Below are 42,836 nucleotides of genomic sequence, written 5' to 3'. Positions count from 1 at the left end.
ACCCTCACCCAATGCCGCCGACGCATCAATATTCAATAGAACCGCCGCTGATTTGATCAGCTTTTGGTAGCCATGTAAGCCCTCCATGATTTGCAATAACGATTCAATTGCTTGAATTTCCTTGCCTGTATAAAATTCGGCCGGTATCTTTTTACAGCCGTCTTCCAGCAACTGCAAATACTCTAGCATTTCCTCCATAGTGCATCCCAATTTGTCCAAAGGCTGCTCCATGTTGTTCATCATCATTTTTTGCCCACATCCCTTACCTGCATAATAGCCGCCGCCATTTCCCCGCCGCACCTCGACTAATTTTTTCCTCACCAGAATTGCTAACTGACCGCGGACGTAAGATGGCGTTACCTTTAATGCCGCGCCAATTTGTTGAGAATTCATCGGATTGGCGTATGAGGTTTTTCGCTGGACCAACAGCATTACAATTTCATGGTGTAAATTGTTCACGTATACAATACCTCCAAGTGAACACAACTAAACAATAGTAAACAATAAACCCTATTTAGAATGGTCAACAGAAATTGTTGACCATTCATTACTTTATCCTTTCGAACTGGAACTGGAACTGGAACTTAACCCGGATAGCAAAGCCGATACCATTGTATTTTCACTGGATAACGTTTGCAATTGCGACAACATATTGTTGTAGTAAGTATACAAGCTGGATTGTTCATTGTTAATCCGGTCCTGCATTTCGCTAACTCGGTCATTATCGTAGCTAATCGTATCCGTTAACGAGCCATTGGAACCGATCATGGTATCAAACTGACCGCCTACCGTAGTATACGTATTGATAAAAGCCTGCATTTGCGAAAAGATACCGGTGCCGCTGCCGCCGGTTGTATTCGTATAATTATAACTAACCGTGATTTGGCTGCCATTGGGAAAAGTTCCCGCTCCCGTAGCAAAGGTAATCTTTCCGGTGGTAGCATCGACGGAACATTCATAAATAGTAGTTGATGAGTTTTTCGCGTTTGTATCATCCGTGCTAAGTTGAGCTGCCGTAACCACCGTATATTGTTTGCTGCCGACCATGACGGTAGGAGTTCCGGTAATGTCCCCATGAGCCAGTGAATAAGTCAATTGACTGCTACTGCTCGTGCCAACCTTTTCACTGTCTACATACACTGTCGTATTACCAAATAACGACTCGACCCCAGCCATATTGGTTTCCAGCGCGGTCTTTAAAGTATCGGTATTTAAACTTAAATGCCCTAATTCCGAATCGGTAACAGACTGACCGACATCTCCGGTTGTTATGCCGACTTGCGAAAGGGTCTGATAAACCGAATTGGGCGAGTTAAGAACGGTAGAACTAAAGCTTCCTAAATCCTGGATAATCCCTTCCAGAAAGGGATCCAAGTGCAAATCGCCGGTGCTGGCACTGCTGCTGCTATCGCTTGAAGAGCTGGGGGCTTCCTGTATTTTTGCATTAATAGCGTCGACGACAGAATTATACTGAGTAACAACATTCTGCACTTTCGTAATAATAGCATCATAATTTGTCGACACCGTAACCGTAGCCGTCCCAGCCCCTTGCAGCGCAAACGTATTACCGTTCATCGTAATGGAATTGCCGTTTGCCGCCACAGCTACCCCGTTTACCGTAACCGAGGCATCCGTCCCGGTGGTCACTGCGGGCGTATTGCCGCCCGCCGTCGTCACTTTTAACAAATCCAATAAGTTGGAGCTGTCCGTACCCCCGGAGCCATAGGTGCCCAAAGTAACGCTCCCCTGTGAACCGGCAGTGGTTGAAACGATGGATACTGTCTTTGACGTAGAATTGTAAAAAGCCTGCACTCCGGCCGTAGTGGAACTGTTGATTTCCGACAAAATCGAGTCCAGCGTGTCCGTTGTCGGATTTACCTGGAATACAGTGCCGTTGATGGAGAAATAGCCGGCTTGCAGGCTGCTGCCAAAAACCTGGGTCAATGTCTGGGCATCTGTAGCGTCTTGCCCGGCAACTAAAGTACCGTTACCGGATGATAAGCCGAAAGCATTGAAAAGGTTGGTCCCGCCATCGCTGCCCAACGTAATGGTATCACTACTGCCGGCCGTTTTCTGCGTCAATACGACATCGCCGGTGCTGCTATTTAAAGTAGCCGTTACGCCGGCACTGGAAGCGCTGATCTTGTTTAAAACAGTATTGATGGTGTCGCCACTGGTTATGACGATGGATGCGCCGTTAATCGTCACAGTTCCCGGCGTGATTCCCAGCGAAGTTAATGCTGTGCTGTCATTGCCGTTATAACCGGACAAGCTCACATTGCCGGTCAAAGTCGCTTTCGTGCCGTCATTAAAACTGCTCAGTGCTGTACCGGTAACACTGCTGGTTGTCGCTAACTGGCTGACATTAATGCTGTAACTGCCGGCGGATGCACCCGTTTTCGTCGAGGCGGTAACTACCTTTTCATCGGAAGAAGTCGCTGTTCGGGTGGAAAAGGCGGTGGAATATGTTAAGTCTTGGAGCGCATACTGCAAAGTTTGCAGGTCTGTTTCCAATGTTTGATAATCACTTTTTTGGGCTGTCAGTTTAGCCACTGTGTTTTGCAGCAGCGTAAGGGGTATGCTGTCGGCGAGGATCTGTGCACTAACCAGAGCATCGACATCCAGTCCGCTCACTAAGTTGCTGAGATGGGTAGTGCCCAGAGCCGAGGAAGACGTTGTCGACAGACTGATCGAACTTGTACTCGAGGCCATTGTTATTCCTCCTTTCTAGATTTTGTGGTCTATAACCTTTAACTCTTCATCTACCGATGCCATCATCTTTAAAATCTGTTCAGGCGGGATCGTGCTGACAACGTTATTCGTGTTTTTATCTACTACTTCAAGGATTACACGGTGCGTATCTTTGTAAACGGCAAACCGGATTTGCTGATTTGTTGTCTCGGCATCCTTGTTGAGTTTTTCTGCTAATTTTGCCACTTGTTTATGGTCAAGACTGCCCGCAGGCGCTGTTTGGACCGTTGATTTATCTACCGGAGCTGTTTGCCCCCCTGAATTTGGCATCGTAATTTGAGAGTTAACCGCATCAATCTTCACGGGATACCCTCCTTATGTTAAAGACCGGCCGGCATTCGCCGGCCGGTCATGAGTATAACCTGTATTACTGCAATTCTTAATCTTATTGTAACAGTTTAAGAACCTGCTGCGGCTGTTGGTTAGCCTGTGCCAGCATCGCAACACCGGATTGTACCAAAACCTGGGTTTTGCTGTAAGTAGCCATTTCCTTTGCCATATCCACGTCTTCAATATTAGAATTGGCGGATTGCAAATTCTGTGAAGAAACTTCCAGGTTATTGATGGTGTGTTCCAACCGGTTTTGTACGGCCCCAAGCTTAGCACGCAGCGTGGAAACTTTGCTGAGCGCACCGTCAAGAGTACTGATCGCCTTAGAAATGCCGCCAGCTACAGAAGCAGCGCCAGCACCAAGGGAAACATTCGCAGAACCACCAAACAAAGCGCTAACCGTCATAGTGCCAATTGCTAAAGTAGTTACCTGTCCTTTATTAGCACCAATCTGGAAAGTCAGGTTACTGGCGGAACCAGTCAGCAGGTTTTTCGTATTGAACTGTGTTTGCGTTGCAATCCGTTGGATTTCTGCATTCAATTGGTTGACTTCCTGTTGAATCTGATTACGGTCACTGCCCGTATTCGTATCATTTTTCGATTGAACAGCCAACTGACGCATCCGCTGAATCATAGCAGTTGTCTCGTTCAAAGCACCTTCTGCCGTCTGTACCATCGAGATGCCGTCCTGGGCATTGCTGGTAGCTTGATCCAAGCCTTCAATCTGAGCGGTCATTTTGTTCGAAATCGCCAGACCGGCTGCATCGTCCGCAGCTTTATTGATGCGTTTACCGGAAGATAATTTTGCCGTGGCGTCACTCAGGGTACTGTTTTGGGATTCCAGGTTTCTCCAGGCATTTAAAGCCGAAATATTGGTATTGACAATCATTGTTCTTTTCCTCCTTGAATTTTTAAAATTGGCATCCTTGCCATAAATTCATGACCGCTGGCCAGCTTGTCATTCAGTATGTTTATACTGTCATTCTATTTATCGTAATGTAATGAAATTAGCTTAATACCGTTTTAGACGAAAAATATCATTTTTTTCGTCATTTTGTCATTTTTTTTCGTCTTTGCTCGTCTCTGCGCCTAATTTTTGTATTTTATCTAAAACAACCGTTAAATTTACATCCTGAGCCGCCCGCGAAGCCTGGGCATTGGCCTCGCTGATTTCTTCGTACAGTTCCTGCCGCAGCACCTGCACATCCTGCGGTGCCGTAATACCCAGCCGGACCTGATCGCCCTGAATGCCGATCACGGTAATTTTAATATTGTCACCGATGCGCAGGGATTGATTTCTTTTTCTGGCCAAAATCAGCATAGTCTTAGCCTCCCGCCAGTAATTCCGTTAGTTTATGCTTCGCCTTATAGCCCCGGTCGGCTGCAATCACTTGAAAACCAGTACGCAAGTCGGCGCTAATGACGATCGGCCCCAATAAATTTACCGTACAGTCTTTTAAATCGGAAGCCACCGCCACGGTAACATACACATGCATATTCTCGGTATCAGTCATTTGTGCTGCGTACTGATCAGGCAGCTCAAATTCATAGTCAGGCATAAACCAAAATGGATTGGTAATCACCAATCCAAAGTTTTCATCTTCTACGCTCTGCAGCCGCCAAAAAGCGCTTTCCTCACTGGCGGCCCGGATAATGAATTGGCGGTACGCTTCCAGTCCGATCAGTCCGTAAGGAAATGTGATAATTTCCGATTGCCTACCCGTATTTTCCCCGGCTATAACCGTTTCTTTCATAAATAATATGCCCCCCGCATCATGCTTTTATATCGACATAAGGCTCCTGTTCCATATAGACATCGACTTTCCCCCAAGTAAAATTCCCCCGTACTTCCCCCTGCTTAAAATTCGTTGCTACCCGGCCGTCAATATACCGTCCTTCCACCCTGCCAAGCTGCACTGAAATAGCCGGCGGCACCGACGGCACGTTGCTGATCACCAGTTGTTTGTCCGGCCTGCGTTCCTGCACGGCATCGGCAACAATTTTGCCAACCCGCTCTCCATGGGGCACAGCATATTTTTTTCCCTGTTCGACGGCGACGGAAACCGCCCGGGAAATCGCCTGCTGGGCGTCCTGCGCATTCGATTGTCCGAAAGAAGTCAGATCCTGCAGTCCCATGGAATTAAAAGACGGCTGCATGTCAATCATCACTTCCGCCGGCACCGTATGCAACTGGAGCTCTGCTGCCTGTGTATGCAGTCTCAGATCCGGCTGCGCCGTATGCAAATTTAGATTTCCCGGCGTTGTGTGAATGCCGATTTGTCCAGGCTTTTGGTCAATCGTCAGTTGTATCGAATTAATTTTCATTGTCATATCTCAGTGAAATTACTTTGTCAAGTCATCAACCGGTGGTTGATATATAATCAACCAAAGTCTTGGGCAAAACCTGGGCGCCGACGGACAAAGCGGCATTGTAGACACTGGTCGCTTCAGCAAAGGATATGCTGGCCTGGGCTACATCCAAATCCCGGTTATCCTTCAGATTAGACTGGAGTGTTGTATTTTGGCTTGTCAGCAGCGTAAGCATGGTTTGATAAGTAGTTTGTTTGGCGCCTTGCGATGTTTGCGCCTGATTAACCGTATCAGAATCATTGCTGAGGGCGCCGATATCATTAGACATGGCCGTTGTATTACCGCTTTTAACATCCGCTACAATCTGATTTAAATCGGCAAATAATTGGGGTTGGCTCGATGTCAGCGTCCCCGTAAACGTGGTAATATTGGAATCCATCGCGCCCAATTTGCCGAATAACTCCTGGCCGTCAATATTGATCTTATCCCGCACCGGGTCCACAGTTCCCGGACTGATCTGCATAGTAATCGTTCCGGCGGTTGCATTGCCGCTTTCCCCGTCGTAAGTACCGCTATAGGTTACAACCCCCGTGGTTGAATTCCGCGTAAGCGGCTGCGTCTGATCGTTCTGTCCGCTGAATACATAACGTCCCCCCGTTTGGGTATTGCCCAGCTGCACAATTTCATCAATAGCACTATTAATCTGATCCGCAATCGAATTTAACGAGGTACTGTCCGTCGCCACACTGGTGGCCTTGCTCACCAAGCCCTTGATTGTCGTCAGGGCGGTAGCGATATTTTGCGCCGCCTGGGTGCTCGTTGTCATCCAGGAAACGGCGTCGTTGGCATTTTGCTGATACTCGTCATTTTGACTGATACTGCTGAAACACTCCAGGGTCCGGGTCATCTTGACCGGATCGTCGGACGGCTTGCTGACTGCAATGCCGCTCGACAATTGGTTCTGCAGCGTAGTAACCTTATTTAAGGCGTTAGTATAATTATTCATAAAATTGGAAGAGATCATACCGTTTGTTATCCGCATTGTCATAGCCGCTCACACTCCTTTTATGATGCCTTAGTGCCATTGATCAAAGTGCTCAGCATACTGTCCAGCGTGGACATCACTTTGGCGCTTGCCGCATAAGCCTGCTGAAACTTGATCATATTCGTCATTTCTTCGTCTATGCTCACGCCGGAAACCGACTGCCGCTGATTGGAAATGGCATTAAACAGCGTCTGTTTGCTGCTGTTCATAGCCTGCGCATCCTGGGACTGCACGCCCAGGGCATTCACCACGGTATTATAATAACTGCTCAGACTGTTCGTACCCAACGCCGTCGAGGAAGTGGTGCTGTCGGTCAGAAGATTGCCCAGCTTTGTAGCATTGGTGCCGTCGGCAGTGCCGCCTGTGCTGGTGCCGCGCGCCGCAATCAGATTATAACCATTCGTCGCATAGAAATCCGAATTGACTGCCAGTACACTCAGCCAGCTTTTAGGCGGGGTTTGGGCGGTTGGGTCATTCGCTGAATTTGTATAATCAACACCGGTTGTGCCGAAAAAGTTTTCCCCCGCCGTACCATTATTATCATAGCCCGCCTTTTGCTGCGTATTAAAATTCTGCATTAAAAACTGAGCCATATTGTCAATATTTTTAAGATAGCTTGTTACCGTGGTATCGCGGGAATCAAAAAGGCTCTGCATCGTCCCGCCGGAAAACGTGACTGTCGCGCCGGTGCTGGCTACTGTCACATGATTGGTGTCATAACCGTACAGAGAATTCTCGCCGTCATCCACTGTCTGCAATTGATCGGCGTGATTGCCCTGAACTAAAGTCACGCCGGACATGGTAACCGTATAGGTCCCGTCGTCCTGTTCCGTCACCTGGGTATTCGCCAGCGCCGAAAGCTGGTCAACCAGATTGTCCCGCTGGTCACGCAGGGAATTGGCCGTTTGTCCCTGCGTTTCCTGCACCAGAATCTGCTGATTGAGATCGGCGATCTGCGTAGCGATACTATTGATGCTGTTGACCTCGGTGCTGATTTTGCTGCTTAGGTCATTGGCCGTGGTGACAAGGGACTGGGCGTCGGACTTCATATACGTCACCAGCGCCGCCGCCGTTTCCAGCACGTTGGTGCGGGTCGACGAGTCGCTGGAATTCGACGCCAGCGAGGTCAGGGCCGTAGCAAAATTGTTTATCGCATCGTTCAGCCCCACTGAACTGGTATCGGTAAATACATTTTCGATGCTGCTTAATGTATTGGAGCCATTTTCCCAATAATTTAAATCGCTGTTTTGCTGCCAATACTGTTTATTAATCAACATATCCGTCACGCGCTTAATAGACGCCGACGTGACGCCTGTCCCAACGTACTGCTGTGTTCCATTGGCATAAATCGTATCCGGACTCGTCGAAACCAGATTCACGACTTGCCGCGAATAACCGGTCGTGCTCGCATTGGATATATTGTTGCCCACCGTATCCAGCGAAAGCTGCTGGGTGATTAGGCCCGTATAGGCCGTATTAATTCCCCGAAAGGTTGAACTCATCGCGCAATCCTCCTAAATTCTTTTATCCACCAGTACCTGGCCCGTAACAGGGTGATTCAAAGCGCAGTCCCGCCGGTAACCGGGCGATGCTTTGACTTGCATGGCCACGTTCAATTCGTAATTAAAAAAATTCTGTACGTGGCTAATTACTTCGCTGTTTATCCGACTGAGCAGCCTAATCCGGGCCAGCATTTTTTTCAAGCCGCCGCCGACCGCTGCCGCCCGTTGTTTCATTGGCGCAGGCAAATCCCGCGTCAGTTCCGCCAGAGTTTGGCCGTAATCCGCCAGTTTGTCCTGAATGGACAGCCGTTTTTGCTCCAGTTCTTTAATTTGAGCGCTTAGCTGCCCTTCTTCCCGGACGGCAGCCGCCAATAAATCTGGCTTTCCCGCCGCCAGAACCGACTGTTTCTCCTCTTCCAGGGCTGCAATCCGCTGATAAATACCCAGCATGCTTTCTAAAACAGTCAGCATTTCCTCCGCCGGACCTTGCTCATAAATTTGTTCTTGTTCCATATTACTCGTTTAACCTCGCCAAATTTTATACTTTGCAATCAAATAAACGCTGTCCGGCCTGGATTGGCTGCGCCGGCGGCGCTTGCTGTCTTTGCGGTCCATAGGTGGAATCCGCTTTGCTGCCGGTTAAAACCCCAACCGTAAAGTTGGCAAACGTAAGCCCCTGCTTAACCAATTCATGATTCAGCTTATTTATTTTATCCAGCTTTAACGTAATGCCCGCAATCTCTTTATTGATAGCCAAAAAGCGCCCGGCTTCCTCTGTTTCCGCCATGGATGCCAATTTTTCCGGCGAAAAGCTCTGTTCTGGCGAACCAAAAGCGGCGTCAAGTTCTTTGGTTGCCGCCCGCCGTTTTTGTCCGGCCTGCTCAAACTCCCATAACAAATGTTCCTCTTGCCTGGTTATGGTTAGAAGCTCGTCAACATTTCCGTCAACTAATGTTTTTTGCTTGTCCTCGCTAACCGTTAATAGGGTTCGGCATATGTCCAGCATAGCGGTTAAGGCCGCTAGCAGATTCTCCCACAAGACATCCTTCGCTTGATTTTGCAAAAAGGCTACCTCCTAATCAGGCAACTGGTCGGCCATGAGCCGCCCAATCATTTTATTGGCAACGGCTCCGGAATCCACTTGATAACTCCCGCTTTGCAAACTCTGCGAAATTTCCTGCACTTTATCCTGCCGTACTTCCGGCATATTCTTCAGCTTTTCCAGCATAGGACCGAATTCCTGGGCCTTACTCGATAAAATCACTTCATCTTTCGGGGTCGCCGCAACGGATTTCCCGGAAGCACTTTTTGCCACCTTATTCTGCTCATTATATATTTTCATAATGTTTTGGATCTGGCTACCCGAGATAATCATATCCCGCACCTCGCATACTTACAAATTCTTATCATTATTATCGCCAAAAAAGACGGGGACATTAATCCCCGTCTGAGACAACTAAAGTCGATTATCGTCCGTTATCGCTGTTTATCCTTAGATTTTCGCTTCCTACACCTAGAACGAATAAGTTAATTCTTCCGGAACAAGTTCTTGGTATAAACGCTACCGGTATATTTTTTCACCGGCTCATTATCTGTTTTTTTCCAATCTTCCGTTTTTAACTGATCTAAAATATTCTTACTGCAGTTTTGGCATACCCGTCCCTCGGAAATCGGAGCGCCGCAGCTTTCGCAAGGATATTCTATCGCAAAATCGCTTACTACCCGGCCGCTCCGGATCATGCGCAATATGACCTTATGCTTGACCCCCGTGGCTTCGTGAATTTCATCAATGGATGCCTTGGTTTTTACCTCCCGCAAATACTCCCCTACCCTGGCCTCATCGCGCTCTTCCTGGGCGACACACTCCGGACAAAGACCAACCGGGTTATCAAGGAATAGTTTGCCGCACTGCGGACAATTTTTTAATCCCATACTAAACTGCCTCCTTTACTACTTCTATTTTATATTAAAATCGACAAAAAATCCTAGGTCTTTCGTCTCATTTCCCGGAAATATGTATTTTTTTCTCTTTATCCGGCAGGATTATAACGATTTATGGCTAAAAGTAGAATATACTTGATTTTTTAGGAAAGGCAGTTAATTGTGTATATGCTGACACTAATGCAAGCTCCTGACCTTTACACAAGTGATGCGGACAGCCTGACTCACATCATCGGCAGTCTGATGCAGCTCTTGGAGTTAAAGAATGAAAAAATCTATCTTCACAGCCATCAGGTGGCAAATTATGCCGTCAGCACAGCCGCAAAAATGCGTCTGCCACGCGATGAAATTGAGCGCATCCGGGCTGCGTCCATGCTTCACGACATTGGCCATCTGACCGTCCCCAATGCCGTCCTGGCTAAGATGCCTTATTTGTCCACGCGCGAAATGAGCGTGTTCAAAAACCATTGCAACGCAGGCAGTGCCATGCTGGAAAACATTCCTTCCTGCCAGGAACTGATTCCATATATCCGTTATCATCATGAACGGTTTGACGGCAAGGGCTACCCGAAACGCTTAAAAGGTGTGAACATCCCTCTGGGCGCTCGAATTATCGCCGTTGCCAATTATTATGACCGGTTTATCAATCCCTGCACGCAACATTGGGTCAAAACCAAAGAAGAAACGGTCCGCGAACTGCTTAACCACTCCGGCACCGCCTTCGATCCGGAAGTAGTCCGGGCGTTTATTGAATCACTGGGTTAGAAAAACCGCTAATGCGGTTTTTCGGCGCAGGGCTCCAGGCTCAGGGCGCGAGGGGAAATCCGCCTACTGACTCATAAAATTATAAACTCTTACGCTAATCTTACCGCGCCAAAAGGCGCGTTTTTTATTATTCTACTTTCATTCCCCGTTATTCGGAAGCCCCGCGCCCTCTTTACTGCCGTGCGCCGCTGGCCAGAGCAAGGCCGCTCACCCGGGCGGCACCCGCTTTTTTAAGCACCCGGGCGCATTCGTTCATCGTAACGCCGCCGGTAATAATATCGTCAACCAGCAAAATATGCCGTCCGGCGACTAACCCGGGCCGGATTACCGCAAAAGCGCCCTGCAAATTCTTTTTACGCTCTTTGAGCGGCAACTCCCACTGAGGAACGGTCTCCCGACTACGGACCAGGGCATCTCCCAGCCAGACCAGGTTATGCCGCTTGGCCCACGGCCGGAAAATCAACTCCGTCTGGTTATAACCCCGTTCCGCCAGCCGGGCGCTATGAAGCGGCACCGGCACAACGGCATCAACGCCAACCAGCCATTCCTGACGGAACCCTTCTTCCAGCAGCGCAACCAGGTAAGCCGCTGCCGCCGCCTTGCGCCGGAATTTCAAATCATGAATCAGCCGCTTTAATCCACCGGTGTATTCGCACACAGCCATGCAGCGCTCCAGAAAAGCCATATGGTGGCCGGCGACGCTCACTTCCCGCGGTACGAGCACCTGCCTTTTGCACACCGGGCACCAGGTTCCATGTGTGGCTACCCTTTTCTTACAAACGGGACATTTGGGAGGAAACAGCAAATCCAGCAGGGCCTGCCGCCAGTCTCTCAGCATAGCCCTTCGCCCCGCAGCCGCTCGGCAAGCAGTGAATAACGGCGCCGGGTCCGGTCATTGGACAGGGCCGTATTTAAAGCAGCCCTGGTTCCCAAAAGAACAACCATGACCTTGGCCCGGGTCACCGCCGTATATAACAAATTGCGCTGCAGCATAATGTGATGCCCCGGCACCAGCGGCATTACCACCACGGGATATTCGCTGCCCTGGCTTTTATGGACACTCATGGCATAGGCCAAATGCAGTTCATCCAGTTCCTTCCGCTCGTAACTCACTTCATTATCCGGAAACCGGACCGTTACCTGGCCGTCATCCACACCGGCGATAAAACCGATATCACCGTTGAAAACACCCTTATTATAATTGTTACGGACCTGCATCACCTTGTCCCCTTCCCTGAGGACCTGATTCACGCCTAAAATCGCCGGTTTTTCTTCTTCCGCCGGGTTTAGCGCCGCCTGCAGCAATTTATTCAGATTCTCCACCCCGCATTCCAGACGGTGCATGGGAGAAAGTACCTGTATATCCCGGAAACAGTCAAACCCTTGCCTGGTAAGTTCGTCCCGGCATAACGCAACAATCGCCTGCGACGCCTGTTCACTGCCGGCAATCTCCCGGAACTGAAAATCCGGGCTGGACTGACAATCCGGCGCTGCGCCCCGGTTAATCCGGTGGGCATTTAAAACGATCATACTTTCCCCGGCCTGCCGGAACACTTCAGTCAGACGCACCACGGGCACCGTCTCCGACCGGATAATATCCTTCAGGACCGAACCCGGACCGACCGCCGGCAGTTGATCCACGTCACCCACCAGCACTACCCGGCAGCCGTCGAGCACGGCCTGCAAAAAATAAGCCATGAGTGAAACATCCATCATGGACACCTCGTCCACAATGACCACATCCGCATCCAGGGGATTCTCTTCATCCCGCAGAAAGACCGGGACTCCCTCCACGCCGCCGGTCGATTCCAGCAGCCGGTGAACCGTTACGGCTTCCCGGCCTGTAGCTTCGCTCAGCCGTTTGGCCGCCCTGCCTGTAGGCGCCCCCAGCAGAATTTTAAATCCCTGCCCTTCCAGTACCTCTAAAATCCCCTTCACTGTCACCGTTTTTCCCGTGCCGGGACCGCCGGTCAAAACCAATACCCCGTGCGCCAGCGACCATTCCACGGCCTGACGCTGGGCCTCGGCCAGCCGGACGCCGGACTGCTCTTCCCAACGAGCCACAATTCCGTCAAAATCACCGCCGCCAACCTGCCTGGCATGGTCGCGTAACGCAATCAGCCTCTCCGCCACCCGTTTTTCCGCGTAGTACAAATAACGGGGATAGATTAATGTCATGCCATGCAGGTCTTCTACAAATAACTGGCCCTGTTTCAGCATCAGCGTAAGCTGTTCGGCCACTTCCGCCCGGTCCACGGACAAAAGTTTGGCCGTCTCTGCCACCAGCATGTCTTCCGGAACACAAGAATGGCCGGCTTGCGCCGTCTGCAGCAAGGCATACTGAATTCCCGCGGCCAGCCGTCCCGGATGATTCCGGTCCAACCCCAGGGAAGTGGCAATCTGGTCGGCCGTCCGGAACCCGATGCCGGCAACCTCTTCCGCCAGCCGGTACGGATTCTCCTGCAGCACATCAATCGCAAAGGAACCATAATTAGCATAAATCTTGGCCGCATAAGCGCCGGTCACGCCATGCAGTTCTAAGAACAGCATAACTTCCCGCATTTCCGCCTGGGCCGCATAAGATTCGCGGATCATAGCCGCTTTTTTAGTCCCGATTCCCTCCACTTCGACCAGACGATGAGGTGCCTGCTCCAGTACTTCCAGCGCTTGCAAGCCGAAATGCTTGACTAGGCGGGCCGCCGTGGAAGGCCCGATTCCCCGGATCACACCGGAAGCCAAAAACCGTTCAATGCCTTTCAAGGTGGACGGCGCGACCCGTTTGCAGGATACCATCTTGAACTGGCGGCCAAACCGGGCATGTTCCACCCATTCGCCGGCCAGTTCCAACTGTTCTCCCACCAGCGGAGCGCCGGTATGGCCAACAACGGCCACCGTTCCCCTGCCACCGGCGGGCTGCAGTTTAAATACAACGAACCCGCCGTCCGCACTCTGATATGTAATATTCTCCACAACGCCTTCTAACTGCTCCACCTGCATAACTCCCAGTAAATTTATATTTTGTTTCAATTCGAAAAAAAATTGGGAAATCCTTTATTATTTTTTTCTATCAGGCAGGAATCCGGAATCGAGCGTAGTATAAGTTACAATAATTTACAAATATATACACGGGGGGTTGAAAGTGAAAGAATACATGTACACGTATCATTATTTCCGGAATCGGACTATAATGCGGCCGGAAAAAACGTCCAATTATATTTTCAACACCGTAATCGTCTGCGGTTTTCTTTATCTTGCCTTGACAGTAATGTATACCTTAAACTCTTAACAGACCTAGCTACATATTAGAGCGGCACTGAAAGATAAGTTCAGTGCCGCTTTTTAATGCCTACAGCCTGGTGGCAATTGAACAAAGCCCGTTGACGCTTGGCGTCAACGGGCTTTGTCCTTACCGTTCCTTCCGTCCCTTAGACCAGGGCAATGACATCGCGGGTGCGTATCCGGGCATCTACGGCTTCTTTTAAGTCACCGCCGGTAGTAAGAAAAATATTTTTACCCACTATGTCATTCATGACCGCCTGCACTTCGGCCAGCGTTAGGTTTTCCCTGGGCTCAGCCACACTTAGGGTCACTTGTTTGCCCTCACTGTTGCGAAAAACCATTTCCAGTGTTTTCGTCATGTAGCCCCCTCCTTTCTAATTGAATTTGTTTACCGCTTACCTCCGGTTACTGATTTACGAGATTGTCCTCGTCCAGCCTGGTGATGGCTGCCACCGGATAGCTTTGAAGATTTCCCAGCCCCTGGCCGACAGCATATACATCACTGTCCGCCGCCGTTGTCTTGACTCCCTGATAGGAGCGGGTCTTATACGCCGGCTTGCCGGCGCTGTTGGTTCCGGTCTGAACCTTGACCACCAGTTTGGTGCTTTGCGGCATATTGGCTACTGCCATAGGTCTCACCCCCTTTCACCCTCTTACATTCCGGCGCAAAGAACTTTTAAACGCGCCAACCCCCGTTTTTTTAAATTATGGGCGGCTTGAACACTCATTCCCATTCCTGCTGCCGCCTCGGAGAGTTTCGCCTCCCCGAGAACCGTCTTTTCAATCACTTCACGCTGCCGCTCCGGCAACTGCAGCAGGATCTCCCTGACGGCGGCGCCCCGCAGCCGTATTTCCACCTCCATGGCAAGATCTCCCGGCGCCGCCAAAATGGCGAATACACCGCCTTCCCCGTCCGCGTCGCCATCCGCCGGCAAAGGGGATTCCACTTTCCAGCGGCGCCGCTCTCTCTTAAACAAATTCCAAAGCGCATAGCGCACCCGGCTTGCTGCGAAACCGGCGAACGGCACACCGGCGGCGTCATCATACTCCCGGACCGCCAACACCACGGCCAGCCTCCCTTCTGCCAGGGCATCCTCGGCGACCGGCCATAAATGAGCCTGCCGGGCATATTTTCGCACCAGCCTTTCAAAGCGGGCGCAGACAGAGTCCAAAGCTTCCCGGTCTCCCTGTCCGGCCCGGATTACCAATTCTTCCAATTGCATACTCCTCACCTGCAGTGAGGAACCGGTTCCTCCGATTTAGCGCCGCTTTTACCGTAACACGGCCGCTTTCAGGCCGCAAAAGCGGACCGGCAGCCAAACGTATGCTAACTGAAAAGAATAACCGCCAATGCGGTTATTCGGCTCATGGCGCAGAGCGCAGGGCGCGGGAAAACCCGCTTAAAAATTATTTTGGGCGACCGCACTAGTGACAGGATCGTCTTCTCATAAGCGGAAGTTAACTTTACTGAACCCATGAAAAAAGCCGGTATTGATTACGCCTTAGCGCCAAATCAATACCGGCTTTTTTCAATTCATTTCGGGGTTTCGCACTCTTGAGCCTCGCAACAAAAATCGCAGCAGCGATTTTTCTCGTTCTCCCTCCCTGAGCCCTGCGCCCCGCGCTTTGAGCCGAAAATCGCAGCAGCGATTTTCTCTTTACTGCCGTTCCAGCCACTCGTTATATTTTTCCTCCAAATCAGCCTGCTGGCGGGCATATTCCGCCGCCAGTTCCCGGCTGGTCTCCGGATCGGCATGAGTGGCCGGCTCGTTTAAAAGGGCCTCCAGGCCGGCAATGGATGTTTCTAACGCCGCAATTTCCTCTTCCAGCTTTTTTAACTGCCGGCTTTCGTCCTGCTGGCGCTGACGCGGCCGGTAAGTTTTGGCCGTTGTCCGGACATCGGCCTCTTGCTTAGCCGCTGCGGCCGCGGCCGTCTCCTTTTCCTCTGCGGCCTTTTTCTCCCGGTAATAGCTGTAGTTACCACTGTATTCCTGCAAAGAACCCTGGGCCAGTTCGACGACCTGGTTGGCTACCCTGTCCAAAAAATAACGGTCATGAGATACCGTCAGAAACGTACCGGGAAAACTCATTAACGCTTCTTCCACGGCTTCCTTGGCCGGAATGTCCAGGTGATTCGTCGGCTCGTCCAGCACCAGAAAATTGGCGCCGCTCAGCATCAGCTTCAGCATAGCCAGACGGGCCTTCTCACCGCCGCTTAAATCGCCGACAAGTTTAAACACGTCGTCGCCTCGGAATAAAAAGGCTCCCAGGTAATGCCGGCTGCGTTCCTCGCTCAGCCCGAAATCCTGCATAATTTCATCCAGCACCCGGCTGGCGGCAGAAAGAGTTTCATGTTCCTGGGCAAAATAGCCGACCCGTACCCGGCTGCCCAGTTTAACGCCGCCCCCTGCCGGCGCCAGCTCACCCGTCAGGGTTTTCAGCAAAGTGGTTTTGCCGGCCCCGTTGGGCCCAACTAAAGCCACGCCGTCACCCCGGCGGATGAGCAGCGAAACTTGATTCAGTACCACCCGCTCACCATAAGCCGCCGTCACTTCCTGCAGTTCGGCAACCCTTTCGGCACAGTCCCCCAGGGGATTAAATGCAAAATAATTAAACCGGGCCTGCTCGCCCGGAATCACAATCCGTTCCATGCGGCTCAACTGTTTCTCCCGGCCCCGGGCCTGTTTCGACTTTATGCCGGCCCGGTAGCGGTCAATATAAGCCTCGGTCTTGGCGATGAAAGCCTGCTGCTTTTCATAGGCATTTTCCAATGCCGCCATCCGCTCCGCCTTCTGTCTGAGGTAGCCGGTATAATCCGTATCATAGACGCTGAGTCTCTTATTTTCCAATTCCAGAATATGTCCTACCACCCGGTCCAGGAAATAGCGGTCATGGGATACAATCAGCACCCCCCCCGGATAGGACGCCAAAAACTCCTCCAGCCATTCCACCATCTGGATGTCCAAATGATTGGTCGGCTCATCCAGAAATAAAAAATCCGGCTGCCTAAGCAGTGCCTTGGCCAGGCCGATACGGGTTTTCTGCCCGCCCGAAAATGCAGCCGGACTGCGGCCGAAATCTTCCGTAGTAAAACCCAGACCATAGGCCACGCGGCGGATCGTATTTTCCACCTCATAACCGCCGGCCTGCTCGAAGAGTTCCACAATCCTGGCATACTCTTTCATCAGCAGCGCAAGCCGGCTCTCCTCCTTTTCGCCGGCGATAGCCTGCTCCAATCGCCGCATATCCTTCTGCCAGGCCAGCACATCCTGATAGGCTTCACACAATTCGTCATACAGCGTCGCTTTATCGAGCCCTGCGTCCTGTTCTACATACCCGATCCGGTCGCCCGGCGCCAAACCAATCTGACCGGAATCGTACCGCTCCAATCCCAGCAAACAGCGAAGCAACGTAGTTTTTCCCGTACCGTTGGCCCCAATCAGACCGATCTTATCGCCCCGCCGGATTTCGAAACCGATATGGCTAAACAACTCGTCCACACCAAAACTCTTGGACAAGCCCATCACTTTAAAAACGCCCATGCTTCACCTCAAAAATATATGCTCTAAAAAAAAAGAAACTGTCTACCAAGATTATAGCACAAATCGCGCCATTGGTCCTGGCCGGCAGTTCCTATTTTCTCTACAGCTGAGCGCTACTCGACGGTGCAGATGGCATTGGGACGGCGGATTAGCAAGGCGGCTGTCTCCAGCACCCGGAACAGGTGATTCATGTTGACCGGTCCCATATAAGCCGTGGTCAGGTCCTGACCGACCGCCAGATTGATATTTTGTGAACCCGTCGCCAGAACGACGGCTTTTTCGCCGCGAATCACGTTGGAATAAAAAACGCCGCCCGTTATTAATGCCTTTACCTGATCCAGTTCCAGCATACCCGTGTTGCCAAACACGCGCACCATACGGCCGAACAGCACGGGGCTGACCACCATGGCATAGGGTCCGTAATGTCCGGCCTCGCTTAAAGCGCCGACGGCCTTTACCACGTCATTCAATGCAGTGCCGGGTTCCGACCAGTCGCTGATTTTTAAGGTTAAACGGCCTTGTGCAGTAAATAAACCCTGGTGCCCTAAATCGGCATTGCCGTTAAAAATCAGATTGTCCTCCTGCACCGCCACAAAGTTGGCGGCTACTGCCGCCGTACTCACATCCAGCGGCAGACCCAGATGACGGTCTGCTTCCACATCCCGCCACATAATTTTAAAATCTTTATACAGCATCGGTAAATTAATGGTAGCCCGGGAAGAGGCTTCCACAACGTATTCATCCGTTTCGCCCAGCATATCAATGCCGGTGGCGTTCTTGGCGCTGAAAACCGAATACGGCATGCTGTACACACCGGAACCAAGCGGTCCCAACACTTCCACAATCCGTCGCCCGACCAGGATCTGACGGGCGGTATCTACAATTGCGCCATCAACCCGGCTCCACTCTTCCGCAGTTAACGGCGCCGCATTCCGGTCTAAATAATCCATAAAAAATCCCTCCCCATTATTTTTTGCCAAACAAGTTCCCCACCGTTGTGGCCGTGGAATCATCCACTGGCTGAACAACCCGTTCCTCGGGTGCTACGGTATGGTCTTCCATAAATTTTTCTCTCTGAATGGCGTCGATCCGGGCCAGAGCATGCGTAATTTCAGCTACGTGCTCTTTTTCCTCATCCCGGATGTGCGACAGCAGGGTTTTAATTTCTTCGTTATCAATATTGTCAATATGCAGTTGATATTGATTAATTGCTTCAAATTCTCCGATTAAGTCTTCCCGCAGCCAAATGATTAATTGCTCCATAGGGGTAGCTTGTATACTTCCTGCCTGTGATTTACCATAAGTCATGGCAGTTCCTCCTTCTTTCGACAATCTTCTTTATCGCTAAATCCAATCGTCGAATCATATTTATTATATCATAATCATTCGCCGTGAGGTTTATTTTTCCTGCTCATTTTTTTCCAACCGACAAGAAATTTCATCACAAATCATGGCACAATAGGGGCAGCAGACACTGGGGCTTCCCTGGCCATTAAAAATACCGCCGCAGCGGCTGCATTGATACTCGGGAGTTGTCAGGCCGTCTTCCAACATATTGATTCGCCTCCTGTCATCCGTTATGCAGTATATGACAGATGGCACAAAATTATGCAATTGCCCCGGTTGTCGAGATATGTCTAGCATCGCGGCTTGCCATAATATGGTATTTCTGCTACGATAGACACGGAAAGAACGTACGTTCTCACATCTTGAAAGGAGTTGTGATTATGTCTGAAAGACTTCCCCTGCCGGAAAAAATCGCCGCTTTGTTGCCGACTTATACAGCCGGCGGCGACTCCACCTCTCTTATAACCACCGAAGGCGCTACGGCACTGGTTTCCTGCCGGATTCGCAGCCTGCTGCTCCGTCTGGCCCGCTCGCAGGCCAAGGACTTAACGGCCCTGAAACGCCAGGTTGCCTGCAATACCCGCCAGAACATCCTCCAGCCCCTTCCCTTGTCGGCCGGCCTGGTCCTGTTTCCGGTCAAAACTCGCCGGCCCCGCGTGCCAGGCGATCCAACTACCGGCTATATTAATTTATATGCCGTTGCGGGTCTGCACAAACACACCGGATCTGTCTGCCATACCGTGATCACGCTGTCCAGCGGTATGGAGATACCGACCCTATGGTCCCCCGCCACCGTAAACAGGCATCTCTTATGTGCCCGTCTGGCGGTGGCCGGACCACCCCGCCCCGCCGGCAGCCGGGGTGAACTCGGCGTCACTTTGAATAAGCTGACGGAAGTCATCTATGAGATCCTGGCCTGGAAACAAAATCAACACGAATAATGCTGCGTCAATATTGACGCAGCAAGGAATTGGCCGCCGCCGTAAACTCTTCACTTTTTAAACGGTTCACCAAATCAAAAACATGCACCACCGAACCGCGGCACAACGGCAGCGCGTCGGCGACCGGTTTGGCTGCCTCAGGCAAATAATACACCGTAATCTGGGGAAACTCCCCGGCCAGCCGGTCCAAAAGCAGCGGCGTCAAATCGGTTGACCCCCGGTCAACAATAACAATATCGGCGGTAATATCACGATACTCGATATCCGCCATTAACGTGCGCAAAATCGATTCAATATGATTCTCCAGATTATGGATGACCAGCAGGAAACTAATACTCCATCCGGATGATGAACGGGGGGAAACAGACCATTGCCAAAACTCGCGGCCTAAACACCACAGGCCATACATAGCCAAAGACAAAAGAACAATACTGACTGCATACGAAAAAAACAAACTATCCTACCCCCTTCAAAATGGGATAGGATAGTATATGCACCGGAATGAGGAAGGGTGAATCGCGCCCTATTCCAGCATTACAATTTTATGTTTAATCGCATACAGCACCGCCTGCGTACGGTCACTAACGTTAATCTTACGGAATATATTCGTCAGATGATTCTTAACCGTTTTTTCGCTCAGGAAAAGCAGCTGGGCAATCTCCAGGTTACTCAATCCCTGCCCGGTCAACTTCAATACTTCAATTTCCCGGTGTGTCAGTTGTTCCTCTTTGCGCCGCGATAACGGTTCCGCCGTTTCCTGTCTTGATTCCCCTTCCCGGCGGCTTAAGACGCCAAACAGCTTTTTCGCTAACGTAGGATAAATGAAGGATTCTCCTGCTGAAACCGTGCGAATGGCCTTGACCAGCATGCCCGGCTCGATGTCTTTCAGTAAGTAGCCGGCCGCACCGGCCTTGACCACCTCCAGCACATAATTTTCGTCATCATGGATGGTCAGCGCAATAATCTTGCTATAACTGCCGGCCCGGTTGACCTCTTTGATCACGGCAAGGCCGTTCTTGCGCGGCATGTTGATATCCAGAAGCACAACATCAGGCTTGAGTTCAAACGTTTTTTGCACCGCCTCGTCCCCGTCTCCGGCTTCGCCGACCACCGACAAATCTGGTTCCAATCCAAGTACGTTTTTTATTCCTTGTCGCAATATGGCATGATCATCAGCAATTAAAATGGAAATTGGCACCAGCTCTTCCCCCTTTAGTCCTATTTTACGATATGAGCTGTTAAAAAGATAACAACTTCCTTGTCTTCTTTACTGTTAGATACGCTCTGAAACAGTTTTCCCAGGATTGGCAAATCGCCCAGAAAAGGTACCTTACTAAAGTTTTTACTTGTCTCGGAATCAATCAAGCCGCCGATCACCAGTGTTTGCCCATCCTTCATCCGCACTTCGGTTTCCGCTTCCCGCTTGGTAATCTGATAAACCGGTACGGTTGACCCGGAAATACTAAGTTGAACGGGGGTGCTAACCTCCGTATGCACATCAGCGGTAATTTCTCCAGCGGCATTGATATGTGGCGTAAAATGAAGAATAATGCCGGCATCCATATACTGATAAGAAGTTTGCGTTTCATTGTTGGATGTGGTCGTTGTGGGCACCGGAATGCTGTCGCCAATCAATATGTAAGCTTCTTTGCCATTGATTGTTGTTACTTTCGGGCGGGCCAGTATCTCAGCCTTTCCCTGGGTGACGAGAGCGCTTACTTTCGCCTGGTAATAAAACTCATAGGGATGCCCGTCTGTACCGCCGAACTTAATAATCCCGCCCGTTGTGCCGCTGTCACTGAAGGTCGGACGGTTAATTTGCAAATTACTGCTGGAACTGCTGCTTGAGCTTGAGCTCGAACTCGAACTGGAGGTATTACTGCTATAAGGATATACCGGCGCATTGGACCATTCCCAGGCAACTCCCAGATCCTTGGTATCGGTTTTATCGATGGATACGACCTGCGCTTCCAGGGAAACTTGCTGATAGGGGACGTCAAGTTTCGCTAAAGCCTGCCTGATTTGTTGCGCTTCGGACGGCGTGCCGTAAAAAATAAGCGAATTGGTCGCTTCGTCAATCCGGAAACGCCCGGATACCTGATTCTGCTGGTGTGCCTTATTGGCAGCCATGGCCCCCAGTTCGGCCCCCAAAGAAGAACCGGAGATGGCGGTGGCGCTGGAAGTAGACGTCGAAGAACTGTTCTGGGTACTTGCCGATACTGTTGTTGCCTGAGCTGTACCCATTTGAGCCCCTTGGCTGTTTGTTCCTTGTTTATCATCATTAAAAAGAATATTTAGCATGCCGGCCACATCTTCGGCATTGGCGTACTGCAGTTTGAAAATATGGACTGTTCCGAAGCTCCGTCCTATGTCGTCCTGCTTTCCAACCACGATTACGTCACCGATCCTCTGATAACTTAAGTTCTTGGCTTTCGTAATAATGTCAAGAGCCGTGTCAAAAGGAACATCCCGTAATTCAATCGTAACCCGGCCGGTCACCGAATCATCGGTCACGATATTAACACCGGCAATTCTTGCCAAAGTATGCAGCACCGGTCCGACTTCCTCATTCACTACGTTCAGACTGACTGCCGGCGTTCCCGCCCAGGCGAAAGAGGATAATAAAAATAAGGCCAAACAAATCAATAAAATATACCGGCTAACGAAACGCAACCAATTCACCTTCCTATCTCCAGGACCATCTCGCCCTGTGGTCCCTGCAGGGTCACCGAATCCTGACCAATCGCCGTCACTTGGTAAGCTCCCACCGAATCTCCCGGCATGTAAGACCGGGTTACTTTGCCGGCCTCGATGATGGCTGCCCGGTTCTCTCCCGCTGCGGCAATACCGGTTAATTTCAAGACAGGCAGTTTTTCATTGCCCGGCTTTTCCGGAAGGTCCGGCATCGTTCCCGCCGGTGCGGCCACAGCCGGCGGTTCTTCTTTCACAGCATATTCCGGCGGCACGGCAAACGGGTCCCGCAATGGCTCCGCTGCCGCCTGATACCCCTGGGGCATCACGGGCCGGCCGGAAAGAGGCTGCCCTGCTTTGGCGACCGGTGACGGCACAGATCCAGCCGGTCCTGCCGGCGGCGCCTCACTGGCGGGGTAGAAGTAAACTGCACCAATTAAGAGCAGTCCGCCGGCAATCATCCAACCCAAGCGTCGATTCATTTTCTCATCCACCTATAGAAACATAAATTACTACATTCTTCTACAAAACAAAAAATAATCCTGTCAATACTTGACAGGATTATTATGGAATTTATTTCTTTCGTGCTTTTAATTTGGGTCCCAAAATCCGTTTATAGGCTTCTACGCCTGGCTGGTCAAAAGCATCCACGTTGGCCAGTTCACCTTCATAGGCCACGGAAAGGGCCAGCATATACAAAAGTTCGCCTAAATGATAGGCCGTAACCGACGGCAGGACAAAAGTAGCGTTGAACCGCCCGTCATGAATGAGAGCTTCGGCATTCGCCTCCCTTGCCGCATCCAGGGCCTGGCTGAGATGCAGGGAAGAAATTTCCGCCAGTTTGGCCGCCGACGGAAACACATTCGGAATCACCGGGTCATTTTCCCAATCCTGAACTTTGACAAACTGCACCACTTTATCCTTTTTCCCGTCCTGGTGCTGCTGCGTCTGGGCGTGCATGTCCGTAGTCCCTACGGCAACAATAGGCGTCCGGCCATAGAACACGACATTTTCTTCCCGGTCGGTGCGTTTTCCCAGTGATTCGGCCAGTAATTGGACATACCATTCGGCCACCGATTTTAAATAATCACCGTAAGGCATGAAGACTTCAATATCCCGCCCGTAGGTTTCGGCGGCCACATATTTCAGTACGGCGTTTAACATGGCCGGATTCTGCCAGATATCGCCGGTCCGGCAAACCTCATCCATGGCCCGGGCGCCGGCCAAAAAGGCTTCAATATCCATGCCGATGCAAGCGGCCGTTACCAGACCTACTTCGGAAAAAATACTGAAACGGCCGCCCACGCCGTCGGGAACACGAAAGGTAGGCCAGCCTTGCTCTGTCGCCAGCTTCTTCAACAGAGTGGCTTTCTCGCCCGTGGCCGGATCGGTTACGGCAACCACTTCCACTTCCAGACCGGGCTGCTTTTTCAGCTTATCGTAAGCCACCATAAACGTAGACATCGTATCCAGGGTCGAACCGGATTTGGAAATTACAATCAAAGTTACCCGGTACGGCTTGCCCTGCTCATGCCTGGCTTTTACCCCGGCCTCCTTTATCAGGAGGTCAATCAATTCGGTCGTCCGGCGGGCATCAATATTCTGCCCGCTGAAAAACAGTTTCGGATAGCCGTCCCGCGCCTCCCGGGACTTATAATTCCAGAAATCGCCGCTGTGAACGTCGAACAATACTTTATTGCCCAGGAAGGAACCGCCGATACCGAAGGATACCACGGCATCCACCCGGTTGCGCAGCGACTGGCCAAATTCCTGCAATTTCCGAATGGAAACCGGGGAATTCAGATGTCCTTCTTCTATATAAGGCAATTGGCTAAACAACACTTTTTCCGGCTCACCGTCCTTGGACAGATGCCCCCGCACTTCCCCCGTCGCCCGCATATGCTCCACGGCCCGGTGGGCGGCGGCAATCCGGCCGGCCAGAGCCGCCACATCCCCGGTGGTTACCTTGCCGTCCCCCAGCAAATTTTCATAATCAAACGTAAAGCCTGATGCTAATACCAAGGTCTTATTCATCCATATCGACTCCTCTGTCTATTTCTTATTTCCTTTTACTTCCCCGTCTTCCTTGCCGGAAAGACAGGCGCCGGCTTCTTCATCCTTTACCAAGGGTCCGATGGTCCGAATGAGGTAGGACAGAAACCGGTCCCGCAAGTCGGGCCGCTTCAGGGCAAATTCCACGGTTGCTTCCAAATAGCCTTGCTTATCGCCCACATCATAGCGGCGCCCTTCGAAGTGATACGCATATACCGCCTTTTGAGCCGCCAAACGGCGCAATGCGTCCGTCAGCTGGATTTCACCGCCTTTTCCCGGTTCGGTGGTTTCCAACAGCGCAAAGATTTCCGGCTCTATAATATAACGGCCCAATACGGCCAACCGGGACGGCGCTGCCTCGACAGCCGGTTTTTCCACCAAATCCGCCGCCTGCCACAACCGTTCCTTCAGCGGAATCGGCGTAATGACTCCATAGCTGGAAACCTTGGCGCGCGGCACTTCCTGTACCCCCAGAATGGTCCCCGGCATATCTTCATACACACCAATCAGCTGTTTCAGGCACGGCACCGGCGCATCGATAATATCGTCGCCCAGCAGAACGGCGAAAGGTTCGTTGCCGACAAACTGTTTGGCGCACAGCACGGCATGCCCCAGCCCTTTGGCTTCTTTCTGCCGCACATAATGGATCGTAATATCGGAAATCTCTTCCACCATGGCCAAAAGGTCATACTTGCCCTGCTGCTTCAACAGCAGCTCCAGTTCCACCGACCGGTCGAAATGATCTTCAATGGCCCGCTTATTGCGTCCGGTGATAATCAAAATTTCTTCAATCCCGGCCTGAATGGCTTCTTCAATAATATACTGGATGGCGGGTTTGTCCACCACCGGCATCATTTCCTTGGGCTGAGCCTTAGTCGCCGGCAGGAACCGGGTCCCCAGACCCGCCGCCGGAATAACCGCTTTGCGAATTTTCTTCTTGCCGGTCATACCCATTCCTCCTTCTATCTTCTATAAATACTCACTCACCACGGATGACCCGCAGTAGTTCGGCGGTTTTTTCCCGTAACAGCCGTTCATCGCAGCGGGTTTCCACATTTAAGCGCAGTACCGGCTCGGTATTGGACATCCGCACATTGAAGCGCCAGTCGGCATATTCGATGCCCAGACCGTCGGTCCGGTCAATCAACGCCTGGCTAGTCAGGTAACGCTGCTCAATCTTCTCAATGACCTGCTGCGGGTCTTGTACCGTACTGTTGATCTCACCGCTGACAGGGAAACAGCCCTGGCGTTCCCTGAGAGCCGCCGACAAGGTCTTCCCTTCCCGGCAAAGAATGTCGACAATCAGCAGCCAGGGAATCATGCCGCTGTCACAATAGGAGAATTCTTTAAAAAAATGATGGGCCGACATTTCACCGCCATACACGGCATCCATGCGGCGCATGGTTTCTTTCATAAATGCATGCCCGCCCTTGGACTGAACCGGAATTCCGCCGGCCTGCCGCGTCATCTCGATGGTATTCCAGATCAAACGGGGATCATGCACAATCTTAGCGCCGGGGTACCGGCGCAAAAAGGCTTGCGCCAAAAAACCAACCAGATAATACCCTTCCACAAATTCACCCTGTTCGTCAAATAAAAAACAGCGGTCAAAGTCGCCGTCCCAGGCAATTCCCAAATCCGCTCCCGCCTCACGGACCACTCTGGCCGTAGCCTCCCGGTTCTCCGGCAACATCGGATTCGGCACGCCGTTGGGAAATGTCCCGTCGGGCTTAAAATTCAGCTTGATTAGTTCGAAAGGCAAATGAGGCGCCAGAGCCTCAAGGACCGGACCGGCACAACCGTTGCCGGCATCGGCTACAATTTTAAGCGGCTTGGTCACTTCCTTTTCCCGGTACGTTAACAAATGCTGTACATAATCAGGCATACTATTGAATTGTATCACCGTGCCGGTTGACGGGGCCGGTTCAAAACTGCCGGTGAAAACTTTCTCTTCAATCACTTTAAGACCGGTGTCACTGCTAATAGGGCGTCCGCCTTCCCGGACCAGCTTCATACCGTTGTATTCCCGGGGATTATGGCTGGCCGTTACCATGACCCCGCCGTCGGTCTTTAAATGAAACGTTGTAAAATACACTTGTTCCGTTCCGCAGAGACCAATATCAATCACGTCGCAGCCCGCTTCGGTGATTCCCCGGATCACAGCCGCCGACAAAGACTCGCTTGATAAACGTATATCATGCCCGACCACCACTTTCTTGGCGGACAGCATTTCAACAAAAGCCCGACCGACCCGGTAGGCCAGTTCTTCATTCAGTTCCTCCGGCACCCTGCCGCGAATGTCGTAGGCTTTAAATGCACCCGGCGCTACCTTGAGTGTTCCGGCCATACTCATCCTCCTAACAATGGATTACAACATTTTCATTTTACAGTATTTCGTGAAACCGGTTCAATACTCCTGCCAATATCAGGCAGAAAAAAGCCTATACCGAAGCGCCCCCGGGCAGCGATTTGCCTATGTAAAATATTTCCTTTATAATGGATTGTGAACCAACGTCTCCTAAAGAGCCTGCTTAAAAAGATGCAGATACTAGGCGCGGCGAGCATTCGAACGAGGCGCACTCAGACGTACGTTGAGTGAGAACGCACAGCCGCAACAACGTAGGTGCGCTTTTTAAGCAGGCTCCCAAAGGGAAGAAACATGAGGCGATTCCATGACCACACCCAACCGGAAAAAGATCTGGGCCATTTGTAATCCAATGGCCGGTCAAAACACCCAAGACCGGATTACTCATATGATTGAACTGCTTAAAGACCAGGATCTTGCGCCACAGGTTCAATTCACGGCCTATCCGGGTCATGCGGAGCAGTTGGCCAGGGAAGCCTGTCAAAATAACGTCGCACTAATCATTATATGCGGCGGCGATGGCACGCTCAACGAAATTGCCAACGGAATCCTTGCCGGCCAAAAGCAGGCCGGTTCCCTTCCCGCACTGGCCGTCTATCCTACCGGCACGGCCAACGTTGTGGCCAAAGAACTCGGCGTTCCTTTGGACCCCGTGGCTTTTGCCGCGCTGTTAAGGCAAAACCGGCAAATCACGGTCTGGCCGGCTGAAATTAACGACCGTTATTTCATCGCCATGGCCGGCGCCGGTGTCGATGCCCAGGTGGTCGGCCAAATCACTCCGCAGGAAAAGAAGAAACTGTCCGTGTTCACTTATATCCTTCAAACCCTAACCCTCCTGCGCCAGCCCTGGGAACATGTCTATTCCGTCCGGATTGACGGCCGGATTTACCGGGCTGCGTCGGTCATCGTCACCAATTCCCGCTATTATGCCGGCAAATTTGAACTGACACCGCTCTCCCGGCTTACGGAACCCCGGCTTTATACCTGCCTGATCACGCAGGGAACCCGGGCGCATCTCCTGCGAGTTATCTTCGGTTTGCTGGCCGGCCGCTTTCACCGACAGCCTTTCGTCCGGATCATCCCCGGCCAGTCAGTTACCATTGAAGGACTTACCACCGGCCCGGTGCAGGTCGACGGGGATATCCGGACCAAACTGCCGGTCACCATCCGGGTTGGCCAAAAGCCGCTGCAATTCATAGCAGGGCAGACGCAGTGACGGTTATTGTAAATACATCCCTGCTTTTTGTTTTCATTTGCTTCTTCCGTGACAAACATTGTCATGGCTGTTCTTCCGTCTTTGAAGAACAACTCTTATGTATTGCTTCCTTATATCGCCTGCGTGGCGGGTTTATCCGTATTCCTCATTTACCGGAATAAGCTGCTTATAAAACGGGAGTAGCCTAGCATGAGACTGGATACGGTGCTGCGCGGGCTTGAGACAGCCAGTTGCCTGCACCTTGACTACCAAAGATAGTAAGCTTACCGGCGAGACCCTATGCTAGTTTAAATGATTGGAAAAAAAATAGCCGTCGCCCTAGTTTTTAGGCAACGGCTTCTACTTATCCAGCATCGTTTTTTTCAGGTACGTTGTTTATTATTTTATGTACTATAGCAGACAGGTTTCCCTGAATAAAGGGCAAATCGTTCCTGTTACTATATTGTGTATGATAAATTCGCTGTGGTATTTTCGTTTTGTTTGGGCATATCCTTTGGGAAACGAAATGAGAAGGTGGCTCCGGCATCGACTTTTCCGGTTAGCCAGGCTCGTCCATGATGTCTTTTGAGGATTTTTTGACACACCACAAGCCCTATTCCCGTTCCTTCAAATTCATTCACGCTATGGAGCCTTTCAAAAATCATGAACAGCCGGTGCGATTCGCTCATATCAAAGCCTGCGCCATTATCTCTGACGGAAATAATATAATCATTTTTGTTTTCAACGGAATCCACTTCAATCAACGCTTGTTCCCGTTTATTAGTATATTTTAGAGCGTTTGAAAGAATATTGGTTACCAGGATCTTTATCATAATAGGATCCCCATAAATGCTCGGAAGGTGCTTTAGTTTAAACGCTACGTTTCTTTCCGGCTGAATTTGAATCAACTCATCATAAACTTCACGGAACAGGAATTCGAGATGGATACTTTCCATGGTTAGCAGCTTTTCGGACATTCGGGAGAGTTCCAGTAAATGATCGGTAATATTAACGACTTCTGCCGATTTGCTTTGAATATAGGTAATAAGTTCCTGCCCATTCCTGTCAAGTTGATCGTAATAATCCCGCACAATAAAACTGGCAAGCTGATTGATAGATAGTAACGGAGCTTTGAAATCATGGGCTACGGAATGGCAGAAATGGTTAAGTTCCTGATTGGCTTGCTGAAGTTCAAAGTTAGCTTGTTGAAGATATTCTTGACTAACCAAATCCGCCCTGGTTTTCTCCAAATAGACCAGTAAAATGCCCAGTACAATAATCAGCCGGACGATGCCGGCCACCAGATAACACCAGGGGCTCAACCAGGGAATATTGATTGAATACGGCATAAACAAAGTAAGGAGGCCCCAAAAGATGAGGGCATAGCCGGTAACATAGTTGCCGATTCCTCTTGTTTGCAAACGATGGGTAAAAATCCGGCCGATCCATATACAAGTAACGCTGGCAAAAGCCAGACAGGGAAGCAGCTTATAAAGCAGAGGATATTGCCAAAAAGTAAATACCGCCCCGGTCGCGAATGTGCCGGCGGCAACGTACAGCCAGCGTTTATCCAGGGTTTTATCGATAAAAACGTAGGTACCCCACGCAAAAATCAAACCATTGATTATAATCACCATCTGGAACCCGGTAAGGCCGGCGGCCGATTGCTTCCAGTTGAATGTTCCGTAGTCGAACAGAATAATGCGCCCGAAAAAGATAAACCAGCTTAACAGCCATAAACCCATATAACGTTCGCGATATAGGATATAAAGGTAAACATAGGCCAGCACCACGATAATACTGCCAATCATAACGGCCAGATAAGTAGCCTCCATAGGATATCCTCCTTGGAAGAATTATCTTTTTTCTTTTTCTACTAATTCACCCAAAAAATTCAAATTCCTCCTATATATGGTTTACCGTCTTTTTTCCCCAGCCTGCAGCTTAGTGGAAAGCGGGACAAAAACAGAAGACCGCCTCTACTTTCTTGTTGAGACGGCCTTCTGTTACCAAAGATCCCGAAATGACGCCAGGACAATTTTTTGCTCTTTTAAAAGCCGGGAAACCTGAGGGCTCGACACGGCGGCCAGCTCCGCCTGGAAAGAATGGGACCAGCCGGTGTCGGCGCTGAGCACATAATCATTATCGCCTGGATGAACCATAATTTCACTGACCCCGTCCGGCAGGTTCCTGACAATATCTAAAAGGCATTCTTCCCTTACTCCGCCGCCGGCCACGATGCCGAAGAAGTGGTCCGGCATTTTAAAGCCACGGCTTTTAGCCTTGCAATTTGCCAACTTGGCCAATACAGTCAAGCCTGACCGCCCCAGCAACTGACTGAACCGATAGGGGTATCCGCCGGTAAAATAAAGGGGTACGGCAGGAATGCGCAACGCCTTGACGTTACAGGCGGCGGCTATATCCAGCACAATGTCGGTAATGCCTGGCAAAACATGAAGATGCTGATGGCTGTCAACGTGGGTAATCGCTATGCCCAGGGCGGCCACTTTATCCATTTGGGCCGTCAGTTCGGCGCGTACTTCCGACAGGTTGATGCACCCGCGTAAAAAACGGGCCAGGAATTGGGGATATTGACTGACTAACCGTCCTTCGCCGTCAACCAGCGAAGGTATTTGGGACGGGCATAATACCGGTTTTTCTCCAATTAAAGTGAGGTGAACCCCCACTCCCAGGCTTGGACAGCCGGCAGCTTTTTCTACCGCATCGGCAAAGGCAGCGCCGCCGGGCATTAATGACGCACTGGTAATGCAGCCGGAGGCATGCCCCTGAAGAATGGCTTTATTGATTGATACATGACGCCCAAAGTCATCGGCATTGACAATCAGTTTTTTCATATTTTCTCCTTCAAATAATTAAAAGTCATTTATTCCTCGGTTTTGTTTTTTAGTCGGAAAATGACATATTTGCTGGCAAAATAATTCAGTATGGCCACGATCCCGCTGGAAATAATCTTGGCAAAGGCGTCAAAAACATGCAGCCATGCCACTAAAATAATAATCGACAGTAAATCAACAAAATACGACAGCCCCCGGAAAAATAAAAAACTAAAAAGCTCTTTTACCAGTAAAGCGCCTCGTGTTTCTCTACTGTCAAAAACAAAGAGCTTGTTCGTAATAAAAGCAAAAATAACCGCGATAAGCCAGGCAAATGATGCGGCAATTTTATAATCAAAATGAATGATTTTTGTAAAGAAAATATAGCTTATAAAGTTGACAATGGTTGTCAGTATGCCGAAAAAAATATAAGACCGGGTTTGTCTTGCCTCCGCCTGTTTCAATCTCTTTTCACTCCATCAGTCCGATATCCCGTTATTTCATCACGATACACTGCTTTTTTGCCATTATACTCATTTACAAAATATAATGGACGCCTTTTCGTTTCATTAAATACTCTTGCCAAATATTCACCAATCACACCTAAAAAAATTAACTGTATTCCGCCTAAAAAAAGAATTACCGACAATAAGGTGGGAAATCCCTGTACCGGGTCGCCAAACATCAGGGTGTTAAAAATGATCCAGGCCATATACGCGAAAGCAAAAAAGGAAATAAGAATACCAACAATGGAAGAAATTCTAAGCGGAAAGGTCGTAAAGGAAGTAATCCCTTCAATTGCGAGATTCACCAGACTGAGAAAGCTCCACTTCGTTTCTCCCGCGGCCCTCAGGGCCGAATCAAAAACAATTTCCTTTTTGGCATAGCCTACCCAGCTAAACATTCCTTTTGTATAACGCTGTGTTTCGCGCATCAATTTAATGGCCTCTACGCACCGCCGGTCAAGCAGGCGAAAGTCGCCCACATTTTCCTGGATCTTAATGGTCGTGATCTTTTGCAAAAAACTGTAAAACGTATTGGCCGCCCATCTTCTAAAGAAATTCTCACCGGTGCGTTTCCGGCGCTTGGCGGATACATCGTCATAACCTTGCTGCCAGTATTGAATCATTTCCGGAATGAGTTCCGGCGGATGCTGCAAGTCGGCATCCATTATAATTACAGCATCCCCGGTGGCATAATCCAACCCGGCAATCATAGCCAATTCCTTGCCGAAATTGCGGGACAAGTCAATATAGGAAATTTTGGAATCCAGTCCGGCCAATGATTTTATAACCGTAAGGGTATTATCGCTGCTCCCGTCATTTACAAATAAAATTTCAAACGTGCATGACGTAATGCCAACGAATACCGCATTTAACCTTTCCCATAATTGCCGTAATACGTCCTGTTCATTATAGCACGGTATAAGAATCGTAATTTTGCTCAAATATATCATCCTTTCACCGCAAAGCGGCCGGTCAATTCATAAATAGAAAAAGACGCTGGAGTTTATGCGTCCATGTTGACAGATTATCAGTTAGAGTATAGCAAATTAACGGGACGGCGACAAGCTTTGCGGTACTGGCGCAAGAAAATACAAAGGCCCGGGTTTTAGTACCCTCGATATTCCGGTTCCGGCCTGTATACTTGCCGTATACTTTACTATACGGTATACTGGGACAGAGCAGTACATGCAGCTATCGAAAATAGCATTCTGTTCTTTACTTGTCATTTGACAAAAAGTGCGTTCTTAAACATAATGATGTAATAGAAAGAGTTTTCCAATAAACAAATGATAATAATAACCATAAATTCGTTATGATTCAGAGGAGGAATAAAAACTTACATGCAGGACATAAACACGAAAAAATTTACGAACGCGGATTTACTTTCCTGGGGCATGCTAATTCTTTTGTTTGGTTACATGTTTGCCGTAAATTTCTTGATGCCGCTGCACCGGGATGATTACTGGTATTCTTTAATCTGGGGAACCAATCTGAAAATTACTGCCTGGCCGGATGTTTTTCAGTCTCTTTACACTCACTATTTCACCCATGGCGGAAGAATGGTGGCCTATTTGGTGCTGGACAGCTTTCTTTTTCTGGGCAAGCAATGGTTTAATCCCTTTAATGCCTTTATATATGTTGCTCTTATGGTTTTGATATACTGGCATTCGCAGCGGGAGGTCACCTTCCGGTTCAATCCCTATATTCTTTTGTTGATTATATTGTTTACCTGGCTGGGCTTTCCCCATTTTGCGGAAGTAAATATCTGGATGGCCGGAGCTTGCGGTTATTTGTTTACAGCAGTATTGATTCTGGCCTTTCTTTTACCGTATCATTTTTCTTTTCTGGGAAAAAGTTTCTGGAAAGACAGTTGCTGGGCGATATGGGGAATGTTTTTCGGCGGCGTGATTGCCGGCTGGACGATTGAAAATACCGCTACCACCCTGGCTCTTGCTGTGGCCGGTTTTACTTTTTACTTTTATAAAAAAAATAATTTGGCTAAGTGGATGGTTGCCGGTTTGGCTGGGTCGGTAACGGGTGTGGCATTACTAATCCTTGCTCCGGGAAATTATGTAAGAGCGGAGGAGCAAAAAGCGGCACTCCTGTTTCACTTTACGAATTTAATCGCAGCCGGAGTCGAAACCCTGTTTTATATACTGCCGGTGATATTGTTTCTAATCCTTGTTTGGCGCATTTTGCTTGCCGATTTTGCCGGTAAAAAGGGTATTACCGTTGCTGCTGTTCAAGGCTTCGACCGCCGTTTCCTGATTTCATCCGCCTTGACCATCGGTATTATTTTATTAATGCTGTACTCTTACCTGAATGGCACATTTGTCTCCCAGTGGCTGGCGAATTTGATTTATGACAATGTTGCCGTACGGTATGGCTTTGCAACGCCCCATCTAAAAAAACAATTTTTCAACACTATGTCCGGGCTGGAAGAAATGATGGTCTACCTGCTGACAATCACTCAGATATACCGGTATACATTTAAAAAATTAGCACTGCGGAAAAAAGACATCAAAGCAATCGCACCGGCAATTGGGTGGCGGAAGATCATGGATGCTTACCCTGCCGCTTATTACGCCGCCGCTTGGATCGCCCTGGCGCTTGTCAACCATTTTGTTATGGTTGCCTCTCCCCGCTATCCCGGCCGTGCGGCCTTCGGTTCGGTGGCTTTTTTGATTATTGGCGCAGTAAGCGTGTTTACCATTCCGGAAGTAAAACGGTACTTGCTTGATACGGCCCGGAAAAAATATATAGCGGCGTTCGCCGGAATTATCCTCATCCCGATGATGATAGGAGTTCTGCATCAGTATACGGTTTTACATCAGGAAAATAGTCAGCGTATGGCTTACGTGGAAAAAATGGTAAGTCAGGGAGCGACTCGTCTGGAAGTAGAGCCGGTATCCATCAAAAACCGTGTATTGCGGCATGTTTATTTTGAGGATTTGGATAACGGCGTGTCGAGTTCGCTGCTTTGCAAGTATTACGGGCTGAAAGAAATAAAACTGAAAAAAGTGCAATAAAGGCCGGATTGCCATGCTGCGCGATAGGTCATGCATCCTAACGATGTACCGGCAAGGAATGAAAGTTGAGTGGATTGCTTCACTGCGTTCGCAATGACAGACTACGTAACGATGTCATTGCGAGCGCGACGATCTTGGGTTTTGCCGGCAAAGGGGGTGTCTCAATAATATTGAGACACCCCCTTTTTTTCACGCCGGAAAGACTGGGTGGTTCCTTATGTCCCGATTCCGTAATATTCCGCTCCCAGGGCCTCCACCTCATTGCGTTGGTATATATTGCGGAAATCAAAGAATTTTTTATCGGCCATTAAATCGAGCATCGCTGCTACATCCAAATTGCGGAACTGGTTCCATTCCGTTAACAGCACTACCCCGTCGGCTCCTTTTATTGCTTCATATTCATTGCCGGCATATTCGATTACATCCGACCAGATTTGCCGGGCATTATCCATAGCCTGCGGATCATAGACACAGACCGCGGCATCCTGATTCAACAATCGATTAATAATAGTAAGCGAAGACGCCTCCCGTATGTCATCCGTTTCCGCCTTGAAAGCCAGACCCAGCACAGCAATCCGTTTGCCGCTTATTTTCCCGTCAAAGGCTTCCACAACTTTTTGAACGATATATTCTTTATGAAAGACGTTGCTTTGAATCGTTGAATCCACAAGCGGCGTTGCGATGTTGTGATCCCGGGCGATCGCCGCCAGGGCCTGTGTATCCTTGGGAAAACAGGATCCGCCATAACCCGGTCCCGGGTGAAGGAACTTAGGACCGATCCGGCCATCCCGTCCCATCGTCAAGGCTACGGTTTGGACATTGGCCCCTACCGAATCGCATACCCTGGCCATCTCATTGATAAATGCCACTTTGGCAGCCAGGAAACAATTCGAGGCATACTTTATCATCTCCGCCGTCGGTAAATCAGTGAAAATAAACGGTACTTCATTTAAATACAAGGGCCGGTAAATCTTCTTCAGCGCTTCCACCGGCCGCGGATTCTTCGTACCGATTACCACCCGGTCGGGATGCAGAAAATCATACATCGCCTTTCCTTCCCGTAAAAACTCCGGATTGGAAACTACATCAAACTCAAAATTCCCCTGATTATATTCGTTAATGATTTCGTATATTTTTTCATTAGTGCCGACCGGGACGGTGCTCTTTGTTACAACAATCACGTAGCCGTCCAGATTACGGCCGATGATTTCCGCTACATTATATAAAGCCGTCAAATCGGCCCGTCCATCCTCTCCCTGGGGAGAACCAACCCCGATAAAGATAATATCCGCCCAGCGGATGCCGGACTCAATATCCTGGGAGAATACCAGCCGCCGCTCAGCAACATTCTTATCCAGCAGATCCTGCATACCCGGTTCGTAAATCGGCATTTTTCCTTGCTTTAATAATTCAATCTTCGCCGCGTCGATATCCAGACCCAAAACAGTCGAACCAAAATTGGCCAGTCCGATTGCCGCTGTCAGACCGACATAACCGGTGCCAATTACCGCAATCTTATACATTTTCCTCACTCCTTCTCCCAAAACCATTTACTTAGCCGCATTTCAGACCGGCCAGCTTGGCGCAAATATTATGAAATACATAGTAGCAGCTTTTCAGCCGGGAAAATTGCTCGACCTCCCGGTACAGACGCCAGTTCCATTTAATCAGTTCCAGCTTATTGGCCGAAACCGAATGACTTCGCAGCCGGTAATAAGCCAAGCTCTTTTGCAGACCATACCCGCGGCCGCATTTTTTGAGGATCTGCAGCCACAAGGCATAATCCTGCCGTTTGCGGATTTCCGGCATCAATACCTTGCCAAGCTCGCACGCGTCATAAATAGCCGTCAAACAGCCGAGATGGTTATATTTCAGCTGTTCGGCATAATTTAACGTTTCCGGGCAGCAAATACGCCGGTTTAGCAAATCCCCCTTTTCATTAATCAGATCATATTCGGTAAATGTAAACGGATAATGGTTCATTTGCATAAAACGGATTTGTTCGCCCAGTTTTTCCGGATGCCACAGATCATCCGAATCGAGGAATGCGACATAGCGCCCTTTCGCTTCCCGGATACCCCAGTTCCGGGCAACGGCTCCGCCCCAATTATCCTTTAACCGGAACAAGCGAATGCGCGGCTCTTGGCGCTGAACCATTTCTACAATTTCCGGTCCGTTATCGGCCGAACCGTCATCAATTATGAGCATTTCCCAGTGCCTGTATGTTTGCCGCCGGACCGATTCAATGGTACCGGCAATGAAAGCTTCCGAATTATATAGTGGCGTAATAATTGATACCAAATCTGACATTTTGCACCTCACTTTACATCTTATTTTTCCTTATCCATGAATAAGTTTCGCTTCACGGCCTCAATCACTAATTCCGGAGTTACCGAAACCATGCATGCAGTCCTGCCTGTCCTGCATTTCGGCGGCTCGTGGGGATGACAGGGCGAACATTCCGTCGCCGCCCTGATTTGCAGGCATTGGGCTCCCCGGGGTGCGATTCTTACGGGGTCAGTAGGACCAAAAATGCTGATAACGGGAACCCCGGTACCATTGGCCACATGCCCCAAGCCGCTATCATTAGCAAGCATTAATTGACAGCGCTGAATTAACGCCGCCGTCACCGGCAGAGGAACTTGGGAAACGGCAAAACAATTATCCGGGCTTGCCGCCTTCAGTTGCCGGATAAACGTTTGTTCCTGCGGTCCCGAAAAAAGCAGAAAAACAATATTTCTTTTATAACTGCTCAGTTTCCGGATCACCGCCTTATAATTTTCCAAAGGCCACATTTTATATCTTTGGCCACTACCGCAGCCGCAATGAATTCCAATTATGATTTGATTCCGGTTCAATTTGTTTTGTGCTAACATCTCCTGTGCATGCCTTATGGCAATCTCATTCAGCCAAAATTTGGGCCTAAATTGAACGGTTGGCTCATGACCAATCACGCCGGCAGCAATTTTTAAATTATTGTCAATCCGGTGCACCGCCTCATCCCGGGCTATCTGCACGGAAAACAGGGGGCTGCGAATTCCCTGGTAATCCGCAGCGGTTACCGGCGCACTAATCGAAAAGGCCAGCCATCCGGACTTCCAGTGATTTGTGCCGCTCGTAACTATAACTGCGTCATATCCGTTGGACCGGAGCTGCCATATTTGTTTAAAAAGATTCACGCCTTGTTCCAAATAATAAATGCGACCGGTCTGAGAACATGCTCTGACTACATCCGCTGCCGCCGGCTGCTTAATAAGAAAATCAACAATCATTTGAGGATACTCGTGTAAGAGAAGCTGCAAAGCAGGTGTAAACATCAGCATATCTCCAATGCCCCAGGTATGAATCACTAAGACCTTTTTAACCACCGGCCGGCCTCCTTCCTGACGGTGCGCCCAATAGCCTCGCAATGCCCAGCGTCAAAAATAAAGTAAACAATGTCCTTGGTATATAACCGGAAATATTACTTTCCCAAAATGCAATCATGCTTAAAATAAGCTGGGAATAGACAAAAACCCCCGCTGGGCCTGCATTGCGCTTAATACAATAGTCATAAACCGTCCGGAAAAAAACGCCGCCGAAAAAGGCTACCAGAATTACGCCGGCAACATGCAAATTAATATAACCGTCGCCAATGATTGTCGGTGAAGGCGCCGTTCCTGTTCCCGAATAAATATTGCCAAAATATGTCTCGCCAAATACTTTACCGAAGGAAATAACCGGCTTATCCGGCCACAAAAACCGCGGTATCCAGGCAACAAAAATTGGCAGGACGGTGCCCCCCAGTTGATAGTCCATTACCGCCGGCGTGTCTTTGATAATATAGATAAAAGCATCCAAAGCATGGAATCGGCCCATTATACTAAACTCTGCACGGTCAAAATCAGCAAAAATTTCTGTCCCTTTCGAGATTTGTCCCACTTCGGTGGCGTTCCTATATATATTAATGAAGGGTGTAATAATAACAAAAGCCAGAACCAGGGCCAATAAATATCTGAACTTAACGGGTCTACGCAGATAATGAAATACGATGAAGGCGGAAAGGACCGGTTGGAACAGCACACCCTTGGAACCGGACAAAATAGCCTGCCCCAATACCAGCGGCACCAGCGCAATGGCCACCCACTTCCATTTACGGTATTTGCAAAATATAATTTGCATGATAATCAGGGACATGCCGATTAAAGAGGTGCCGGACATTAGATAGGTAGTCCCGCCTTCCGTTAGGGCTTCCTGTTTATTTAAGATGTAATTACTCAATCCCCCGGACATCTGGACCAGAGAATAAAAAGAAAGAATGGCTATCACAAGCAAGAACGGCAATAATACGATTGCTTTGTTGCTGTCCCATTCGCTGTTCAGTCGCGGCAATGCTCTTGAAACCGCCGGGCCAAGAGGGGAATAATAACCCGCCAAAAATAATGCGTAAGCCAGCATAAGATAAAGCAGCGCCCAATTCCAGGCCCCAACAATATCGGCGGTAAAAGGGGGGGCACCGAGAAAGACGGACCCGTAATTCAGTAAATGAATGGACCGTAATATAAATAATAAGAAAAAGTAAGCGGATGTAATATAAACAGGAGCAAACGGTTCCCGCTTCAAATCGCGGTAAAAATATAAATAAAACAAAAACAGCAGCATGGCCAGGAGAAATAACAGCAAATAGAGCACTTCATAACTATCCATCAATATATCCCCCGTGTTTATGCCATTGCCCCATCCGCTGGCAATAGCCATCCAAAAGTCCCGCAACGATGGCTACGGCAACCCTTCCCCGCTTGGCGAAAATCTTGGTAATAGCCCGCATAATTCTGCCAACAGGATACACTAGATGAAAGAGGGCCAATTGCCGGGGTGATAATAGTTTTCTGGCCAAATATACTCTATTGCGGGTTAAATAGTAATAGGTCCGGGGATTCCCCTCTCCCCCTGAACTGTTTGATAATTTATGATACGCTACCGCCTGTTTAGAAACCACACACGCCAGCCCTTGCTGCCACGCATACCGGCATAATTCCGTTTCTTCACAGTATAAGAACAATTGCGGATCAAGCACGAAAGATCGCTCTTGCAAGCATTGCCGGACAAAATCCCCGGTTAACATCATGGCGCTGCCGTTGGTCTCATCCGTATCCCAGAAGTCCACACCTCCCGGCACTGCCGTCTTGGTAGAAGGCCGGTATAACTGCTGCGGAAAATAATTGCGGGCAAATTGAACCTGTCTGCCATCATAGCTTTTAATCAGTGCCCCAACAATTGCAGCACTGGACTGTTGGGCGGTTTTTACCATCTCGGTAAAAAAAGCGGCATCTACTCTCACATCATTGTTTAATAATAAGAAATACTCAAAGGAATCATCGTTTTGCAAAATGTATTGCAGGATAAAATTGACCCCGCCGGCAAAGCCAAGATTTTGGCCGGAGTGTAAGAGAGTGACTTTTTTACCGAACCTGCTTATCGCAAATTCTTTGGCGCCAGTCCGTTCCACATTGCAATACCAGGTTTCAGCCAGCCAGGATTGCAACTGCTCATACGAATCATTTCCAGAACCATTATCCAAAACAAAAATATGTAAATTATCATATAAGGTATTTCCCAGTATTTTTAGGCATTCAACCGTCTCCGGCCAAGCATTCCAGTTAAGCATAACGACTGCAATTTTCAGATCCATACGTTTTCCTCCATTCCGGTCTATTGCCGCGGCATTTTATTCCCCGCGCTTTTAACTGAGAGCCCATCCGGCTCTTTTCTCTTTAAAAAGGAGAAATAATTATTCATATAAATCACGCCGCCAACTAAAACAAATGCACTGAAAACAGCGGCAAAAAAGGCTGTTAGGTAACCAAACCCGGTTTCGACCTGTCCTCTGATTTGAATAATCAGCCACGCCCCCGCCAGTGATATCAACGCAGAGCGCAGGATTGCCCCGCAATTTATTTTCCAGGATAAAATCCGTCTTCCCGAGATATGAGCCATAACATTATAGGCTGTAAAGCTGATCAAAGAATTGCAGGCCGCCGCCGCATATCCATACCTCGGAACCAAACAGTAATTCAATGTCAAATTCATACCCGCCGCCAAAAAAATCAGGCCCATCATCCGTCTTGTCTTTTCCGCAAATTCTAATGGTTTATGAGCATAAATCCCTAGCTGCCAGCTTATAAGACCCGCTAATATAATTGGCATAATAAAGTGTCCCTGCCGATAATTCTGTCCTAAAAATAACAATGCGATGTCTCTGCTAAAAATCCAGGTGACACAAACCAGCAACATACCAACCGTAAGAAACCATTCCGTTATGGTCCCGAGCCACTTGGCGGTTTGCTCCCGGCTGCCGTCTCCCCATGCTTTCATAAGAAACGGATGAGCCGCCAGCGAAATCGGCGCGCACAATAAACCGATAGCCCCCGTTATGAGGACATAATTCGCGGCGTAAATCCCCACTTCGGCTGTTCCCCGGTACATTTGAATTATATAGCGGTCCCCCAGCATTAAGAGCTGGGCGGATAAAAACCAGCCAATCATGGGTACCCCGTACCCGGCAAACTGTTTAAACCCTGCCCACTGCCGCCTGAATGCCTGCGCCCTCAACACAAGTAACGGGTTTGTGAGTCCCAGTTTCTTCCACAGTGTAGGTACCATCACCACTGTCCCCAAGGCGGCTCCCTGAATCATCCCCACCGGGTGCCGCTGAATCCCCAACACGAGGATAAGGCTCACAACCAGCTTTAGGACGGAATTGGCCAGCGCATAGACGGTGTACTCCCTCGCCCGCATACCGGCTTGAAATACCGAATTCAGCGTATTTAACAAGAACATGCCAATTGTCAGCAACAGGCCCGCACCATAGTAAATCTTCCAGCGGGCGGGAATCAATTCAAATCCCAGAGCGCCGCCCAGCAGCAGCGTAATTACCATGATACTTTGGCAAAAAACAATGGTTTCGGTAATAGCAGCTCGTTCTTCCATGTTGCCGGCGCAGGGCAAGTACCGGTTTACAGACTGGCTGATCCACTGCGCTGCCAAGGCAACGATAAAAGTAACCGTACTCAGGACCAGGCTGTATTCTCCATATTCCATCACATTGAATATTCGGGTAAAAATAACGGTCGATAAAAGTGCTAGCAGGGCAGGAAGCAGGCTCCCCGGGATATAGGTCACGATCTGCCGGATTAAATTATTCAATCTTGAATACACTAATTGATTTCCCATTCTGCTCTCAATACCTAAATTCAAATTCAATGCTCCTTCACCCGCATCCACCGTTCCTGGCTGAAATCGTATTGCCGGATAACACGTCCCGGTACGCCGGCAACAACCGAATAGGGCGGAATATTTCCGCAGACAACCGAATTAGCACCGATAATACTCCCCCGTCCAATAGTTGTTCCGGGCAGAATTGTTACTGCTTCGCCGATCCAAACATTCGGCCCGATCGCTACAAAATCACCTCTAGTAAGCCTTCTGTCAGCCGGCGGAATATCCGGCGACTCATGATAGCGCACCTGTTCATCCCCGTAATAGCCGTGATTATGGTCTGTAATAAAAACCTTACCGGCGATTAAAACATCATCTTCAATTACAATCCGGTTGATACAGCCAATATGAACATAATCCTGCAATGTTACATTGTTACCGATTTCAATACCGGGATTAAAGAGCTGCTCCCCGTAACAGGAAATTGCCTCTATTCGTAAGCCGGTCCCGGCCGTAAAGTTTTGACCGATTTCTATATTCGAATAACCGCGGATAAAATAAGACCCTCTGATAAACAAACCGCCGCAAGCCTTAAATTTATATTTATAAAGCGCAAAAAAGATCTTGCGTAAACAAAACAGGGCAGTATACCATACACCAAAATCACGCAGTTTGTCTCTTACAGCCTGGATCTTTATTTCTACATTTCTTTGTTTCTTAACTGTTTCCAGCATAGTCACCTCGCATCGAAAAGAATTCATCCGTTACAACCGGTGGACCTGGTATTCACCCACTTGAACCGTGCCATGATTATTCTCAACTCCCGCAGTACTGCTTTTCGTAACCAAAACCCGGATGGTTTGGATAATCAAAGTCAAATCCGTGATTACAGAGCAGTTTTGGATATAAATCAGATCATAAATCAGCTTATCGCGGGCCGTTGTATTATACTTGCCATAAACCTGGGCCATACCGGTAATACCGGGTTTCACATTATGGCGGTAGCCATAACCGGGAATCTCCTTTTTAAACTGCTCAACAAAAACTGGTCGTTCCGGCCGGGGACCGACAATGCTCATATCCCCTTTGATTACGTTAAAAAGCTGCGGCAATTCATCCAGGCGGGTCGCCCGCAAAAACCGGCCTACCGGAGTAATCCGGGTGTCATTTTTAGCTGCCAGTACCGGACCGGTCGTCGCCTCGGCGTTCTGCAC

General features: G+C 49.4%; 46 protein-coding genes (1 of these 46 cut by a window edge). 5 read left to right on the top strand and 41 right to left on the bottom strand.

All coding sequences use genetic code 11. From position 1 onward, the window contains the following. The 13 genes from LUCIF_RS23390 to LUCIF_RS23330 all read right to left on the bottom strand — a co-directional run. Positions 1-459 (bottom strand): DUF8042 domain-containing protein (locus LUCIF_RS23390; protein ID WP_207858370.1); only part of this gene is annotated, 459 nt, incomplete at its 3' end. A gap of 93 nt (positions 460-552) precedes the next feature. After that, complete coding sequence (gene fliD, locus LUCIF_RS23385; RefSeq protein ID WP_122630227.1) at positions 553-2,712, bottom strand: flagellar filament capping protein FliD; 2,160 nt, start codon at positions 2,710-2,712, stop codon at positions 553-555. A 15-nt stretch (positions 2,713-2,727) separates the two neighbouring features. Beyond that, entirely contained in the window at positions 2,728-3,054 is a 327-nt protein-coding gene (locus LUCIF_RS23380) for a flagellar protein FlaG (RefSeq protein WP_122630226.1), read from the bottom strand. 82 nt (positions 3,055-3,136) lie between these two features. Beyond that, positions 3,137-3,970 carry a flagellin N-terminal helical domain-containing protein gene (locus LUCIF_RS23375; RefSeq protein WP_122630225.1) on the bottom strand — a complete coding sequence of 278 codons (834 nt, stop codon included), beginning with the start codon at positions 3,968-3,970 and terminating at the stop codon, positions 3,137-3,139. Positions 3,971-4,138: 168 nt separating this feature from the next. Next, positions 4,139-4,402 (bottom strand): carbon storage regulator CsrA, encoded by a 264-nt coding sequence (csrA, locus tag LUCIF_RS23370; RefSeq protein ID WP_122630224.1) that lies wholly within the window; start codon positions 4,400-4,402, stop codon positions 4,139-4,141. Positions 4,403-4,406: 4 nt separating this feature from the next. After that, complete coding sequence (gene fliW / locus LUCIF_RS23365) at positions 4,407-4,835, bottom strand: flagellar assembly protein FliW (RefSeq protein WP_122630223.1); 429 nt, start codon at positions 4,833-4,835, stop codon at positions 4,407-4,409. A 19-nt stretch (positions 4,836-4,854) separates the two neighbouring features. After that, complete coding sequence (locus LUCIF_RS23360; RefSeq protein WP_165866136.1) at positions 4,855-5,412, bottom strand: DUF6470 family protein; 558 nt, start codon at positions 5,410-5,412, stop codon at positions 4,855-4,857. Between the two features lie 28 nt (positions 5,413-5,440). Further along, on the bottom strand, positions 5,441-6,433 hold the full coding sequence (gene flgL / locus LUCIF_RS23355; RefSeq protein WP_279386987.1) for a flagellar hook-associated protein FlgL: 993 nt from the start codon (positions 6,431-6,433) through the stop codon (positions 5,441-5,443). A gap of 23 nt (positions 6,434-6,456) precedes the next feature. Then, positions 6,457-7,938 (bottom strand): flagellar hook-associated protein FlgK, encoded by a 1,482-nt coding sequence (gene flgK / locus LUCIF_RS23350; RefSeq protein WP_122630220.1) that lies wholly within the window; start codon positions 7,936-7,938, stop codon positions 6,457-6,459. A 12-nt stretch (positions 7,939-7,950) separates the two neighbouring features. Beyond that, complete coding sequence (gene flgN / locus LUCIF_RS23345) at positions 7,951-8,451, bottom strand: flagellar export chaperone FlgN (protein WP_122630219.1); 501 nt, start codon at positions 8,449-8,451, stop codon at positions 7,951-7,953. Between the two features lie 25 nt (positions 8,452-8,476). After that, the gene (locus LUCIF_RS23340; protein WP_122630218.1) at positions 8,477-9,001 is read right to left on the bottom strand and encodes a flagellar protein FlgN; all 525 of its coding nucleotides are present in this window, start codon (positions 8,999-9,001) and stop codon (positions 8,477-8,479) included. A 12-nt stretch (positions 9,002-9,013) separates the two neighbouring features. Further along, entirely contained in the window at positions 9,014-9,280 is a 267-nt protein-coding gene (flgM, locus tag LUCIF_RS23335; protein ID WP_207858369.1) for a flagellar biosynthesis anti-sigma factor FlgM, read from the bottom strand. 185 nt (positions 9,281-9,465) lie between these two features. Then, entirely contained in the window at positions 9,466-9,870 is a 405-nt protein-coding gene (locus LUCIF_RS23330) for a flagellar protein (protein ID WP_122630216.1), read from the bottom strand. Between the two features lie 171 nt (positions 9,871-10,041). On the opposite strand from LUCIF_RS23330, the gene LUCIF_RS23325 reads away from it, so the two are divergent. Continuing rightward, on the top strand, positions 10,042-10,644 hold the full coding sequence (locus tag LUCIF_RS23325) for an HD-GYP domain-containing protein (protein WP_122630215.1): 603 nt from the start codon (positions 10,042-10,044) through the stop codon (positions 10,642-10,644). 172 nt (positions 10,645-10,816) lie between these two features. On the opposite strand, the gene LUCIF_RS23320 is transcribed toward LUCIF_RS23325, so the two are convergent. The 9 genes from LUCIF_RS23320 to LUCIF_RS26300 all read right to left on the bottom strand — a co-directional run bounded on the left by LUCIF_RS23320 (position 10,817) and on the right by LUCIF_RS26300 (position 19,019). Beyond that, positions 10,817-11,482 carry a ComF family protein gene (locus tag LUCIF_RS23320; protein ID WP_122630214.1) on the bottom strand — a complete coding sequence of 222 codons (666 nt, stop codon included), beginning with the start codon at positions 11,480-11,482 and terminating at the stop codon, positions 10,817-10,819. Then, a complete protein-coding gene (gene recD2 / locus LUCIF_RS23315; protein WP_122630213.1) occupies positions 11,476-13,635 on the bottom strand; it encodes an SF1B family DNA helicase RecD2 in 2,160 nt (719 codons plus the stop codon). The genes LUCIF_RS23320 and recD2 overlap by 7 nt, the downstream gene beginning before the upstream one ends. 434 nt (positions 13,636-14,069) lie before the next feature. Next, entirely contained in the window at positions 14,070-14,282 is a 213-nt protein-coding gene (locus LUCIF_RS23310; protein ID WP_122630212.1) for a DUF2922 domain-containing protein, read from the bottom strand. A 46-nt stretch (positions 14,283-14,328) separates the two neighbouring features. Then, positions 14,329-14,553, bottom strand: coding sequence for a DUF1659 domain-containing protein (locus LUCIF_RS23305; RefSeq protein ID WP_122630211.1), 225 nt, complete (start codon positions 14,551-14,553; stop codon positions 14,329-14,331). Positions 14,554-14,576: 23 nt separating this feature from the next. Next, a complete protein-coding gene (locus LUCIF_RS23300) occupies positions 14,577-15,140 on the bottom strand; it encodes an RNA polymerase sigma factor (protein ID WP_165866134.1) in 564 nt (187 codons plus the stop codon). 441 nt (positions 15,141-15,581) lie between these two features. Further along, on the bottom strand, positions 15,582-17,465 hold the full coding sequence (locus LUCIF_RS23290) for an ABC-F family ATP-binding cassette domain-containing protein (protein WP_122630208.1): 1,884 nt from the start codon (positions 17,463-17,465) through the stop codon (positions 15,582-15,584). A 113-nt stretch (positions 17,466-17,578) separates the two neighbouring features. Beyond that, positions 17,579-18,415: a family 1 encapsulin nanocompartment shell protein gene (locus tag LUCIF_RS23285; protein WP_122630207.1), complete on the bottom strand. Its 837-nt coding sequence runs from the start codon at positions 18,413-18,415 to the stop codon at positions 17,579-17,581. A gap of 16 nt (positions 18,416-18,431) precedes the next feature. Beyond that, the gene (gene encB, locus LUCIF_RS23280; RefSeq protein ID WP_122630206.1) at positions 18,432-18,773 is read right to left on the bottom strand and encodes a ferritin-like domain-containing protein; all 342 of its coding nucleotides are present in this window, start codon (positions 18,771-18,773) and stop codon (positions 18,432-18,434) included. A 90-nt stretch (positions 18,774-18,863) separates the two neighbouring features. Continuing rightward, complete coding sequence (locus LUCIF_RS26300) at positions 18,864-19,019, bottom strand: hypothetical protein (RefSeq protein ID WP_165866133.1); 156 nt, start codon at positions 19,017-19,019, stop codon at positions 18,864-18,866. A gap of 173 nt (positions 19,020-19,192) precedes the next feature. On the opposite strand from LUCIF_RS26300, the gene LUCIF_RS23275 reads away from it, so the two are divergent. Next, complete coding sequence (locus LUCIF_RS23275; RefSeq protein WP_122630205.1) at positions 19,193-19,753, top strand: hypothetical protein; 561 nt, start codon at positions 19,193-19,195, stop codon at positions 19,751-19,753. Positions 19,754-19,760: 7 nt separating this feature from the next. Here LUCIF_RS23275 and LUCIF_RS23270 read toward each other — a convergent pair whose 3' ends face one another. The 7 genes from LUCIF_RS23270 to LUCIF_RS23240 form a co-directional block, all read right to left on the bottom strand. Further along, on the bottom strand, positions 19,761-20,207 hold the full coding sequence (locus tag LUCIF_RS23270) for a glycosyltransferase family 2 protein (RefSeq protein ID WP_122630204.1): 447 nt from the start codon (positions 20,205-20,207) through the stop codon (positions 19,761-19,763). Between the two features lie 69 nt (positions 20,208-20,276). Beyond that, the gene (locus tag LUCIF_RS23265; RefSeq protein ID WP_122630203.1) at positions 20,277-20,951 is read right to left on the bottom strand and encodes a response regulator; all 675 of its coding nucleotides are present in this window, start codon (positions 20,949-20,951) and stop codon (positions 20,277-20,279) included. A 20-nt stretch (positions 20,952-20,971) separates the two neighbouring features. Continuing rightward, entirely contained in the window at positions 20,972-22,435 is a 1,464-nt protein-coding gene (locus LUCIF_RS23260) for a secretin GspD/PilQ domain-containing protein (RefSeq protein WP_122630202.1), read from the bottom strand. Further along, entirely contained in the window at positions 22,432-22,926 is a 495-nt protein-coding gene (locus LUCIF_RS23255; protein WP_122630201.1) for a hypothetical protein, read from the bottom strand. The genes LUCIF_RS23260 and LUCIF_RS23255 overlap by 4 nt, the downstream gene beginning before the upstream one ends. A gap of 91 nt (positions 22,927-23,017) precedes the next feature. Further along, positions 23,018-24,478, bottom strand: a complete 1,461-nt coding sequence (locus LUCIF_RS23250; RefSeq protein ID WP_122630200.1) for a phosphoglucose isomerase-related protein — start codon at positions 24,476-24,478, stop codon at positions 23,018-23,020. 18 nt (positions 24,479-24,496) lie between these two features. After that, positions 24,497-25,444 (bottom strand): UTP--glucose-1-phosphate uridylyltransferase GalU, encoded by a 948-nt coding sequence (gene galU / locus LUCIF_RS23245; RefSeq protein WP_122630199.1) that lies wholly within the window; start codon positions 25,442-25,444, stop codon positions 24,497-24,499. A gap of 31 nt (positions 25,445-25,475) precedes the next feature. Then, entirely contained in the window at positions 25,476-26,843 is a 1,368-nt protein-coding gene (locus LUCIF_RS23240) for a phosphohexomutase domain-containing protein (protein ID WP_207858362.1), read from the bottom strand. 325 nt (positions 26,844-27,168) lie between these two features. Between LUCIF_RS23240 and LUCIF_RS23235 the strand changes: the two genes are divergently transcribed. After that, the gene (locus LUCIF_RS23235) at positions 27,169-28,077 is read left to right on the top strand and encodes a diacylglycerol/lipid kinase family protein (RefSeq protein ID WP_122630197.1); all 909 of its coding nucleotides are present in this window, start codon (positions 27,169-27,171) and stop codon (positions 28,075-28,077) included. After that, the gene (locus LUCIF_RS26295) at positions 28,074-28,238 is read left to right on the top strand and encodes a hypothetical protein (protein ID WP_165866132.1); all 165 of its coding nucleotides are present in this window, start codon (positions 28,074-28,076) and stop codon (positions 28,236-28,238) included. The genes LUCIF_RS23235 and LUCIF_RS26295 overlap by 4 nt, the downstream gene beginning before the upstream one ends. A 276-nt stretch (positions 28,239-28,514) precedes the next feature. Here LUCIF_RS26295 and LUCIF_RS23230 read toward each other — a convergent pair whose 3' ends face one another. The 4 genes from LUCIF_RS23230 to LUCIF_RS23215 form a co-directional block, all read right to left on the bottom strand. Further along, a complete protein-coding gene (locus tag LUCIF_RS23230) occupies positions 28,515-29,891 on the bottom strand; it encodes a sensor histidine kinase (RefSeq protein ID WP_122630196.1) in 1,377 nt (458 codons plus the stop codon). Positions 29,892-30,062: 171 nt separating this feature from the next. Beyond that, positions 30,063-30,911 (bottom strand): ChbG/HpnK family deacetylase, encoded by an 849-nt coding sequence (locus LUCIF_RS23225; protein ID WP_122630195.1) that lies wholly within the window; start codon positions 30,909-30,911, stop codon positions 30,063-30,065. Between the two features lie 29 nt (positions 30,912-30,940). Beyond that, complete coding sequence (locus tag LUCIF_RS23220) at positions 30,941-31,354, bottom strand: GtrA family protein (RefSeq protein ID WP_122630194.1); 414 nt, start codon at positions 31,352-31,354, stop codon at positions 30,941-30,943. Further along, a complete protein-coding gene (locus tag LUCIF_RS23215; RefSeq protein WP_122630193.1) occupies positions 31,351-32,337 on the bottom strand; it encodes a glycosyltransferase family 2 protein in 987 nt (328 codons plus the stop codon). Before LUCIF_RS23215 ends, LUCIF_RS23220 begins: the two co-directional genes overlap by 4 nt. A gap of 399 nt (positions 32,338-32,736) precedes the next feature. On the opposite strand from LUCIF_RS23215, the gene LUCIF_RS23210 reads away from it, so the two are divergent. Next, complete coding sequence (locus LUCIF_RS23210; protein WP_122630192.1) at positions 32,737-34,425, top strand: DUF3329 domain-containing protein; 1,689 nt, start codon at positions 32,737-32,739, stop codon at positions 34,423-34,425. Positions 34,426-34,640: 215 nt separating this feature from the next. Here the strand turns inward: LUCIF_RS23210 and LUCIF_RS23205 are convergent, their stop codons facing one another. The 8 genes in view from LUCIF_RS23205 to LUCIF_RS23170 are tightly spaced (at most 31 nt apart) and all read right to left on the bottom strand, a layout consistent with a single transcriptional unit that may run on beyond the window. Then, a complete protein-coding gene (locus LUCIF_RS23205; protein ID WP_122630191.1) occupies positions 34,641-35,948 on the bottom strand; it encodes a UDP-glucose dehydrogenase family protein in 1,308 nt (435 codons plus the stop codon). A 31-nt stretch (positions 35,949-35,979) separates the two neighbouring features. Next, a complete protein-coding gene (locus LUCIF_RS23200; protein ID WP_122630190.1) occupies positions 35,980-36,735 on the bottom strand; it encodes a glycosyltransferase family 2 protein in 756 nt (251 codons plus the stop codon). Positions 36,736-36,755: 20 nt separating this feature from the next. Further along, positions 36,756-37,793, bottom strand: coding sequence for a glycosyltransferase family 9 protein (locus LUCIF_RS23195; protein ID WP_122630189.1), 1,038 nt, complete (start codon positions 37,791-37,793; stop codon positions 36,756-36,758). Beyond that, positions 37,786-39,162 carry an O-antigen polymerase gene (locus LUCIF_RS23190; protein WP_122630188.1) on the bottom strand — a complete coding sequence of 459 codons (1,377 nt, stop codon included), beginning with the start codon at positions 39,160-39,162 and terminating at the stop codon, positions 37,786-37,788. The genes LUCIF_RS23195 and LUCIF_RS23190 overlap by 8 nt, the downstream gene beginning before the upstream one ends. Beyond that, a complete protein-coding gene (locus LUCIF_RS23185) occupies positions 39,104-40,096 on the bottom strand; it encodes a glycosyltransferase family 2 protein (RefSeq protein WP_122630187.1) in 993 nt (330 codons plus the stop codon). The genes LUCIF_RS23190 and LUCIF_RS23185 overlap by 59 nt, the downstream gene beginning before the upstream one ends. A gap of 20 nt (positions 40,097-40,116) precedes the next feature. Then, positions 40,117-41,661, bottom strand: a complete 1,545-nt coding sequence (locus tag LUCIF_RS23180; protein ID WP_122630186.1) for an oligosaccharide flippase family protein — start codon at positions 41,659-41,661, stop codon at positions 40,117-40,119. A gap of 2 nt (positions 41,662-41,663) precedes the next feature. After that, positions 41,664-42,356 carry an LbetaH domain-containing protein gene (locus LUCIF_RS23175; RefSeq protein WP_165866131.1) on the bottom strand — a complete coding sequence of 231 codons (693 nt, stop codon included), beginning with the start codon at positions 42,354-42,356 and terminating at the stop codon, positions 41,664-41,666. Between the two features lie 30 nt (positions 42,357-42,386). After that, on the bottom strand, positions 42,387-42,836 hold the 3' portion of the coding sequence (locus LUCIF_RS23170; RefSeq protein ID WP_207858360.1) for a sugar transferase. The gene runs 1,017 nt beyond the window's last position; only the last 450 of its 1,467 coding nucleotides appear in the window; the start codon falls outside the window, past its right edge; its stop codon occupies positions 42,387-42,389.

This window comes from Allolucifera butyrica, assembly GCF_900476375.1.
Taxonomy (GTDB): Bacteria; Bacillota; Negativicutes; order Sporomusales; family UPPP01; genus Lucifera; species Lucifera butyrica.
This window is presented reverse-complemented; position numbering and strand designations above follow the sequence as displayed.

Coding starts and splice junctions, on each gene's coding strand:
- galU (WP_122630199.1), bottom strand. CDS start 25,444: ATGACCGGCAAGAAGAAAATTCGCAAAGCGGTTATTCCGGCGGCGGGT.
- flgL (WP_279386987.1), bottom strand. CDS start 6,433: ATGCGGATAACAAACGGTATGATCTCTTCCAATTTTATGAATAATTAT.
- LUCIF_RS23310 (WP_122630212.1), bottom strand. CDS start 14,282: ATGACGAAAACACTGGAAATGGTTTTTCGCAACAGTGAGGGCAAACAA.
- LUCIF_RS23285 (WP_122630207.1), bottom strand. CDS start 18,415: ATGGATTATTTAGACCGGAATGCGGCGCCGTTAACTGCGGAAGAGTGG.
- LUCIF_RS23290 (WP_122630208.1), bottom strand. CDS start 17,465: ATGGGCGTTTTTAAAGTGATGGGCTTGTCCAAGAGTTTTGGTGTGGAC.
- LUCIF_RS23320 (WP_122630214.1), bottom strand. CDS start 11,482: ATGCTGAGAGACTGGCGGCAGGCCCTGCTGGATTTGCTGTTTCCTCCC.
- LUCIF_RS23375 (WP_122630225.1), bottom strand. CDS start 3,970: ATGATTGTCAATACCAATATTTCGGCTTTAAATGCCTGGAGAAACCTG.
- LUCIF_RS23210 (WP_122630192.1), top strand. CDS start 32,737: ATGCAGGACATAAACACGAAAAAATTTACGAACGCGGATTTACTTTCC.
- LUCIF_RS23230 (WP_122630196.1), bottom strand. CDS start 29,891: ATGGAGGCTACTTATCTGGCCGTTATGATTGGCAGTATTATCGTGGTG.
- encB (WP_122630206.1), bottom strand. CDS start 18,773: ATGACTTATGGTAAATCACAGGCAGGAAGTATACAAGCTACCCCTATG.
- LUCIF_RS23205 (WP_122630191.1), bottom strand. CDS start 35,948: ATGTATAAGATTGCGGTAATTGGCACCGGTTATGTCGGTCTGACAGCG.
- csrA (WP_122630224.1), bottom strand. CDS start 4,402: ATGCTGATTTTGGCCAGAAAAAGAAATCAATCCCTGCGCATCGGTGAC.
- flgM (WP_207858369.1), bottom strand. CDS start 9,280: ATGAAAATATATAATGAGCAGAATAAGGTGGCAAAAAGTGCTTCCGGG.
- LUCIF_RS23330 (WP_122630216.1), bottom strand. CDS start 9,870: ATGGGATTAAAAAATTGTCCGCAGTGCGGCAAACTATTCCTTGATAAC.
- LUCIF_RS26300 (WP_165866133.1), bottom strand. CDS start 19,019: ATGTTGGAAGACGGCCTGACAACTCCCGAGTATCAATGCAGCCGCTGC.
- LUCIF_RS23185 (WP_122630187.1), bottom strand. CDS start 40,096: ATGGATCTGAAAATTGCAGTCGTTATGCTTAACTGGAATGCTTGGCCG.
- LUCIF_RS23225 (WP_122630195.1), bottom strand. CDS start 30,911: ATGAAAAAACTGATTGTCAATGCCGATGACTTTGGGCGTCATGTATCA.
- fliD (WP_122630227.1), bottom strand. CDS start 2,712: ATGGCCTCGAGTACAAGTTCGATCAGTCTGTCGACAACGTCTTCCTCG.
- LUCIF_RS23250 (WP_122630200.1), bottom strand. CDS start 24,478: ATGAATAAGACCTTGGTATTAGCATCAGGCTTTACGTTTGATTATGAA.
- fliW (WP_122630223.1), bottom strand. CDS start 4,835: ATGAAAGAAACGGTTATAGCCGGGGAAAATACGGGTAGGCAATCGGAA.
- LUCIF_RS23275 (WP_122630205.1), top strand. CDS start 19,193: ATGTCTGAAAGACTTCCCCTGCCGGAAAAAATCGCCGCTTTGTTGCCG.
- LUCIF_RS23200 (WP_122630190.1), bottom strand. CDS start 36,735: ATGTCAGATTTGGTATCAATTATTACGCCACTATATAATTCGGAAGCT.
- LUCIF_RS23175 (WP_165866131.1), bottom strand. CDS start 42,356: ATGCTGGAAACAGTTAAGAAACAAAGAAATGTAGAAATAAAGATCCAG.
- LUCIF_RS23360 (WP_165866136.1), bottom strand. CDS start 5,412: ATGACAATGAAAATTAATTCGATACAACTGACGATTGACCAAAAGCCT.
- flgN (WP_122630219.1), bottom strand. CDS start 8,451: ATGGAACAAGAACAAATTTATGAGCAAGGTCCGGCGGAGGAAATGCTG.
- LUCIF_RS23235 (WP_122630197.1), top strand. CDS start 27,169: ATGACCACACCCAACCGGAAAAAGATCTGGGCCATTTGTAATCCAATG.
- LUCIF_RS23240 (WP_207858362.1), bottom strand. CDS start 26,843: ATGGCCGGAACACTCAAGGTAGCGCCGGGTGCATTTAAAGCCTACGAC.
- LUCIF_RS23190 (WP_122630188.1), bottom strand. CDS start 39,162: ATGGCTATTGCCAGCGGATGGGGCAATGGCATAAACACGGGGGATATA.
- LUCIF_RS23305 (WP_122630211.1), bottom strand. CDS start 14,553: ATGGCAGTAGCCAATATGCCGCAAAGCACCAAACTGGTGGTCAAGGTT.
- LUCIF_RS23255 (WP_122630201.1), bottom strand. CDS start 22,926: ATGAATCGACGCTTGGGTTGGATGATTGCCGGCGGACTGCTCTTAATT.
- flgK (WP_122630220.1), bottom strand. CDS start 7,938: ATGAGTTCAACCTTTCGGGGAATTAATACGGCCTATACGGGCCTAATC.